59 protein-coding genes (1 of these 59 only partly in view) are annotated in these 53,835 nt (G+C 65.0%); 31 read left to right on the top strand and 28 right to left on the bottom strand.

What is annotated here, in order from left to right; genetic code table 11:
- Positions 1-383, bottom strand: the start of a protein-coding gene (ftrA, locus tag MF4836_RS31855) for a transcriptional regulator FtrA (protein ID WP_078473683.1). It extends 592 nt beyond the left edge of the window; the window shows 383 of its 975 coding nt (coding positions 1-383); its start codon is at positions 381-383; the stop codon falls past the left edge of the window.
- A gap of 103 nt (positions 384-486) precedes the next feature.
- Here ftrA and MF4836_RS31850 point away from each other — a divergent pair, with 103 nt between their 5' ends.
- The 5 genes from MF4836_RS31850 (at position 487) to MF4836_RS31830 (ending at position 4,514) form a co-directional block, all read left to right on the top strand.
- Positions 487-921 (top strand): rhodanese-like domain-containing protein, encoded by a 435-nt coding sequence (locus MF4836_RS31850; RefSeq protein ID WP_078473682.1) that lies wholly within the window; start codon positions 487-489, stop codon positions 919-921.
- A gap of 357 nt (positions 922-1,278) precedes the next feature.
- A complete protein-coding gene (locus tag MF4836_RS31845) occupies positions 1,279-2,058 on the top strand; it encodes an ABC transporter substrate-binding protein (protein WP_078473681.1) in 780 nt (259 codons plus the stop codon).
- 103 nt (positions 2,059-2,161) lie between these two features.
- Positions 2,162-3,274: a succinylglutamate desuccinylase/aspartoacylase family protein gene (locus MF4836_RS31840; RefSeq protein WP_078473680.1), complete on the top strand. Its 1,113-nt coding sequence runs from the start codon at positions 2,162-2,164 to the stop codon at positions 3,272-3,274.
- A 27-nt stretch (positions 3,275-3,301) separates the two neighbouring features.
- Positions 3,302-3,694 (top strand): hypothetical protein, encoded by a 393-nt coding sequence (locus MF4836_RS31835; RefSeq protein ID WP_078473679.1) that lies wholly within the window; start codon positions 3,302-3,304, stop codon positions 3,692-3,694.
- Between the two features lie 94 nt (positions 3,695-3,788).
- On the top strand, positions 3,789-4,514 hold the full coding sequence (locus tag MF4836_RS31830) for an alpha/beta hydrolase (protein WP_078473735.1): 726 nt from the start codon (positions 3,789-3,791) through the stop codon (positions 4,512-4,514).
- A 102-nt stretch (positions 4,515-4,616) separates the two neighbouring features.
- Here MF4836_RS31830 and MF4836_RS31825 read toward each other — a convergent pair whose 3' ends face one another.
- Together MF4836_RS31825 and MF4836_RS35255 are read right to left on the bottom strand one after the other, a co-directional pair.
- Entirely contained in the window at positions 4,617-5,192 is a 576-nt protein-coding gene (locus MF4836_RS31825; RefSeq protein ID WP_078473678.1) for a hypothetical protein, read from the bottom strand.
- A gap of 34 nt (positions 5,193-5,226) precedes the next feature.
- Entirely contained in the window at positions 5,227-5,502 is a 276-nt protein-coding gene (locus MF4836_RS35255) for a hypothetical protein (protein ID WP_161955777.1), read from the bottom strand.
- 6 nt (positions 5,503-5,508) lie between these two features.
- Between MF4836_RS35255 and MF4836_RS35430 the strand changes: the two genes are divergently transcribed.
- The 3 genes from MF4836_RS35430 to MF4836_RS31810 are packed head-to-tail and all read left to right on the top strand — an operon-like array spanning position 5,509 to position 6,777.
- Positions 5,509-5,652 carry a hypothetical protein gene (locus MF4836_RS35430; RefSeq protein ID WP_161955776.1) on the top strand — a complete coding sequence of 48 codons (144 nt, stop codon included), beginning with the start codon at positions 5,509-5,511 and terminating at the stop codon, positions 5,650-5,652.
- Positions 5,649-6,218, top strand: coding sequence for a chalcone isomerase family protein (locus MF4836_RS31815; protein WP_238596242.1), 570 nt, complete (start codon positions 5,649-5,651; stop codon positions 6,216-6,218). The genes MF4836_RS35430 and MF4836_RS31815 overlap by 4 nt, the downstream gene beginning before the upstream one ends.
- 19 nt (positions 6,219-6,237) lie before the next feature.
- Entirely contained in the window at positions 6,238-6,777 is a 540-nt protein-coding gene (locus MF4836_RS31810) for a DUF3833 domain-containing protein (protein WP_078473675.1), read from the top strand.
- On the opposite strand, the gene MF4836_RS31805 is transcribed toward MF4836_RS31810, so the two are convergent.
- Entirely contained in the window at positions 6,774-7,205 is a 432-nt protein-coding gene (locus MF4836_RS31805) for a thiol-disulfide oxidoreductase DCC family protein (protein ID WP_078473674.1), read from the bottom strand. The genes MF4836_RS31810 and MF4836_RS31805 overlap by 4 nt on opposite strands.
- Positions 7,206-7,330: 125 nt before the next feature.
- On the opposite strand from MF4836_RS31805, the gene MF4836_RS31800 reads away from it, so the two are divergent.
- Positions 7,331-8,650, top strand: coding sequence for an Nramp family divalent metal transporter (locus MF4836_RS31800; protein ID WP_078473734.1), 1,320 nt, complete (start codon positions 7,331-7,333; stop codon positions 8,648-8,650).
- Positions 8,651-9,158: 508 nt separating this feature from the next.
- On the opposite strand, the gene MF4836_RS31790 is transcribed toward MF4836_RS31800, so the two are convergent.
- Entirely contained in the window at positions 9,159-10,091 is a 933-nt protein-coding gene (locus MF4836_RS31790) for a LysR family transcriptional regulator (RefSeq protein WP_078473733.1), read from the bottom strand.
- Positions 10,092-10,206: 115 nt separating this feature from the next.
- On the opposite strand from MF4836_RS31790, the gene MF4836_RS31785 reads away from it, so the two are divergent.
- Positions 10,207-10,716 (top strand): DMT family transporter, encoded by a 510-nt coding sequence (locus MF4836_RS31785; RefSeq protein WP_078473673.1) that lies wholly within the window; start codon positions 10,207-10,209, stop codon positions 10,714-10,716.
- Between the two features lie 2 nt (positions 10,717-10,718).
- Complete coding sequence (locus MF4836_RS31780; protein WP_078473672.1) at positions 10,719-11,171, top strand: DMT family transporter; 453 nt, start codon at positions 10,719-10,721, stop codon at positions 11,169-11,171.
- Positions 11,172-11,183: 12 nt separating this feature from the next.
- Here the strand turns inward: MF4836_RS31780 and MF4836_RS31775 are convergent, their stop codons facing one another.
- The 4 genes from MF4836_RS31775 to glcD are packed head-to-tail and all read right to left on the bottom strand — an operon-like array spanning position 11,184 to position 15,396.
- The gene (locus MF4836_RS31775; protein ID WP_078473671.1) at positions 11,184-11,585 is read right to left on the bottom strand and encodes a heme-binding protein; all 402 of its coding nucleotides are present in this window, start codon (positions 11,583-11,585) and stop codon (positions 11,184-11,186) included.
- A complete protein-coding gene (gene glcF, locus MF4836_RS31770; protein WP_078473670.1) occupies positions 11,582-12,829 on the bottom strand; it encodes a glycolate oxidase subunit GlcF in 1,248 nt (415 codons plus the stop codon). Before glcF ends, MF4836_RS31775 begins: the two co-directional genes overlap by 4 nt.
- Positions 12,830-12,832: 3 nt before the next feature.
- On the bottom strand, positions 12,833-13,897 hold the full coding sequence (gene glcE / locus MF4836_RS31765) for a glycolate oxidase subunit GlcE (protein WP_078473669.1): 1,065 nt from the start codon (positions 13,895-13,897) through the stop codon (positions 12,833-12,835).
- The gene (gene glcD, locus MF4836_RS31760) at positions 13,897-15,396 is read right to left on the bottom strand and encodes a glycolate oxidase subunit GlcD (protein ID WP_078473668.1); all 1,500 of its coding nucleotides are present in this window, start codon (positions 15,394-15,396) and stop codon (positions 13,897-13,899) included. Before glcD ends, glcE begins: the two co-directional genes overlap by 1 nt.
- A 233-nt stretch (positions 15,397-15,629) precedes the next feature.
- Between glcD and glcC the strand changes: the two genes are divergently transcribed.
- On the top strand, positions 15,630-16,397 hold the full coding sequence (gene glcC, locus MF4836_RS31755; protein WP_078473667.1) for a transcriptional regulator GlcC: 768 nt from the start codon (positions 15,630-15,632) through the stop codon (positions 16,395-16,397).
- Here glcC and MF4836_RS31750 read toward each other — a convergent pair whose 3' ends face one another.
- On the bottom strand, positions 16,398-17,591 hold the full coding sequence (locus MF4836_RS31750) for an MFS transporter (protein WP_078473666.1): 1,194 nt from the start codon (positions 17,589-17,591) through the stop codon (positions 16,398-16,400).
- A 174-nt stretch (positions 17,592-17,765) separates the two neighbouring features.
- Here MF4836_RS31750 and MF4836_RS31745 point away from each other — a divergent pair, with 174 nt between their 5' ends.
- On the top strand, positions 17,766-17,939 hold the full coding sequence (locus MF4836_RS31745) for a metallothionein (RefSeq protein ID WP_078473665.1): 174 nt from the start codon (positions 17,766-17,768) through the stop codon (positions 17,937-17,939).
- Positions 17,940-18,031: 92 nt separating this feature from the next.
- Here the strand turns inward: MF4836_RS31745 and MF4836_RS31740 are convergent, their stop codons facing one another.
- Entirely contained in the window at positions 18,032-18,259 is a 228-nt protein-coding gene (locus MF4836_RS31740) for a DUF6555 family protein (RefSeq protein WP_020294514.1), read from the bottom strand.
- A gap of 225 nt (positions 18,260-18,484) precedes the next feature.
- Between MF4836_RS31740 and MF4836_RS31735 the strand changes: the two genes are divergently transcribed.
- From MF4836_RS31735 to MF4836_RS31710, 6 genes are all read left to right on the top strand, one after another.
- Positions 18,485-19,270 (top strand): AraC family transcriptional regulator, encoded by a 786-nt coding sequence (locus MF4836_RS31735; RefSeq protein WP_078473664.1) that lies wholly within the window; start codon positions 18,485-18,487, stop codon positions 19,268-19,270.
- A 160-nt stretch (positions 19,271-19,430) separates the two neighbouring features.
- Positions 19,431-19,604 carry a DUF1427 family protein gene (locus tag MF4836_RS31730; protein ID WP_020294512.1) on the top strand — a complete coding sequence of 58 codons (174 nt, stop codon included), beginning with the start codon at positions 19,431-19,433 and terminating at the stop codon, positions 19,602-19,604.
- A 30-nt stretch (positions 19,605-19,634) separates the two neighbouring features.
- On the top strand, positions 19,635-20,591 hold the full coding sequence (locus MF4836_RS31725; protein ID WP_078473663.1) for a quinone oxidoreductase family protein: 957 nt from the start codon (positions 19,635-19,637) through the stop codon (positions 20,589-20,591).
- A gap of 231 nt (positions 20,592-20,822) precedes the next feature.
- Positions 20,823-22,070, top strand: a complete 1,248-nt coding sequence (gene kynU / locus MF4836_RS31720; protein WP_078473662.1) for a kynureninase — start codon at positions 20,823-20,825, stop codon at positions 22,068-22,070.
- A gap of 32 nt (positions 22,071-22,102) precedes the next feature.
- On the top strand, positions 22,103-23,518 hold the full coding sequence (locus tag MF4836_RS31715; RefSeq protein ID WP_078473661.1) for an amino acid permease: 1,416 nt from the start codon (positions 22,103-22,105) through the stop codon (positions 23,516-23,518).
- A gap of 134 nt (positions 23,519-23,652) precedes the next feature.
- On the top strand, positions 23,653-24,981 hold the full coding sequence (locus MF4836_RS31710) for an OprD family porin (protein ID WP_078473660.1): 1,329 nt from the start codon (positions 23,653-23,655) through the stop codon (positions 24,979-24,981).
- A gap of 81 nt (positions 24,982-25,062) precedes the next feature.
- Here MF4836_RS31710 and MF4836_RS31705 read toward each other — a convergent pair whose 3' ends face one another.
- The 10 genes from MF4836_RS31705 to MF4836_RS31660 form a co-directional block, all read right to left on the bottom strand.
- Positions 25,063-26,400 carry an MFS transporter gene (locus tag MF4836_RS31705; protein WP_078473659.1) on the bottom strand — a complete coding sequence of 446 codons (1,338 nt, stop codon included), beginning with the start codon at positions 26,398-26,400 and terminating at the stop codon, positions 25,063-25,065.
- Positions 26,401-26,535: 135 nt separating this feature from the next.
- Positions 26,536-27,525, bottom strand: coding sequence for an amidohydrolase family protein (locus MF4836_RS31700; RefSeq protein ID WP_078473658.1), 990 nt, complete (start codon positions 27,523-27,525; stop codon positions 26,536-26,538).
- Positions 27,522-28,094 carry a 3-hydroxyanthranilate 3,4-dioxygenase gene (locus MF4836_RS31695; RefSeq protein ID WP_078473657.1) on the bottom strand — a complete coding sequence of 191 codons (573 nt, stop codon included), beginning with the start codon at positions 28,092-28,094 and terminating at the stop codon, positions 27,522-27,524. Before MF4836_RS31695 ends, MF4836_RS31700 begins: the two co-directional genes overlap by 4 nt.
- A gap of 17 nt (positions 28,095-28,111) precedes the next feature.
- Entirely contained in the window at positions 28,112-28,558 is a 447-nt protein-coding gene (locus MF4836_RS31690) for a RidA family protein (RefSeq protein ID WP_078473656.1), read from the bottom strand.
- The gene (locus tag MF4836_RS31685) at positions 28,555-29,346 is read right to left on the bottom strand and encodes a 2-keto-4-pentenoate hydratase (RefSeq protein ID WP_078473655.1); all 792 of its coding nucleotides are present in this window, start codon (positions 29,344-29,346) and stop codon (positions 28,555-28,557) included. The genes MF4836_RS31690 and MF4836_RS31685 overlap by 4 nt, the downstream gene beginning before the upstream one ends.
- Positions 29,343-30,380, bottom strand: a complete 1,038-nt coding sequence (mhpE, locus tag MF4836_RS31680) for a 4-hydroxy-2-oxovalerate aldolase (RefSeq protein ID WP_078473654.1) — start codon at positions 30,378-30,380, stop codon at positions 29,343-29,345. Before mhpE ends, MF4836_RS31685 begins: the two co-directional genes overlap by 4 nt.
- An 11-nt stretch (positions 30,381-30,391) precedes the next feature.
- Positions 30,392-31,333 carry an acetaldehyde dehydrogenase (acetylating) gene (locus MF4836_RS31675; protein WP_078473653.1) on the bottom strand — a complete coding sequence of 314 codons (942 nt, stop codon included), beginning with the start codon at positions 31,331-31,333 and terminating at the stop codon, positions 30,392-30,394.
- A 14-nt stretch (positions 31,334-31,347) separates the two neighbouring features.
- On the bottom strand, positions 31,348-32,160 hold the full coding sequence (locus tag MF4836_RS31670; RefSeq protein ID WP_078473652.1) for a 2-keto-4-pentenoate hydratase: 813 nt from the start codon (positions 32,158-32,160) through the stop codon (positions 31,348-31,350).
- Positions 32,161-32,174: 14 nt separating this feature from the next.
- Positions 32,175-33,641, bottom strand: a complete 1,467-nt coding sequence (locus MF4836_RS31665; RefSeq protein WP_078473651.1) for a 2-hydroxymuconic semialdehyde dehydrogenase — start codon at positions 33,639-33,641, stop codon at positions 32,175-32,177.
- 103 nt (positions 33,642-33,744) lie between these two features.
- A complete protein-coding gene (locus MF4836_RS31660; protein WP_078473650.1) occupies positions 33,745-34,719 on the bottom strand; it encodes a LysR substrate-binding domain-containing protein in 975 nt (324 codons plus the stop codon).
- A gap of 272 nt (positions 34,720-34,991) precedes the next feature.
- On the opposite strand from MF4836_RS31660, the gene MF4836_RS31655 reads away from it, so the two are divergent.
- Positions 34,992-35,354, top strand: coding sequence for a nuclear transport factor 2 family protein (locus MF4836_RS31655; RefSeq protein WP_078473649.1), 363 nt, complete (start codon positions 34,992-34,994; stop codon positions 35,352-35,354).
- Positions 35,355-35,357: 3 nt separating this feature from the next.
- On the opposite strand, the gene MF4836_RS31650 is transcribed toward MF4836_RS31655, so the two are convergent.
- Positions 35,358-36,032, bottom strand: coding sequence for a histidine phosphatase family protein (locus MF4836_RS31650; RefSeq protein WP_078473648.1), 675 nt, complete (start codon positions 36,030-36,032; stop codon positions 35,358-35,360).
- Between the two features lie 313 nt (positions 36,033-36,345).
- On the opposite strand from MF4836_RS31650, the gene MF4836_RS31645 reads away from it, so the two are divergent.
- A complete protein-coding gene (locus MF4836_RS31645) occupies positions 36,346-37,050 on the top strand; it encodes a glutathione binding-like protein (protein ID WP_078473647.1) in 705 nt (234 codons plus the stop codon).
- 114 nt (positions 37,051-37,164) lie between these two features.
- Positions 37,165-38,007, top strand: a complete 843-nt coding sequence (locus MF4836_RS31640; RefSeq protein ID WP_078473646.1) for a PhzF family phenazine biosynthesis protein — start codon at positions 37,165-37,167, stop codon at positions 38,005-38,007.
- Positions 38,008-38,046: 39 nt separating this feature from the next.
- On the opposite strand, the gene MF4836_RS31635 is transcribed toward MF4836_RS31640, so the two are convergent.
- Positions 38,047-38,667: a LysE family translocator gene (locus tag MF4836_RS31635; protein ID WP_078473645.1), complete on the bottom strand. Its 621-nt coding sequence runs from the start codon at positions 38,665-38,667 to the stop codon at positions 38,047-38,049.
- 175 nt (positions 38,668-38,842) lie between these two features.
- On the opposite strand from MF4836_RS31635, the gene hemB reads away from it, so the two are divergent.
- Complete coding sequence (gene hemB / locus MF4836_RS31630) at positions 38,843-39,817, top strand: porphobilinogen synthase (RefSeq protein WP_020297054.1); 975 nt, start codon at positions 38,843-38,845, stop codon at positions 39,815-39,817.
- Between the two features lie 6 nt (positions 39,818-39,823).
- Here the strand turns inward: hemB and MF4836_RS31625 are convergent, their stop codons facing one another.
- On the bottom strand, positions 39,824-40,738 hold the full coding sequence (locus tag MF4836_RS31625; RefSeq protein ID WP_078473644.1) for a LysR family transcriptional regulator: 915 nt from the start codon (positions 40,736-40,738) through the stop codon (positions 39,824-39,826).
- A gap of 75 nt (positions 40,739-40,813) precedes the next feature.
- The gene (locus MF4836_RS31620) at positions 40,814-42,211 is read right to left on the bottom strand and encodes an FAD-binding oxidoreductase (RefSeq protein WP_078473643.1); all 1,398 of its coding nucleotides are present in this window, start codon (positions 42,209-42,211) and stop codon (positions 40,814-40,816) included.
- A gap of 209 nt (positions 42,212-42,420) precedes the next feature.
- Between MF4836_RS31620 and MF4836_RS31615 the strand changes: the two genes are divergently transcribed.
- From MF4836_RS31615 to MF4836_RS31590, 6 genes are all read left to right on the top strand, one after another.
- Positions 42,421-43,275 (top strand): SDR family NAD(P)-dependent oxidoreductase, encoded by an 855-nt coding sequence (locus MF4836_RS31615; protein ID WP_078473642.1) that lies wholly within the window; start codon positions 42,421-42,423, stop codon positions 43,273-43,275.
- Positions 43,268-44,152: an SMP-30/gluconolactonase/LRE family protein gene (locus tag MF4836_RS31610; protein ID WP_078473641.1), complete on the top strand. Its 885-nt coding sequence runs from the start codon at positions 43,268-43,270 to the stop codon at positions 44,150-44,152. The genes MF4836_RS31615 and MF4836_RS31610 overlap by 8 nt, the downstream gene beginning before the upstream one ends.
- Positions 44,153-44,432: 280 nt before the next feature.
- Positions 44,433-44,816: a c-type cytochrome gene (locus MF4836_RS31605; protein ID WP_078473640.1), complete on the top strand. Its 384-nt coding sequence runs from the start codon at positions 44,433-44,435 to the stop codon at positions 44,814-44,816.
- A gap of 150 nt (positions 44,817-44,966) precedes the next feature.
- A complete protein-coding gene (locus tag MF4836_RS31600; protein ID WP_078473639.1) occupies positions 44,967-45,488 on the top strand; it encodes a sigma-70 family RNA polymerase sigma factor in 522 nt (173 codons plus the stop codon).
- Positions 45,485-46,447, top strand: coding sequence for a FecR domain-containing protein (locus MF4836_RS31595; RefSeq protein ID WP_078473638.1), 963 nt, complete (start codon positions 45,485-45,487; stop codon positions 46,445-46,447). Before MF4836_RS31600 ends, MF4836_RS31595 begins: the two co-directional genes overlap by 4 nt.
- Before the next feature lie 101 nt (positions 46,448-46,548).
- The gene (locus MF4836_RS31590) at positions 46,549-49,035 is read left to right on the top strand and encodes a TonB-dependent siderophore receptor (RefSeq protein ID WP_078473637.1); all 2,487 of its coding nucleotides are present in this window, start codon (positions 46,549-46,551) and stop codon (positions 49,033-49,035) included.
- On the opposite strand, the gene MF4836_RS31585 is transcribed toward MF4836_RS31590, so the two are convergent.
- The 3 genes from MF4836_RS31585 to MF4836_RS31575 all read right to left on the bottom strand — a co-directional run bounded on the left by MF4836_RS31585 (position 49,032) and on the right by MF4836_RS31575 (position 51,805).
- Positions 49,032-50,576: an FAD-dependent oxidoreductase gene (locus tag MF4836_RS31585; protein WP_078473636.1), complete on the bottom strand. Its 1,545-nt coding sequence runs from the start codon at positions 50,574-50,576 to the stop codon at positions 49,032-49,034. The genes MF4836_RS31590 and MF4836_RS31585 overlap by 4 nt on opposite strands.
- 58 nt (positions 50,577-50,634) lie before the next feature.
- Positions 50,635-51,249 (bottom strand): LysE family translocator, encoded by a 615-nt coding sequence (locus MF4836_RS31580; protein WP_020296883.1) that lies wholly within the window; start codon positions 51,247-51,249, stop codon positions 50,635-50,637.
- 88 nt (positions 51,250-51,337) lie between these two features.
- Positions 51,338-51,805 carry a hypothetical protein gene (locus tag MF4836_RS31575; RefSeq protein WP_078473635.1) on the bottom strand — a complete coding sequence of 156 codons (468 nt, stop codon included), beginning with the start codon at positions 51,803-51,805 and terminating at the stop codon, positions 51,338-51,340.
- A gap of 193 nt (positions 51,806-51,998) precedes the next feature.
- Here MF4836_RS31575 and MF4836_RS31570 point away from each other — a divergent pair, with 193 nt between their 5' ends.
- Both MF4836_RS31570 and MF4836_RS31565 read left to right on the top strand, forming a co-directional pair.
- Positions 51,999-53,090, top strand: coding sequence for a DUF1615 domain-containing protein (locus MF4836_RS31570; protein ID WP_078473634.1), 1,092 nt, complete (start codon positions 51,999-52,001; stop codon positions 53,088-53,090).
- A gap of 315 nt (positions 53,091-53,405) precedes the next feature.
- Positions 53,406-53,835, top strand: a 430-nt coding sequence (locus MF4836_RS31565; protein ID WP_078473732.1) for an ATP phosphoribosyltransferase regulatory subunit, incomplete at its 3' end; no start/stop codon positions are given.

The following is a 53,835-nucleotide window of genomic DNA, read 5'->3' as shown; positions in this document are numbered from 1 at the left end:
GTGGTGGCGCCACGGCCGTCCAGCAGCCCGGTGGCGGCGAGGGCAAACACCCCGGAGCAGATCGACAGCAACCGTGCGCCACGCTGGTGGGCGCGGCGCAGGGCGTCGATCAGGGGGCCAGGCAAGGGATCGCTGCGGCTGCGCCAGCCGGGAATGATGATGGTGCGGGCCTGCTCCAGCAGCTCCATGCCGCCGTCGGCCGTCACCTGGATCCCGCCGGTGGCGCGCATGGGGCCTGGGTCCACGGCGACGATGCGGTGCTCATACCAGGGGAAATCGAACTCCGGGCGCGCCAGGCCGAAGATCTCCACGGCAATGCCGAACTCGAAGGTGCACAGGCCGTCGTAGGCCAGGATCGCGACTAAACCGGGGTGGGCGTGCATTTGGCGGAAAGTTACCAGTCAGTGTCTTGTGTGCCACTGTAGCGGCGCGGGCGTGGCGGATAAAGTCTTTCTCTCACCCCCATTCGCTTTCGGAGATGCCCCCATGACCAGCCTGGTCCGTGATGTTCCCGCCGCCCCCTCGGCTATTGCCCTGATGCATTTTTCCAACCGCCTGACCTTTGAAACCGACTGCTCCGATGTGCACGCCAGCCAGCAGGCGGGCGCGCTGGATTTTGTGTTGCTGGACGTGCGCGGCCCGCAGGCGTTCGAGCGCGGGCATGTGCCGGGGGCGATCAATATCCCCGGGCGGCAGATCAGCGCCGAGCGCCTGGCGGGTTACGCCCGGGACACGCTGTTCGTGGTCTATTGCGCCGGGCCCCACTGTAACGGCGCAAACAAGGCCGCGGTGAAACTGGCGGCGCTGGAGTACCCGGTCAAGGAAATGATCGGCGGCGTCACCGGCTGGCTGGATGAGGGGTTCCACCTGAGCGCACCTACCGAGCGCCCAGCACCCACCGTGATCGAGTGCGCCTGCTAAACCTGGCCTCCCCAACGACGCCAATCGACCCACCCCGATTCCTGTAGCCGCTGCCGCAGGCTGCGGCTACAGGTGCAACGCGTATTTCAAGGCCAGCACAGCGGGTTACAGGATTTGTGGAGGGGGTGTTTTCAATTCGACCACCGGGTCGGATTCCGGACGGCGGGTGGGCGCTTTACCGGCTTTTGCACCGCTCTGGGGCGGGGCTTTCAGGGGGGAATGGCACGCGTGACTTTTTCATAAATATTTGTCGCATAAACGCAATTTGCTTCCCGGGGGCGCCTCTAGACTGCTGGCCACTTCGATTTTCCGTAATCGAAACCCAGCCAATAAAAGTCTCCACCCTTGGAGTTATAAATGAACAAGTTTGCGTTCTTCGGTGCCCTGGCACTGTCGATGTTTTCCCTCTGCGCCGTGGCCGATGAAGCCAAGCCGATTCGCATTGGTATCGAAGCCGGCTACCCACCGTTCTCGATGAAAACCCCCGACGGCAAGCTCACCGGTTTTGACGTGGATATCGGCGATGCGCTGTGTGAGCAGATGCAGGTCAAGTGTGTGTGGGTCGAGCAGGAATTCGACGGCCTGATCCCGGCGCTGAAGGTCAAGAAAATCGACGCCATCCTGTCGTCGATGACCATTACCGACGACCGCAAGAAAAACGTCGACTTCACCATCAAGTACTACCACACCCCGGCACGCTTCGTGATGAAGCAGGGCATCGAGATCAAGGACCCGCTGACCGAGCTCAAGGGCAAGAAAGTCGGTGTGCTGCGCGCCAGTACCCACGACCGTTTCGCCACCGAAGTGCTGGTCCCGGCCGGGATCAGCCTGGTGCGCTACGGCTCGCAGCAGGAAGCCAACCTGGACATGGTCTCCGGCCGCATCGACGCGCTGCTGGCCGACTCGGTCAACCTCGACGACGGTTTCCTGAAAACCGACGCCGGCAAGGGCTTCGCTTTCGTCGGTCCCGAGTACAACGATCCGAAATACTTCGGTGGCGGCGCCGGCATTGCCGTGCGCAAGGGGGATACCGCCCTGGCCGAAAAATTCAACACGGCGATTACCGAAGTGCGCGCCAACGGCAAGTACAAGGCCGTGCAGGACAAGTACTTCAAGTTCGACGTTTACGGTGAGTAATCGCCAGCAGTGAAAAAAAGGTGGCGCCCGTTGATACGGCAGCCACCTTTTTTATGCGCTGCTGTTTTATCCTGCGCCACCCCATTTTCCTCAGGGAGCTGCCATGCAACGTATTGACCACCCATTGCCCTGGAGCCACCTGGGCAGCGAGCGCCAGCTCAGCGTGTTCCGCTTTGGCGCAGGTTCGCGCAAGGTGTATATCCAGGCCAGCCTGCACGCCGATGAGCTGCCGGGCATGCGCACCGCCTGGGAACTGAAAAAACGCCTGGGCGAACTCGAAGCCAACGGCCAGTTGCATGGCGTGATCGAGCTGGTGCCGGTGGCCAATCCCATTGGCCTGGACCAGTACGTGCAAAGCAGTCATCTGGGGCGCTTCGAGCTGGGCAGCGGGAAGAATTTCAACCGTGCGTTCTTTGAACTCAGCGGCCCGGTGGGCGACCTGATCGGTGGCCAGCTGGGCACTGACGCTGCGGCCAACGTGGCGCTGATCCGGCGCACCATGGGTCAGGTGCTGGACCGCTTGCCTGCGCCGGGCTCCCAGCTCGAAGCCTTGCACCGCCTGCTGTTGCGCCATGCCTGCGAGGCCGAGATCACCCTCGACCTGCACTGTGATTTCGAAGCGGCGATCCATCTCTACGCACTGCCCCAGCACTGGCCGCAGTGGCAACCCCTGGCCGCGCGGTTGAAGGCGGGCGTGGCCTTGCTCTGCGAGGATTCCGGCGGCAGCTCGTTCGATGAGTCCTGCTCCGCGCCCTGGTTGCGCCTGGCCCGGGACTTTCCCCGGGCGGCGATTCCCCCGGCCAACCTCGCCACCACCCTGGAGCTGGGCAGCATGGGTGATACCCGCGTCGAGCAGGCCCAGGCCAACTGCGAGGCGATCCTGGGGTTTCTGGCCGAGCAGGGTTTGATCAGCGGCGACTGGCCGCCAGCCCCCGATGCGTGTTGCGAAGGCATGCCGTTCGAAGGCACCCAGTACCTGTTCGCCCCTCACCACGGTGTGGTCAGTTTCCTGCGTGAAGCCGGCGAGTGGGTCGAGGAGGGCGATGCGCTGTTCGAGGTGGTCGACCCGCTGCAGGATAAAGTCAGCGTGGTACGGGCCGGCACCAGCGGCGTGCTGTTTGCCCTGGACCGTGGGCGCTACACCCAGCCGGGTATCTGGCAGGCCAAGGTGGCCGGGCGCGACGCGATTCGCGCGGGCAAGCTGATCAACGACTGACCCGATCTCTTGAAGGCGAATGGCTCCATGCACCGATGTTCTCTGCTGATTCGCCTGCTGTTCGCCTTGTGCTTGTTGGCGGCGACCGTCAATCACCTGCGGGCCGTGCTCGATCACGGCTGGCTCTGGGATTACGGCTATGGCCCCCAGACCTTGCTGGCCAGCCGGGTGTTCTGGGGCGCGTTGACCGTGCTCGATCCGCTGGCGGCGCTGCTGCTGTGGTTCAGGCCGCGCTGGGGCCTGCTCCTGACCCTGGCGATCATTGCCTGTGACGTGCTGCACAACAGTTTCTACGTCGCCGCCCATGGGCAATGGACACAGACCTTTTACCTGTCCCAGCTGGGCTTTTTACTGGCGGTGCTGGTGCTGTCACCCCTGGCCAGGCGCGGAGTGCGCAACCCGCTGAGGCCGGTCGGCTGAATCTCATCGCTGTTTGTCGGTCCGATCTTCAGTCACCCGCCTTGTGGCTACCCGCCGCGCCGTGAAAGGAAAACGCCTCATGTCCAAGACCTCGATGCTCAAGTGCTGGCTGGTGCCGTTGCTGCTGGCCTGCGCCTCAGCCCAGGCTCAGTCCGGCTCGCCCACGCTGCACAGTGACCTGCCGTTGCAGTACCTGGAGCAGGCCGGCGCCGATACCCGCAACCAGCCGCTGGTGATTTTCCTGCATGGCTACGGCAGCAACGAGGAGGACCTGTTCGGGCTCAAAGAGCAGCTGCCGGCCGGCTACACCTACCTCTCGGTACGGGCACCCCAGGTGCTGGAGGAGGGCAGTTATCAGTGGTTTCACAAGAAGGGCGACGGGGCCTATGACGGCGTGACCGAGGAACTGGCCAGCAGCGCCCAGGTGCTCGAGGCCTTTGTGGCCAAGGCTGCGGCCAAGTATCAGACCCCGCCTGACAAGGTGTTTTTACTGGGCTTCAGCCAGGGCGCGATCATGTCCTATGAAGTCGGCTTGCGGCACCCGCAGGCGGTGCGTGGGATTGCGGCACTGAGCGGCAGTGTGCTGCCGGTGCTGAGGTCGCAGCTCAAGCCCGACCCGGGGTTGCAGCACCTGACAATTTTCATCGGCCATGGCACTGCCGATCAGCGCCTGCCCTACAGCGATGGCTCAGAGGCCAACAGCCTGCTGCAGGGCCTGGGCCTGGCGCCGGAATTTCATGCCTACCCGGGCCTGGGGCACAGCATCAGCGAGAGTGAAGTCCACGACCTCAAGGACTGGTTGCAGCGGCTCAACCCCTGAGAACCTGTTCACGACCTGCTGCGCCTAGCTCAGGGGCGTTAACAATGCCTGAGCGTCGCTGGCTGGCTCGTGAACAGGTTCCGGGACCGCTGCCAGGCCTGCTCAGCGGCCGAGGATCTGTTTCATCAGGGCCTCGTGACCGGCCTTGTCGCTGATCCGCGACACCACCTGGATTACCGCGATACGCCCGCCGGAAGCGGCCAGCAGGGTCGAGTTCAGGGTCTTGCCGCCGCCCATGGTGGCGCTGCTGTCGATCTGGCGTACGCCCAGGCCCTTGATGGTCAGGCTCTTTTCACTTTGCTTGGTGAAATCCGGCAGGGCCGCTGCCTGTTGCTTGAGAAACCCCGCCACGGCTGCGTCGAGGAACGGGGCGTCGTTGTCCTTGGCCTGTTGCCCATTGGGGATGGTGTTTTCCGCAGCGATCACCGCAGTCTTGGTGTCGTTGTTGGAGTACAGGGTGCCGGTCGCCCCGGCGGTGCCGTTGGCCGCGCTGCCGGCGGGCAGCACCGTGGCCGTGAAGCCTTTGGGCAGGCTGAAGGCAAGTTTGCCGCCCAGCATCGAGACCTTTTGCGCTGTGGCGCCAGCGGCACTTGGCTGGGCCGCATAGACGCTCGCCGCGCCCAGGCCGAGCAAGGCTACCAGGGCCAGGCCCAGGGCTTTTTTACCGAACAATGACATGCAGATTCTCCAGAGTGATCGCGTCAGGCGCGCATCATCCCACGGGCCCCGAGCGACACTCCAGCGGGTTATGGCGGTTCGGATAAAAGGCGCCGGCGAGCAGGGCAGCCCCTGGCCAATCATTGCACCGCGTGTGCATCCATTCTTCGACCTGATCCGTATGCACAACCATGGGCAGGTCGGCCTGTTCGTTTTGTATAGGTTTTTTCGGGTTTTGATTGGTTTTTGCGTCAATATCCGCTAAATAGTTATACATTTTTAATTTTGTTGTATAGGTATTGAGAGTGGCGGCCCTGCGAATGGGATCCACCGCTCCATGGTTAGTGGACCCGAGGTCAAGTCCGGGCAGCGCCAGGGCTGGGCCAGTCAAGCAATCGGCTACCTCGGGTCCACCTTTGTTCAGCCGGGCCAGGCACTCAAGCAGATTGAGGCGGGCTCCTATCAGGACGTGCTGCCATGAATTCGCTTGTGCCCGAGCCTGGAGGAAGCTGCAAGCGTCGCGGTGGATCCGCCTGGCGGCCCTGGTTGTGGCTGCTGCTGGTGCTCAGTGCCACGGCGGCGGCCGGCTGGCAGCAGACGCTGCCCGGTGCCCGGGTGGTGGGCAGCGGCGAGTTCAGCTGGTTTGGTTTCAAACTCTACAACGCCCGGCTCTGGAGCCCGGTCACGCCGCTGGCAGCGGACACCCCGTTTGCCCTGGAGCTGACCTATCGCCGTAGCATCAGCCGCGACGATCTGGTGCAGGCCAGCCTCGACGAGATCAAGCGCCTGTCCGGTTCGGCGGTCAGTGCCGAGCAATTGAGCCGTTGGCAGGCGCAGATGCAGCAGTCGTTTGTCGATGTGCAGGCCGGCACCGTCATCACCGGGGTGTTTCTGCCGGGGCAGGGCGCGCAGTTTTTTGTCGACCAGCAACTGCGGCATGAGGTCAGGGACCCGGCGTTTGCCCGGGCCTTTTTTGATATCTGGCTGGACCCGCGTACGCGCAACCCCGAATTGCGCCGGCAGTTGCTGGGCCAGGCAAAACCCTGAACGGCCGAGGGCCATGAGCATGTGGAAAACCTGGATTCTGTTGTTGGGCCTGGGCGCCGGCCTCGCCGGTTGCAGCGGTATCGATGTCACTCACTACCGCGAACAGACGCCGCCCCTGGAGCTGCGCCAGTTCTTCAGCGGACGGGTCGAGGCCTGGGGGCTGTTTCAGAAGCGTTCGGGGGAGGTGATCAAGCGCTTCCATGTCGTGATCGACAGCCACAGCGAGGGCGACACCTTTGTCATGCACGAAGACTTCACCTACAGCGACGGCACCCGCCAGACCAGGATCTGGACCCTGCACCCGGATGGGCCGGGTATCTGGCGCGGCACTGCGGGCGATGTGGTCGGCGAAGCCCTGGGCGAGGTGTCCGGCAATACCTTGCGCTGGCGCTATGTGCTGAACCTGCCGGTGGACGGCAAGACCTATCAGGTGCACTTCGACGACTGGATGTACCTGCTGGATGAAAACACCCTGGCCAACCGCTCCTACATGACCAAGTTCGGGGTCGAACTGGGGCAGGTCACGTTGTTCTTCCGCCGCCAGCCGGGTCAGTCCTAATGGTTGAGAAAGCGTCCGCGGTGCTCGGCGCTGGGCAGCAGGCACTGGTCGTAACGGCCGAACAGCCGATAGCGGTTGCGGGCGATCCGGTCGTAACCCCAGTCGCGCAGCGGTCGCGGCACCAGGCGCAATACCCTGAGCCAGGACCAGGGCCGCGGCAGGTGGCGCATCAGCTGGATAAAGGCCCCGGAGCGGGTATACAACTGCTGGTCGTCGATCAAGGCCACGGTGTCGAAACGCTCGGTGGGCAGGCCGAACCAGGCGAGCAGGGCCTGGCCCTCCACCGATTGCACCGAGGCCAGTTTGATCCGGCGCCGGGTGTCGTGGCGGATGACGAAGCCGACCGAGGCATTGCACAACTTGCACACACCGTCGAACAGCAGCACCCGGTCACCGGGTTGTAAAAAAGGGGGGGAGCTGGAGTTCATGCCAATCCTTGGGTGCCAGGGTTGAGGTGCCAGCAGCATACGCGCCTGGGCCTCGGTTTTCAGGCTTGGGCGTGGCGGCGCAAACGTCTAAGCTGGGCCATTGTTTCATGTTGCTGGATGTGTCCGTGAAATTGACCTTGCCGAAAATCGCTACCGCTCCCTTCTGTCCACCGGAAGTGGCGGGCAGCATCAGCGTTGACCCCACTGCCTCGTTGTTCAAGCGTGTCCTGCGTTTCGCCGGCCCCGGACTGCTGATTTCCATTGGCTACATGGACCCCGGCAACTGGGCCACGGCCATCGAGGCCGGCTCGCGCTATGGCTACAGCCTGTTGTTCGTGGTGCTGCTGGCGAGCCTGGCGGGGATGGTCGTGCAATGCCTGTGTTCGCGGCTGGGCATCGCCACCGGGCGCGACCTGGCGCAACTTTGTCGCCAGCGCTACAGCCCCCGCGCGGCGCGCACCCAGTGGCTGCTGGCGGAGATCTCGATCATTGCCACCGACCTGGCCGAAGTGCTGGGCTGCGCCCTGGCGTTCCACCTGTTGCTCGGGGTGTCGCTGAGCACCGGGATCATCATTACCGCCTTCGACACCTTGCTGATCCTGGCCCTGCAGAACCGGGGCTTTCGTCGCCTGGAAGCGATCATGCTGGTGCTGGTGGCAACCATCGGCGTGTGTTTTTTCATTGAGTTGCTGCTGATCAAACCCTACTGGCCGGACGTGGCTCGTGGCTTTGTCCCGTCGCTGGCGGCGGTCAGCGACGCCGCGCCGCTGTACCTGGCGATCGGTATCCTCGGCGCCACGGTGATGCCCCATAACCTGTACCTGCACACTTCGATCGTGCAGACCCGGCTGGTGGGGCACGACCAGGCCAGTCGCGAGGATGCGATCAAGCTGTCGCGCATCGACACCATCGGCTCCCTGGCCCTGGCGCTGCTGGTCAACGCGGCGATCCTGATCCTCGCTGCCGCGGCGTTTCACCAGACCGGGCACACCGAGGTGGTGGAAATTCAGGATGCCTATCACCTGCTTGATCCCCTGGTGGGCGGGGCCCTGGCCAGTGTGCTGTTTGGCGTGGCGTTGCTGGCGTCGGGGCAGAGTTCGACCTTTACCGGGACCATTGCCGGCCAGGTGATTATGGAGGGTTACCTCAATCTGCGTTTGCCGTGCTGGCAGCGGCGTTTGATTACCCGTGGTCTGGCGCTGATCCCGGCGTTTGTTGGGGTTTGGTTGTTGGGGGATGGGGCGGTGGGGCAACTGTTGGTGTTGAGTCAGGTGGTGTTGAGTCTGCAATTGCCGTTTGCGTTGTATCCGTTGATTCGTATGACTAACGATCGGCAGTTGATGGGGGTGTTTGTTAATCGGTGGCTGACTCGGGTTCTCGCTTGGGGGTTGTTTGTTGTGATTAGTGGGGCTAATGCGTGGTTGATTGGGCAGTGGTTGGTTTGAGTGTTCTGTAGTGGGGTTGAGGGTTTTTTTGGGGGGCTTTGGATGTGGTTTCGGGGGGGCGCACATTCTGTGGTGAGGGAGCTTGCTCCTGCTGGATCGCGTAGCGGCCGTAAAACCTGAGGTTGCGGTCTTTTTGGTGTACATATCCATTACTGCGGGCGTCGCGAGTATGGGTTCCGCTCTTACAGCGGCTCACTTTTGAAAAGCGCAAAAGTAAGCAAAACGCTCTTGCCCCACCACTCGGTGCCTCGCCTAGGCTCGGCATGCCCTCACTCCGGCAGTGATCCGTGGGCCGCCGCGATGGGCCATCCCTGGCCCAGCGCGGCTAACCCGGCGTCCTGCCGGGTTACCCACGGCTCACTGCCTGCGCTCGGCCATCGTGGTTTAACGGGGCGCTGCAGATCAAAATCAAGAGCAAGACAGCGGCCTTCCGGCCGGCCTGGGTTGGCAACTGCGCGTTCCCGACACACGGCCAGCAAGCGGCTACACCCGACCTCGGCGGCTACGGTTATTGGTCCCAGTAGGGCACGGGCCCGAATTTTTCGACGAAGAAGTCGATCACGGTGCGCACTTTGACTGACAGGCGTCGGCTGCCAGGCCACAGGGCGGCGATTTGTTGGGGTTCGAGGCTGGTGGCTACCTGGTAGTCGCCGAACAGCGCCACCAGCCGTCCTTCGCGCAGGGCTTCGCCGATCAGCCACGACGGAAACAGTACCAACCCCAGCCCTTGCTCGGCGGCCTGGGTCAGGGTGTCGGCGTGGTTGCCGGTGATCGCGCCTTTGACGCTGTAGGGTGTCCAGTCCATGTCGTCCTGGCGGAAGAACCAGCGCTGCTGGCCGGTCTCGCCCTTGTAGGCCAGGCACTGGTGCGCCGCCAGTTGCTCGGGGTGGTGCGGCGTGCCGTGTTCGGCGAGGTACGCCGGGCTGGCGGCGATGCGGTAGCGGTGCGGGGCGAAGATCCGTGCCTGCATCCCCGAATCGTTGAGGCTGCCGATGCGAAACAGCAGGTCGGCGCCTTCCTGCAAGGGGTCGACGTAGCTGTCGGTCTGCTGGATATCCAGCTGCAATTTCGGATAACGCCGACACAGTTCCCCCAGCCATGGCGACAGGTGGCGCTGGCCAAACACCACCGGTGCGTTGATCCGCACCAGCCCGCTGGGCTCGCTTTCCTGTTCCTGCAGCGCCTGTTCGGCTTCTTCCCACTGTGCCAGGACCCGCCGCGCGTGGTAGCCCAGCAGGCGCCCGGCCTCGGTGGGGCTGACTGCCCGGGTATGGCGGTAGAGCAACTGCTGGCTCAGGGCCTGTTCCATCAGCTGGATCTGCCGCGAGATCGACGACGGCGCCAGGCCTTCGCGCCGGGCAACCGCGGAAAAGCTGCCAAGGTCGAGCACCGCCACAAACAGGCGCAGTGCCTTGAAACCCAGTTCATTGAAGCCGTGCATGATCGGTCCTTGCTGTGCGTAATACGCAAAGGTGTTGTCGGCATGCTCCCATTTATCGCAAAGGATCGGCAATCGATAATGGGCGCATTCCCTTACTCCTTGACGCAGGTTTCCCATGCAGGCTTCTTCCCTTGATCACGTCGCGGCAGCCCCGACCCCGGCCGTGGCGGCCCCCGTTCCCAACCCCTGGCTGCGCCTGTTGCTGCTGCCGCTGGTGATCCTCGCCGGCATGGGGCTGTCGGTGGAGGCCGGGCTGCTCGGGCCGCTGGGGGTGCAAGTCGGGCACCTGTGGGCGACCTTGAGCATCTTCGGCGTCGGTGCGGCGCTGCTGTTTCTGCTGTTGCTGCTCAGCGGCCGCCAGCAGGGCCCGGCCTTCAGCGAGCTGCCGCGCTGGCAGTTGATCGGCGGCTTTCTGGGGCCGATCTATGTGGTGGTGCTGACCCTGGCCACGCCCCATATCGGCATTGCCATGACCATGATCGCGATCCTCTCCGGCCAGGTCGGCAAGAGCGTGTTGATCGACCATTTCGGCTGGTTCGGCAGTGCCCGCAAGCGGGTCAACGGCGAGCGCTGGCTGGCCCTGGCGCTGATTGTCGCCGCCCTTGTCCTGATTGCCCGAGGTTAAGCATGAGCCTGATTCTATTGTTGGTTGTGGTAGTGGCCGCCGGTGCGGTGTTGAGTGTGCAGGCGGCGATCAATGGGCGCCTGGGAGAGACGGTTGGGGTCCTGCGCAGCAGCCTGCTGACTTTTGCCGTGGGCGCGGTGGTGACGGCGCTGCTGATTGTTTTTTTCGAGCCGGCGCACGCCGTGAGTCTGCTTGATGTGCCCAAGTGGCAACTGGCCGGCGCGCTGTTCGGTGTGGTGTACATGATGGTCATGGTCGGCGCGGTGCCCCGGGTCGGCACAGCGGTGGCCACGGTGGCGGTGATCGTCGGGCAACTGGGCATGGGCATGCTGATCGACAACTTCGGCTGGCTCGGCAACCCGGCCATCGAGTTGTCGGGCAGCCGGGTGCTGGCGATGGTCTGCCTGGCCTTGGCGCTGCTGTTCATGTACCGCAGCAGTGCCCGCCAGGCCTGAGCCACGGGGGATTCAGCCGAGGCTTTGGGCGCCGCGGCGGGCGACCTGGGCGTCCTGCTCGGACTTGACCCCCGACACCCCGACGGCGCCGACCACCTGGCCGTCGACGATGATCGGCACCGCGCCTTCGAGGCAGATCAACAGCGGTGCCGAGAGAAACGCCGTGCGCCCGCCGTTGACCATCTCTTCGTAGAGCCGCGATTCGCGGCGACCCAGGGCCGAAGTCCGGGCCTTTTCGGTGGCGATATAGGCACTGGCCGGCGAGGCGCCGTCCAGGCGTTCGAAGGCCAGCGGATGGCCGCCGTCATCGACGATGGCGATGCTCACCGCCCACTGGTTGGCCTGGGCCTCGTCGCGCGCGGCGGCAAGGATCTGGCTGACTTCGGTCTGGCTCAATACGACTTTGCTGTTCATGGGGTTCTCCGGGGAGCAGGGGGCTGATGGGGCAATGCACCGTCCACCAGTTCGATCCAGTGCCGGACCGGCGTGCGGCCGGCGCCGTCGAGGTGGGTCTGGCAGCCGATATTGGCGGTGACGATGACATCGGGGTGGCCACTTTCCAGGGCGCTGAGTTTATTGTCACGCAGTTGTCGCGCCAACTCGGGCTGGGTCAGTGAATAGGTGCCCGCCGAGCCGCAGCACAGGTGGCTGTCGGGCACCGCCGTGAGGTTGAAGCCCAGGCGCACGAGCACCGCCTCCACCGCGCCGCCGAGTTTCTGCGCGTGCTGCAAGGTGCAGGGGCAGTGGAAGGCCAGGCGCTGCTCGCCGTGGACGCCGAGCTGTTCCAGGGGCTCGTCGCCCAGGACCTGCACCAGGTCGCGGGCCATGGCACTGACCCGTTCGGCCTTGGCCGCATAGCGCGGGTCGTGGGCCAGGAGGTGCGCGTAATCCTTGACGAAGGCGCCGCAGCCGCTGGCGGTCTGGACGATGGCTTCGGCGCCGTCTTCCAGCAGTGGCCACCAGGCGTCGATATTGCGTCGCGCCCGATCCAGGCCTGCTTCCTGGGCATCCAGGTGATAGTCCACAGCGCCGCAGCAGCCGGCCTGGGGCACGGGCCGGATGCCGATGCCCAGGCGGTCAAGGACCCGTGCCGTGGCGGCATTGGTATTGGGCGACAGCCCCGGCTGCACACAGCCTTCGAGCAGCAGCACCTGGCGCGCATGGGCGTTGCCGGGGCGCGCCTCGGCCACCTGGACCCGGCGCGGCAGCTTGCCTTGCAGGGCCTGGGGCAGCAGCGGGCGCAAGCGTTCGCCGCTGTTGACCAGGGCCTTGAACAACTGCGGGTTGGGCACCAGCGCCCTCAGCCCCTGGCGCAGCAGGCGCTGGCCCAGCGGGCGCGGCACCGTGGCGTCCACCAGCGCGCGGCCGATGTCCAGCAGGTTGTGGTAGTCGACCCCGGAAGGGCAGGTGGTTTCGCAGTTGCGGCACGACAGGCAGCGGTCCAGGTGCTGCTGGGTCTTGACCGTCGCCGGCTGGCCTTCGAGCACCTGCTTGATCAGGTAGATCCGCCCGCGCGGGCCATCCAGTTCATCCCCCAGCAGCTGATAGGTCGGGCAGGTGGCGTTGCAGAAACCGCAATGCACGCAACTGCGCAGGATGCGTTCGGCCTCTGCGGCGCGGGGCAGTTGCCGCGCCTGGTCGCTCAACGTGGTCTGCATGGTTCAAAGCTCCGCGTACAGTCGGCCCGGGTTGAAGATCCCTTGCGGGTCCAGTTGTGCCTTGAGTTGCCGGTGATAGCGCAGCAGGGTCGGCGCCAGCGGCTGGAACGGGCTGTCGATCAGGCCCGGACGGTAGCAGGTGGCGTGCCCGCCGACGGCCTGGACCCGGGCGCGGATCTGTTCGGCACTGGCGTCGGACTTGAGCCAGCGCTGGGCCCCGGCCCAATCGATCAACTGCTCGCCGGGCAGGTCCAGGGGGCCGGTGTTGGTCGGCAGCGACAGGCGCCACAGCGGCAGTGCCTGGGCAAAAAATGCCAGGCGCTGTTCGTTCAGGTCGCTCCAGTAGGCGGAGGCCAATGGCTCGCCCCCCAGACGCTCGTGGGCCGCCGCCACCGATCCGGCGCCGCCCTCCAGCCTCAGGTGCAGGCGCTGGCCATCGTGGCTGGCGGCACTGATCGGCAGTGGCTGCTGGCCCCATTCGGCGAGCTTGGCCAAGGCCCGGGCGCTGTCCATTTCCAGGGCCAGGCTCAGGCACTGCCGGGGCTTGGGCAGGACCTTCAGCGAAACTTCGGTGAGCAGGCCGAGGCAGCCGAAACTGCCGGCGAGCAAGCGCGAAAGGTCGTAGCCGGCGACGTTTTTCATCACTTCGCCGCCAAAGCGCAGGTGCTTGCCGGTGCCGGTGATGACCCGGGTCCCAAGCACATAGTCGCGCACCGAGCCCGACCACGGCCGCCGTGGCCCGGACAACCCGGCGGCGACCATGCCGCCGACAGTGGCCTCGGCCCCCAGGCTCGGCGGCTCGCAGGGCAGCATCTGCCCGGCGCGCTCCAGTGCGGCGTGCAGCTGGTGCAGCGGGGTGCCGGCGCGGACGGTGATCACCAGTTCGGTCGGGTCGTAGCTGACGATGCCGCGATGGGCGCGGGTGTCGAGCACCTGGCCCTCGGTGGGGCGCCCGAGGCCGGCCTTGCTGTTGCCGCCCTGGATCCGCAGCGGTGTGCGGCGCAGCAGGGCCTGGTTGACCTGTTCCAACAGGCTGGCGCTGGCGTCGACGTTCTGTGGCTCGGTCATCAGAAACGCTCCAGCTCAGGGAAGGGCAGTTGCCCCAGGTGCACATGCATTGCGCCGAATTCGGCGCAGCGATGCAGGGTCGGGATGTTCTTGCCCGGATTGAGCAGGCCGCCGGGGTCGAAGGCGGCCTTGACCGCGTGGAACAGGGTCAACTCGTCGCTGTTGAACTGGGCGCACATCTGGTTGATCTTTTCCCGGCCGACGCCGTGTTCGCCGGTGATGCTGCCGCCGACCTTGACGCACAGTTCGAGGATCTTGCCCCCCAGGGCTTCGGCGCGGTCCAGTTCGCCGGGCTGGTTGGCATCGAACAGAATCAGCGGGTGCATATTGCCGTCGCCGGCATGAAAGACGTTGGCCACCCGCAACTGGTACTCGGCGGCCAGCGCGGCAATGCCCTTGAGCACCCCGGGCAGTTCGCGGCGGGGGATGGTGCCGTCCATGCAGTAGTAATCCGGTGACAGCCGGCCCACCGCCGGAAACGCGTTCTTGCGCCCGGCCCAGAAGCGCACGCGTTCGGCTTCGTCCCGGGCCTGGCGCACCTCGGTGGCGCCGGCGCGTTCCAGCACGGCGCGCACCCGCTCGCAGTCGTCGTGCACATCGGCTTCCACACCGTCCAGTTCACACAGCAGAATGGCCTCGGCCTCCACCGGGTAGCCGGCGTGAATAAAGTCTTCGGCGGCGCGCAGCGCCAGGTTGTCCATCATCTCCAGGCCACCGGGGATGATGCCGGCGGCGATGATGTCGGCCACCGCGGCGCCGGCCTTTTCCACCGAGTCGAACGCCGCCAGCAGCACCTTGGCGATCTGCGGCTTGGGCAGCAGCTTGACCGTGACCTCGGTGATCACCCCGAGCATGCCTTCGGAACCGGTGAACAGCGCCAGCAGGTCGAACCCCGGGGAATCCAGGGCTTCGCTGCCCAGGGTCAGGCGCTCGCCCTCGACGGTTAGCACGTCCACCTGCAACAGGTTGTGCACCGTCAGCCCGTATTTCAGGCAGTGCACGCCACCGGCGTTTTCCGCAACGTTACCGCCGATGGAGCAGGCGATCTGCGACGACGGGTCGGGCGCGTAATACAGGCCAAAGGGCGCCGCCGCCTGGGAGATTGCCAGGTTGCGCACCCCCGGCTGGACCCGGGCGGTGCGGGCTGCCGGGTCGATGTGCAAGATGGCGTTGAAGCGCGCCATCACCAGCAGCAGGCCTTTTTCCAGGGGCAGGGCGCCGCCGGACAACCCGGTGCCAGCGCCGCGTGCCACCACCGGAACCCGCCATTCATGGCAGATCTGCAACAGGGTCTGCACTTGGTCGAGGTGGCGCGGCAGGGCCACCAGCATCGGCGTGGTGCGGTACGCCGAGAGCCCGTCGCACTCATAGGGGCGCAATTCTTCCAGCTGATGCAGCAGCTCCAGGTCCGGCAAGCGCGCTTGCAGGGTCTTGAGCAATGCGGCTTTGTCCACCGTCGGCAGGGCACCGTCGACGCGTTCGTCGTAGAGAATATTCATGGGCGGCTAATGACCCTGAGTTGTTTTTATTAGGGCGCGTTGTCAGCAACGGCTGCCTTGCATCATTGGCCCGGCGGGCTTTACTGTCCATCGGGCGCCAGGGTGGTCGAACCAGTTTGTGCAGCGGTGACTGCTTGCGGGTCGACTTAAAACCACGCATTTCAATGGCTTGAATCGCCCAGTCGGTGGCCGGGGTTTAGCGGTCGCTTCTGGTCATACCAGTTGGAGAGCCCATGAGCGCCAGCCATACCCCGCCACAACCCCATGTCGCAGACGTGGTGTGCCAGCGCATAGAGCGCTTGATCGTCGACGGCGTGCTCAAGACCGGGCAGCGCTTACCCTCGGAGCGACGGCTCACGGAAAAACTCGGCGTCTCGCGCACCGCCTTGCGCGAAGGCCTGCAACTGCTGCGGGCGCGGGGCATTATCGACACGGCCCAGGGCAAGGGCTCGTTCGTCGCGGACTTGTCGGGGCAGGGCCCGGCCTCGCCGTTGATGCACCTGTTCAGCTCCCAGCCGCGGACCCTGTATGACCTGTTCGAGGTGCGCAGCCTGCTTGAAGGCGAGTCGGCGCGCCTGGCGGCATTGCGCGGCACCGAGGCCGATTTTGTGTTGATCGGCCGCGCCTATCAGGCCCTGGTCGACGCCCGCGAGCAGACGCTTGAGGCCTCGGCCCACGCCCGGCTCGATCATGCCTTCCATCTGGCGATCTGCGAGGCCTCCCATAACCCGGTGCTGGTGCAGACCCTGGCTTCATTGACCGATCTGCTGTTGAGCTCGGTGTTCGCCTCGGTCAACAACCTCTACCACCGCGACGTGCAGAAACGCCAGATCGATCGTCAGCATGCGCGGCTCTACAACGCCGTGACCGGCCGCCTGCCCGAACAGGCGCGCAAGGCGGCGGTGGCCCATATCCAGAGAATCTGCGACAACCTGCGGGAAATCGAAAACGAAGAGCAGCGCCTGGTGCGCGCCACCTTGCGCCTGGAGGGCTGGGACTGATCAGCCCCGCTCAGGTCTGGCGCCGCTGCCGAAGCGCCACAGCGCGCCGATGCCGATCAGCGCACTGAGCCCGGCCAGGGCCAGGATCACCCGTTGTGTGCCCCAGGGCGTGGCCAGCAGCGCCACCAGCAAACCGGCCAGGGGTTGCGACAGGTTGTTGAGCAGGGTCAGCACGCCCACGGTCTTGCCGAAATCCCGGGTCGGAATCACTTGCTGGCGCAGGCTGCGGATATAGACATTGAACATTTTGTCGAAGCCGACAATCAGCAAAAAACCCAGCACATAGCCCGACAGCCCCGGGCTCAGGGCGCAGATAAAGGCGCCGCCGCCAATCATCAGGTAGGCCACCAGCCCCAGCACCCGCAATGGCAGGGTGACGCGGGCGAGAAACAGCAGGATGCCGATGGTCACCAGGGCACCGACCGCTTGCAGGCTGGCGTAGTCATCTTTGCTGGCGCTGTACTGGCCGATGACCATGGCCGCCGAGGTGGCCAGGGTCACGCCGATGATCAGGTTGACCCCGACCGCCAGGGTGATGATTTTCTGCAGTTGTGGCTGCTCAGCGATATGCCGGAAAGCGATGCGCAGCGGTTGCAGCCAGATATCCCGGTGTTGATCGAAGCTTTCCAGGGGGGTGCGGTTGTGGCGCTGCCACACTCCCATCCCCAGGTCGGCCAGCAGGAACAGCCCGGCCACCCACAGCACCACCCAGTGCCAGGCGCAGAATTCCAGCAGCAGCGCGGCCACCAGGGGTCCGAGCACCAGGCCGGCCTGATCGGCAATCTGCGAGTAGGACAGGGTCTTGGTGTAGCTGTAATCACTGAAGATGTGCGGCAACAGCACTTCCCGGGCCATCAGGCCCTGGGTGGTCAGCACCCCGCACAGCGCCGAGAGCGCGATCACCCAGCCGATCCCGCCGAAGACCCCGTGCAGCGCCATCGCCAGCACACAGGCCAGGGCCCGGTAGACCTGGCTGATGTGCAGCACCTTGATCGGTGAGTACTTGTCGCAGAGGGCGCCGCACACCGGAAAGGCCAGGTAGCGCGGCAGTGATTCAATGAAAAACGCCAGGCCGGCCCAGGCAGCGCTGCCGGTGGTCTGGAACACGATCAGCGGCACCAGGAACAGCAGAATCTGATCTGCCAGCCGCGAGACAAACAGCGAGCTGAAAAAGGCCAGGTATTCCTTGCGCATGGTGACGTCCTGTCGGGGCGGGCGGTGGGGCGGCTATCTTAGCCGGCGCCGAGCCGCGTTGCTTGAGCTTGAGCGAGCGTCAAGTTCCCGGAACTTGATTTCACCCCAGGCAGTCACTGTTTCAGGGGCGGAAAAACCCTGCGCCCTGACGACCACTGCCAAAGGAGTCACACCATGAATGATCAGACCTGTGCCTGCCCGAGCTGCAAATGCAAAGTCGGCGCCAATGCCATCGTCCATCAGGGCAAGCACTACTGCTGCGAAGGCTGTGCCGAGCACCATGCCCAGGGCCAGCCCTGTGCATCGACCGAGGGCTGCAAATGTGCCGAGGGTTCCGGGGAGGGCTGACGGCCAATGACAGGCGGAGCCGGGTAGGGCTCCGCTTTCAACGCCTGGCGTGATGAAAGTGAATCTGCTTTAGCGGGATCAAGCCTGAGGTTTCAGACTGACGGGCGCCACGTCACGTTTTCGATGCCGAATTTCTCCGCCAGCGGCTTGCTGGTTTTTTTCACCTGCTCCCGACCGAAACGCCCGATCCGGCCGACCCCTGCATCGCAGCTTGCCCAATGCCAGGCTTCGGCGTTGTCCATCTTGTCCAGGCGGATGATGAAAGACTTCGGCGTGCCGTGCAGGGTGTATTCGATGACGAAAAGTTTTGCGTTGTTCATAAAGCCATTAATTCTCCCTGTGATGCTTAAGTGATCCTGCGTGGCGCAAATAATTCACTCCGATTGCCCGGCGGCGGCACCAGCGGTAGAGCCCTTGGCGCCGATTCATTCGAACGGGTTCGTCGCGCAGTGCACAGGGCTCCGTTCGGGGGGATCTGCGGGCGCTGGCGGCGCCCGGAGCGGCTGGTTACCATGGCCACCCCTCGATCAATCACGTGCCTTGTCATGGCCCTTGCCACGCCTCCCGACCTCAGCGATACCGATGTGCCGGTGCAACCCCTGGCGCGCACCTACCCGCGCGGGCTGTTTATCGAGCCGCATCAGCATGTCTGGGGCCAGTTGCTGTACGCCATGAGCGGGGTGATGTGGGTCGAGACGCCCAGCGAGGCGCTGGTGGTGCCGCCCCAGCGCGCGGTGTGGTTGCCACCGGGGGTGCCCCACGGCATTCGCGTGGTCAGCGACCTGCAGATGCGCAATATCTACCTGCGCCCGTCCCTGGCGGCGACGCTGGACAGCCAGGTCCAGGTGTTGCAGGTGGATAACCTGCTGCGCGAGTTGATCGTGCGTCTGGTCGAACAGGATCAGCCGCAGCCGGAGTACTACGAGGCGCTGGTGGGGCTGGCCTTGCTGGAGCTGCGCCGGGCCCGGCGTTCGCTGCTGAAAATCCCCCTGCCGGACGGTGGCGAGCGACGGCTGATGAACCTGTGCCAGGCGGTGATGGCTGCACCGTCCCTGGCCATTTCCTTCGAGCAGCACGCCGATGCGGCCGGGGCCAGCGTGCGCACCCTGGCTCGGCTGTTCAAGGATGGTCTGGGCATGGGCTTTGCGCAGTGGCGCCGCCAGGTGCAACTGGCCACGGCCGCCGCCGAGCTGATCCAGGGCGTGCCGATCGGCAGCATCGCCCGGGAGTTGGGCTATTCCCCCAGCAGCTTCAGCGACATGTTCCGCCGCGAGCTGGGAGTGGCGCCGTCGCAGTACGGCGCGGAGCAGGGCCTGCGCGCAGCGGGCTGACAGCGCCGGGGCAGGGCAAGGGCGCTGGCGATGGCCGTGCGTCGACCCGGTGTCGCGCCTCATCTTGGCCGAAATTCAGAAGCCCTTGACCGATCGCCCGGGCGGCACCTGCCTACACTCGCGGCATGCCCAATCACTCCCGCCCCCCATGGAGTCTGTCATGAGTTACCTCATTTCCCTGGCCATCGGCCTGGGTGTCGGCTTGCTCTATGGCGCCCTGAACGTTCGTTCTCCGGCACCTCCGGCCATCGCCCTGGTGGGCCTGCTCGGCATGTTGGCCGGGGAGCAGCTGTGGCCCATCGGGCGGCAGTGGCTCAGTGGCTGGTGGTCCTGAAACCCCTTACTCAGTTGGATGAAGACACTTATGAAAGCACTGCAATTTTCCCGTACCGGTGACCTCGCGGCGCTGCAATCGGTCGAGGTGCCGACTCCGGTGCCGGGCGCCGAGCAGGTGTTGGTGCAGATCAAGGCGGCGGGCCTCAACCCCAGTGATGTGAAGAACGTGCTGGGGCGCTTTCCCTACACCACCTTGCCGCGCATCCCCGGGCGCGATTTTGCCGGGGTGGTGGTGGACGGGCCGCAGGCGCTGCTGGGGCAGGAAGTCTGGGGCACCGGCAAGGAACTGGGTTTTTTCGCCGATGGCTGCCATGCCGAGTACGTGGTGTTGTCGGCCAAGGGCGTGGCGCCTAAACCCCGGCACCTGAGTTTTGCCCAGGCCGCCAGCCTGGGGGTGCCGTACACCACAGCCTGGGATGCCTTGCAACGCAGCCAGGTGGGCTCGGGTACGCGTCTGCTGGTGATCGGCGGTGGTGCCGTGGCCACTGCGGCCCTGGCCCTGGCCAAGGTCAGCGGTGCCCAGGTACTGGCGGCGGTGCGTCGACCCGAGCAGGCCGAGGCGCTGCGGGCCCAGGGGTATGCCACCTTGCAATTGACCGAGTCCGAAGCCTTGGCGGCGCAGGTCAATGACCTCTACAGCGGCGGTGCCGAGGTGATTTTCGACACCACCGGCTTCTGGTTGCCGGCCGCGGTGCCGGCCCTGGCCCCGTTTGGCCGCATCGCGATCATCGCCGCACCGGTCGACGGCCACGTGCAACTGCCGGCCCTGGCCCTGTACCGGCGGGGCGGCTCGCTGGTGGGGATCAACTCTCTGCTGTACGGCGTCGACGCCTGCGCCCTGATGCTGGAGCAGTTTGGTCGGTTCTTCGATCAAGGCTTGCTGCCATTGCCCGAAGGCCTGGTAGAAGCGCCCCTGGAACAGGGGCTGGAGCGCTACGCCCAGGTCAACCAAGGCACCAGCGAGAAAATAATCCTCGTGCCTTGATGCGCCACGGCGTCCTCACGGGCCAGCGTCCAAACGCGGCCCGAGCGGCTACAGGGGGTTTCCCCGCGGGGTGTTCGCGAGGGCTGCAGCGCTTGCGATATCTATGTCGATTTGGAATACCCAGGGTCACCTTTTCTATTATCGGGTAATGGATGCCGGAGTTAGGATCCGCGGGCGTCTGTGGGCTGTCTGCCGCACCGACTAATAAGAACAATGCCCCGAGGGATCCGTATGTCCAGCTCGACCCCGCTCCGTACGCGCGATTATTGCGTTCATCTTGACCAGGTGGATGAACTCAGGCGTTTTCGCGCACGTTTTGATTTGCCCAGGGACCAGATCTACTTCGATGGCAACTCCATTGGCGCGATGCCGGCCCATGTGCCCGAGCGCATGGACAAGGTCTTGCGCCAGGAGTGGGCCCAGGGCCTGATCCGGTCCTGGAACGATGCCGACTGGTACCCGGCGCCGCAGCGCACCGGCGCCAAAATCGCCCGGCTGATCGGAGCCCAGGGGCATGAGGTGATCGTCGCCGATTCGACCTCGATCAACCTGTTCAAGGTGCTGGTGGCGGCCCTGCGCATGCAGCCGGGGCGCAAGGTGATTCTGGCCGAGCGCGGCAACTTCCCCTCCGACGTGTACATCGCCCAGGGCGTGGCCGAGCTGACCGCCTGCGAGTTGCGCTGCGTGGAGCCGGAACAGGTGCTGGACGCCCTTGGCGAAGACGTGGCGATCCTCTCGCTGACCCACGTCAACTTCAAGTCCGGGCGCCGCTACGACATGGCGGCCATTACCGCCCGTGCCCACGAGCTTGGGGTGCTGGTGGTCTGGGACCTGTGCCACTCGGCCGGGGCCATGCCCATCGAGCTGAACCAGGCCGGCGCCGACTTCGCCGTGGGCTGTGGTTACAAATACCTCAACGGTGGCCCGGGAGCGCCGGCATTCGTGTTTGTCGCCGAACGCCATATTCCCCAGGTGCGCCAGCCGCTCACCGGTTGGCACGGCCACGCCAAGCCTTTTGATTTCACCCACGACTACGTCCCGCACCCGACCATCGACCGCATGCTGGTGGGCACCGCGCCGCAACTCGGGGTATTGGCCCTGGAGGCCGCGCTGGAGGTGTTCGACGACGTCGACATGAGCGCCCTGCGGGCCAAGAGCGAAGCCCTGGGCGACCTGTTCATCGAACTCTGCGATCAGCACCTGGGCGGGCTCGGTGTGGAGCTGCGCAGCCCGCGCGAGGCCGGGCAGCGCGGCAGCCAGGTGTCCCTGGCCCATGCCCAGGCCTACGCGGTGATGCAGGCACTGATCGCGCGCGGCATCATCGGCGACTTCCGCGCGCCGGACCTTTTGCGCTTCGGTTTCGCGCCGCTCTACAACGGTTACCAGGATGTCTGGGATGCCGTGGCCGCCCTCAAACACATCCTTGAACAACAAGAATGGGATCGCCCGGAATTCCTTGCCCGTAAATCGGTGACCTGAGTTCCCACGCCAAGCCCTGGAGCATGAATGTCATGACAAAAACAACACGCACATTCGAACAGGTTTCAGACCGCGAAAAAGGCCTCAAGCAGAGCCTGACCAGTGGCCAGCTGTCGATGATCGCCATCGGTGGCGCCATTGGTACCGGGCTGTTCCTGGGCAGTGGTTTCGCCATCGGCTTTGCCGGCCCCAGCGTGCTGATCAGCTACGGCATCGGCGCGGTGATCGCGCTGCTGCTGATGGGCTGCCTGGCGGAAATGACCGTGCGCCACCCGACCTCGGGTTCGTTCGGCTCGTTCGCCGAGTTCTACGTCGCGCCCTGGTTCGGCTTCGCCATCCGCTATGCCTACTGGGCCTCCATCGTGTTTGCCGTGGGCACCGAAATCACCGCGGCGGCGATGTACATGAAGTACTGGTACCCCGAGGTGCCGGGTGGCTACTGGATGGTCACCTTCTCGATGGCGCTGATTCTGGCCAACGCCTTCAGCGTCAAAGTGTTCGGCAGCATCGAGTATGTTTTTTCCTTGCTCAAGCTGTGCGCCATCGTCGGTTTTATCCTGCTCGGCGCCTGGGTGGTGTTCGACGCCCCGGCCCAATCGAGCATCGGCTTTGCCAACTACAGCAATGACCGCGGGTTCTTCCCCAATGGCCTGTGGGGCACCTGGGTGGCGGTGATCGTGGCGTTCTTCAGTTACCTGAGCATCGAGATGATCGCGGTCGCCGCCGGCGAGGCCAAGGACCCGCAACAGGCCGTGACCCGTGCCTTTCGCATTACCGTGGTGCGGCTGGTGGTGTTCTACCTGCTGACCATCGCGCTGGTCCTGGCCATTGTGCCCTGGGGCAAAAACAGCGGTGGCGAAAGCCCGTTCGTCACGGTGATGGCGGCCACCGGCATTCCCTATGCGGGCGCGGTGTTCAACGCGGTGATCCTGATTGCCGCGCTGTCGGCGATGAACAGCCAGCTGTACATCACCACCCGGCTGATGTTCAGCCTGTCGCGCGCCGGCCAGGCCCCGGCGGTGTTCGGCAAGCTCAGCGACAAGGGCGTGCCGTTGCCGGCGCTGCTGCTGTCGTCCCTGGGGATTGCCCTGGCGACCTTGCTCTACCTGGCATACGCCGACAAGGCCTTCACCCTGATGATGTCGATTGCCATGTTCGGCGCGATGTTCACCTGGGCCGGGATCTTCCTTACCCACCTGTTCTTTCGTCGGCAACAGGGCGTCCAGCCGCTGGCGTTCAAACTCTGGGGCTACCCCTGGACCAGCCTCGGCGGTTTGCTGCTGATGCTGGCGGTGATGGTCACCACGCTGTTCACCGCCGAGTTCGAATTGACCCTGTGGATCGGCCTGCCGTTCCTGGGGGTGATCCTGCTGATTTACTTCCTGCGTTTCCGGCACAAGGCGCCCCTCATTGCAGACGCCCCCAAGCCGTTGCCGATCCGTCACTGAGTACCCGGGGCCGGACACGGCCCCACCTTCACCCTGACCCCCCTGGACCGTTCCGGGCCGCTTATCGGCTTGGGCTCACGGCTGTGCGCGATGGCGCGTGCAGGCTTATTACAACAACAAGAAAAGAGGCACCCATGCGTCAACCAACCCATCCCCATACCCTGTTGCTGCTGCCCCTGCTGTGCTCGCTGCCGTTGGCGGCCGCGGCTGGCGAGGGCGAAAGCGGCTTTATCGAAGACAGCCACCTGACCCTGCTCAGCCGCAACTACTACCTCAACCGCAGCATCCAGGACGGGCGCCGCGACCGCAAAGACTGGACCCAGGGCTTTATCGCGCGTTTCAGTTCCGGCTTTACCCAAGGCACGGTCGGGGTCGGGGTCGATGCCTTCGGCACCCTGGGCCTGAAGCTGGATGCCTCGGGCGGCAAGATCGGCACCTACAACCTGCCGGTGCACGATAACGGCAAGCCGGCGGACGAATACTCCAAGGGTGGCGCGGCGCTCAAGCTGCGGATTTCCGAGACCGTGCTGCGTTACGGCGAGCAGTCGGTGGACACCCCGGTGTTCGCCGTCGGCCACAACCGCCTGATTCCCCAGGCCGCCACCGGCTTTGCCCTCGACAGCCGGGAAGTGCAAGGCCTGAAGCTGCGGGCCGGGCACTTCACCTCGGCCAGCGGCCACGTCACCACCAACAGTGACGGTGATCTCTGGGCGTTCTACGCCGGGGTCACCACGCCGTCGGTGGACTACCTGGGCGCCGACTACCAGTTCAGCGACAAGCTCGGTGCCAGCCTGTACACCGCACGCTTTGCAGACATCTGGAACCAGTACTACGCCAACTTCAACGGCAGTACCGACCTGGACGATCGCCAGCAAGTGGGCTTCGACCTGAACTTGTACCGCACCGTCGACACCGGGCAGGCCAAGGCCGGGGCCATCGACAACACCACCCTTGGCGCATCGGTGTTCTACGGCCTGGGCGCCCATCGCCTGACCCTGGCCCTGCAGAATGTGGATGGCAACACGCCGTTCGACTACCTCGGGGTGGGCGATATCGACCGCAACGGGCGCAATGGCCGCGACCAGGGGGCGTCGATCTATCTGCCGAACTCGGCGCAGTATTCGGACTTCAACGGCCCCAACGAACGCTCCTGGCAATTGCGCTACGACCTGGCGATGGACAGCTACGGCGTACCGGGCCTGAAGCTGATGGCGCGCTACCTGCGCGGCTCCGGCATCGACGGTACGCACATGCCGGTGGTCAGCCCCTACGCTGGTTTCTACGGCAAGGACGGCACCCACCGCGAGACCAACCTCGAAGCCCGTTACGTGGTGCAGAGCGGCCCGCTCAAGGACCTGAGCCTGCGCCTGCGGCAAACCTGGCACCGCGCCAATGCGGCCCAGGGCGAGGGCAATATCGATGAGTTCCGCCTGATCACCGACTACCCGCTGGATATTTTCTAAGCCGGTTGCCGCATAAAAAATGCCGCTGGGCCTGTTGGGCGCAGCGGCATTTTTTCGTTCAGGTTCAGCAATACCTGGCCATCAGCTCTCGACCGGCGCCTCCTGGTGCCGGCCCTGGCTGTTCATCAGCATCAGCGCCAGGCTGGCGATCAGCACCGGCACCGCGATCCAGATAAAGAACTGCGGCAGGTCGCCCGCGCTGCTGAAGATCCAGCCGCCGAGCATCGAGCCGATGATCGAGCCGGCGCGCCCGGCGGCCAGTGCCCAGCTGACGCCCGTGGCGCGCGAGCGGGTGGGGTACAGGGTCGCGGCCAGGACACTGAGGTTGTTCAGGGTCCCGGTCAGGCTGAAACCGGCCAGGAATACGATCGCCAGCAAGCGTGCGCCGTGCTCCAACTGGCTGCCGGTGCAGGCCAGGGCCACGGCGCCGGTCAGGCACAGCAGCGGCAGCACGCGCAGGGCGCCCAGGCGGTCCATCAGCAAGGCCATGGCGATCCCGCCGAGCACTCCGCCCAGGGGAATCATCGCGCTGATCTGCGCCGCATTTGCCGTGCTGTAGCCGCTGCCGCGGAGCACGGTGGGCAGCCAGTTGGTCAGCAGGTAGAACACAAACAGGCAGCAGAAGAAGGTCAGCCACAGCAGCAGGGTGCGGGCCATCTGGCCCTGGCTGAACAGCGCCGCCACCGACGAGTGCCCGGCGCGTTGCGCGGCGTCGCCGATAAAGCGCACACCGTGCCAATCCTCGCGCCCGCTGATGCACTCCACCGTGCGCCGCAACGCGGCCTGATGGCGCGGGCTGTCGGCCATGAAACACACCGACTCGGGCAAGGCGAACCACAACACCGGCCACAGCAGCAGCGGCGCCAGGCCACCGATCAACAGCAAGCCCTGCCAGCCCACCAGGGGCAGCAGCACCCCGGCCACCGCGCCGCCCAGGGCCAGGCCCAGGGTAAACCCGGAATAACTCAGGGTGACCAGCAGCATGCGCCGCCGCGCCGGTGAGTATTCGGAGCTCAGGGTGATGCAGTTGGGCAGCACCCCGCCCAGGCCGATGCCGGTGATAAAACGCAACACCGCCAGCACCTCCACCGACGGCGAGAGCGCCGAGGCCAGGGTGCCGAGGGCGAAAATCAGCACGCACACCAGCAGCACGCTCTTGCGCCCATGGCGGTCGGCCAGGGGGCCAAAGCAGAAGCTGCCCAGCAGCATGCCGAACAGCCCGGCGCCAAACACCGGCGCCAGTTGGGCACGCTCGATGTGCCAGCTTTGCAGGAGTTCCGGGGCGATGTAGCCGATGGCGGCGGTGTCGAAACCGTCCAACAATACCACCAGGAAACACAGGACCAGCACCCGTATCTGCAAACGCGAGAGCGGGCTCTGGTCGATCAGTTCAGTGAGGTTTTGCGTGCTGTGGGACATGGCTTGCTCCTTGTGATTGTTGTTGGAGTTGAGCGCAGCGAAGCTGTCTGGCGGCCACAGTCGCCCGTTACCGGGCACGCCCGGCGCGTTGTACCAGCGCCGTCAGACAGGGGGTGGGCCGCCGGGGCCCAGGGATCAGTGCAGGTCGAAGAAGGCCTGGGCGTTGCCGGCGAGGATCTGCGCCTGCTGGGTGCGGTCCAGTTGCGGGTGTTCCAGGACCCCGGCACCGATGCGTTGCTCGCCGAGGGGGAAGGGCGAGTCGGAACCGAGCATCACCCGGTCGCTGCCCATCACGTCCACCAGCAGTTTGAGCGCGCCCGGGTCGAACACCGCCGAGTCGACGAAGAAGCGTTTGACGTAGCTCGACGGCAACTGCGGACAGTCCTCGCGCACGATGTCGCGGTGCAGCCAGGCGTTGTCCACCCGCCCCAGCAAAAAGGCAAAGCCGCCGCCACCATGGGCGAAGCAGATGCGCAGCGACTCGGGCAGGCGCTCGAAGGCCCCGGACAGGATCAGCGATAGAATCCCCAACTGGGTCTCCGCCGGCATCGCCACCAGCCACGGCAGCATCCATTTTTTCATGCGTTCGCCGCCCATCATGTCCCAGGGGTGCACCAGCACCGGGATGTTGTCGTGGGCGCAGTGAGTGAGGAAGCTCACCAGGTTGTCGTGGTCCAGATCATGGTTGCCCACATGGTTGCCGATCTGCACCCCGACGTGCCCACAGGCCTTGGCCCGGCTGGCTTCGCGGCAGGCGGCGTCGAGGTCCTGCAGTGGCACCTGGGCCAGGACCTTGAGTCGCTCGGGAGCGCTGGCGGTCATTTCCAGGGCGCGGTCGTTCATCAACTGGGCCCAGGGCAGGGCCTTGGCGATGGGCGCGTCGTAGGCAAACATCACCGGCGTGGCGCACATGACCTGCTGGTCCAGGCCTTGCTCGTCGAGGTGCTCGATGCGCCGCTGCGGGTCCCAGAGCACGTCGTGCACCGGGCGAAAGGCCTTGTCGCCGACCATGATCTGGCCCTTGCGCCCCTCACGCTGCAACCAGGGCGCGCGCTCGGGGTTGAGCCGAGCCGCCTCGGCCTGGCTGATGGGGGGGAAGAAGTGCGAGTGGATATCGATTTTCATGGGTGCTTCGCTGCGTTGAGGGTTCGGTGCCAGGTCTGCCAGTCGCGGCCAGGGTGGGTTTCGCCGCATTCATTGCAGCGCCGCTCGCTGTCGCTGGTGGCGTAGAACTGTTCGTACACCGGCGGCAGGTCGTGGACGATGCTCTGCAACTGCATCTCGTAGCGCTTGATCAGGGTGCCGCAATGGGCACACGACCATTGCAGCGCGTCATGCAGGCCCTGGGGCCGCTGGCGCTCGATGACCAGGCACAGGCTGCCGGGCTCCGGGCGCTGGGGCGAGTGGATGACGTGGGGCGCCATCAGGTAGATATCGCCCTCGCGCAGATCGATGCGCTCATAGCGCCCACGGTCCCAGATATTGAGGTAGGCGTTGCCCCGGAACTGGTAGAAAAACTCCTCCACCGGGTCATCGTGAAAGTCGGTGCGCTGGTTCGGGCCGCCGACCACCGTGACCATGAAATCGGCGTCCTGCCACACCTGGCGGTTGCCCACGGGGGGCTTGAGCAGGTGTGCGTGTTCGTCGATCCAGCGGTTGAAGTTGAAGGGTGGGCTGTAGTGATGCTTGTCCATGTTCGAGGTGCTCTTTTTTATTGTTGTTCTGGGGCGCCACCGCGATCGAGCGGGGCGTAGGCCACGGCCTTGATTTCGATCCGCAGGTGCGGGTGCGGCAATTGATGCACGGCCACGGTGGTGCGGGTCGGGCCGCTTTCATCGAAGTACTCGGCGTAGACCTGGTTGTAGCCGCCGAAGTCGTTCATATCGACCAGGTAGCTGCACAGTTCCACCAGGTCCTGCAGGCCGGCATTTTCGCTGGCCAGGATATCGCGAATGTTCTCGATGACGGCGCGGGTCTGGGCGCGAATGTCCAGGCAGGTGGTGCCCATGGCGTCGACTTCGACCCCGTCGAAACTGTTGTCCGGGCGCCGCGAGCTGGTGCCCGAGACATAGAGAAAATCCCCTGCGCGCCGGATATGGGGAAAGCGCCCCCGGGGCGTGGCCTTGCCGGCCACCACGGTCGAGCGGCTGGCGGTCATGGCGCGACTCCCGGGCGGGTGCCGCTGCAGGTGAAGCCACATTCGCCGTAGCCGGCGATCTCCACCGCGACGTGGCTCCCGGGCACCAGGGCAACCGCAGCGGTGGCGGCACCGGCCATGATCAGGCTGCCGGCCGGCAGGGCGATTTCGGCCTTGGCCAACAGCTGCGAGGCCTGCACCAGGCTGCGCAGCGGATGGCCGAGAATCGCCGCGCTGGAGCCGCATTCCACCAGGCGTCCGTCGACACGCAACAGCACCCCGGCATTGGCCAGGCCGCTGAAATCCCGGGACCAGGCGCCCACCACCAGCCCGGCCGATGAACAGTTATCCGCCACCACGTCCTCCAGGCTGAACTTGAAGGCCTGGTAGCGCGAGTCGATGATCTCGATCGCCGGGGCCACCGCTTCCAGGTAGTCGGCGGCCTCGAGCTGGGTCAGCGGGCCGTCGATGGCGCGTTTGGTGAGAAAGCACAGCTCGGGTTCGGCCCGGGGGTGGATATAGCGCGACAGGTCCACCAGGCCGCCGTCCTCTTCGAGCATGGCGTCGGTCAGCCAGCCCCAGATCAGGCTGTCGACCCCCATCTGGATCATCTTCGCGCGGCTGGTAAACCCCAGCTTCACGCCGATCATGCGTTCGCCATCGGCGTAGCGGTGCTGCATCGAGGCGCGCTGGATCCGGTAGGCCTGTTCCAGGCTGAACGGGGTGACGCTGCTGAATTGCACCAGGGCTTCGGCGCGGCGCGCGGCCTGGTCGAGGGCGTGGGCGATACGAGCGGTATCGGGGGTCATGGGCGCTGCTCCTGAGGGTGGGCGAGAAGGTCGAGGGCGACGTCGACGATCATGTCTTCCTGGCCGCCGACCATGCGCCGGCGGCCCAGCTCGACCAGGATGTCGACGGTTTTCAGGCCGTACCGGGCGGCGGCCACTTCGGCGTGGCGCAGGAAGCTCGAATAGACCCCGGCATAGCCCAGGGCCAGGGTTTCGCGGTCGACCCGCACCGGGCGATCCTGCAGGGGCCGCACCAGGTCGTCGGCGGCATCCATCAAGGCATAGAGGTCGGTGCCGTGGTCCCAGCCGAGCTTGTCGGCGGCGGCGATAAACACTTCCAGCGGTGCGTTGCCGGCGCCGGCGCCCATGCCGGCAAGGCTGGCGTCGATGCGGTTGCAGCCTTCTTCCACGGCGACCATGGAGTTGGCCACCCCCAGGCCGAGGTTGTGGTGGGCGTGCATGCCGGTCGCGGTCTCGGGCTTGAGCACGGCCTTGAAGGCACGGAAGCGCTCGCGAATGTCCTGCATGTTCATCGCGCCGCCGGAGTCGACCACGTAGATGCAGGTGGCGCCGTAGCTTTCCATCAGCAGCGCCTGCCGGGCCAGTTCGGCTGGCGCCAGCATGTGGCTCATCATCAGGAAACCCACGGTGTCCATGCCCAGTTCCCGGGCGGCCTCGATGTGCTGGCGCGACACGTCGGCTTCGGTGCAATGGGTGGCGACCCGCACGATGCGGGCACCGGCGTTGTAGGCGGCCTTGAGGTCATGCACGGTGCCGATCCCGGGCAGCAGCAGGGTGGCGATCCGGGCATGGCGCACCACGTCGGCGGCGGCTTCGATCCACTCCAGGTCGCTGTGGGCGCCGAACCCGTAGTTGAAGCTGGAGCCTTGCAGGCCGTCGCCGTGGGCCACTTCGATGCTGTCGACCCGGGCGGCATCCAGGGCCCGGGCGATGCGCTGCACCTGGTCCAGGGAGTATTGATGGCGCACGGCGTGCATGCCGTCGCGCAGGGTCACGTCGCTGATGTACAGCGGGGTGTTGGGGATTGCAGTCATGGCGCGGTTCCTCAGCGGCAGTGGCTCATGGACTGGGCCATGCGTTCGGCGGTGGCCAACGCGGCGCAGGTCATGATGTCGAGGTTGCCGGCGTAGGCAGGCAGGTAGTGGGCGGCGCCTTCGACTTCTAGAAAGATCGAGGTCTTGAGGCCGCTGAAGCGTCCGATCCCGGGCAGGTACAACGGCGCGTCGGCGCTGATCGGGTCGAACTGCACCTGCTGCTTGAGGCGATAGCCGGGCACATAGGCCTGGACCGCCGCGGCCATCTCTTCGATCGAGGCGGCGACCCGCTGCGGATCGGCGGCGGCCGACAGCACGTACACCGTGTCGCGCATCATCAGCGGCGGCTCGGCCGGGTTCATGACGATGATCGCCTTGCCCCTGGCTGCGCCGCCGATGACTTCGATGGCCTTGGCCGTGGTTTCGGTGAACTCGTCGATATTGGCCCGGGTCCCGGGACCGGCGGATTTGCTGGCGATCGAGGCGATGATTTCCGCGTAATGCACGGTCGCTACCCGTGACACCGCAGCGACCATGGGAATGGTCGCCTGGCCGCCGCAGGTGATCAGGTTGACGTTGAGCTGGTCGAGGTTGTGTTCCAGGTTGACCACCGGCACGCAATACGGGCCGATGGCCGCCGGGGTCAGGTCGATCAGGCGGATGCCCGGCCGGGCCTGGCGCAGCAGGGCGTCGTTGCGCACGTGGGCGGTGGCCGAGGTGGCATCGAACACGATCTGGATCTCGGCGAACTGCGGCATCCGCTGCAGGCCCTCGACCCCTTCATGGGTGGTGGCCACGCCCAGCCGGCGCGCGCGTTCAAGGCCGTCGGAAGCGGGGTCGATGCCGACCATCACGCTGATCTCCAGGTGCCGGGCCTGGCGCAGAATCTTCAGCATCAGGTCGCTGCCGATATTGCCCGAGCCGATGATGGCGGCTTTTATTTTCGGTTGCATGTGCCAGTCCTTGTTCAGTGCGCGGCGGCGAAGGCGGCGGTGACGCTGCCCAGGCCCTGGATATGCGCGGTAAAGCTGTCGCCGGGCCGGGCCACGACCATCGGCCCCAGGGCCCCGGTAAGCAGCACGTCGCCGGCACGCAGGGGCTGACCGAGGCGCACCTGGGTGTCGGCCAGCCACAGGGCGGCGTTCAGCGGGTTGTCCATGCAGGCCGCGCCGGCGCCGACCGAGACCGGCTCGCCGCGCAGGGTCATGTGCATGCCGCAGCGCACCAGGTCCAGGGTCGCCAGTGGCACCGGGCGGCTGCCGAGCACGAACAGGCCGGAGGAGGCGTTGTCGGCGATGGTGTCGAGCAGGCGGATGTCCCAGTTGGCGATGCGGCTGCCGACGATTTCGATAGCCGGCAGGGCAAAGGCGGTGGCGCGGATCAGGTCGGCCACGGTGTGCCGCTCATGGGTCAGGTCGTGCTCCAGGATCAGGGCGATTTCCGCCTCGACCTTGGGTTGCAGGGTGTCGGTCCAGGCGATGGGCTGGCCATCGCCCCGGGCCATGTCGGCGAACAGCTGGCCGAAGTCCGGTTGCTCCACCCCCAGTTGTTGCTGCACGACGCGCGAGGTGAGGCCGATCTTGTGCCCCACCGGGCGCCGTCCGTCCGCGATCGCTCGTTGGTTGTTATGGCGTTGCACGGCATAGGCCAGGTCGATGGCGGCCTGTTGCGGCAGGTCGGCCTGGGCGCTGGCGATCAGCTCGCGCAGCGGGGCGCAGGGCTGGCCGGTGAGTTGGGCCTGGTGCAGGCGCTCGGCGGCTTGAAGAAGTGCTGCATGCATGGGGAAGCTCCCGCTCAAGGGTTGACGCAAATGGTGGTGATCGCGGAGTAGAAATCCAGGGAATGGTGGCCGCCTTCGCGACCCAGGCCCGACAGCCGCGCACCGCCGAACGGGGTGCGCAGGTCGCGCAGGAACCAGGTATTGACCCACACCATGCCCACGTGAAAACGCCGCGACACCTGGTGCGCGCGCTTCAGGTCGCGGGTCCACAGGGCAGTGGCCAGGCCGTAGGCGCAATCGTTGACCCGGCGCACCACTTCGTCCTCGCTGTCGAACGGGGCGATATGGCACACAGGGCCGAACACCTCTTCGCGCATGCAGCGCGCGTCGTCGCCGAGCCCGGTCCAGATGGTCGGCTGCACGTAGGCGCCGTTGTCCCGGGCATCGCCAAAGTGCGGCACGCCGCCCCCGGTGACCTGGGTCGCGCCTTCATCCCGGGCCAGTTGGAAATAGCCGAGGACCTTGTCCCTGTGCTTGTGGGAGATCAGCGAGCCCATGTTGACCCCGTCTTCATCCGGGTAGCCGATCTTCAGTGCCTCGGCCCCGGCCGCCATGGCCGCGACAAACCGCTCGTAGATCGGCCGTTCGACGTACACCCGTTCCGAGCACAGGCAGACCTGGCCCGAGTTGCTGAAGCTTGAGCGCAAGACCCCGGCCACGGCGGCGTCGAAATCGCAGTCGGCAAACACCACCGCTGCGTTCTTGCCCCCCAGTTCGAAGGACACTTCACGGACCCCTTCGGCGGCGGCTTTCATGATGGTCGAACCGGTGCGGGTCTCGCCGGTGAAGGTAATGGCGTCGACGTCCGGGTTGCGGGTCAGGAACTCGCCCGTGGACTGCGGGCCGAAGCCGTGCACCAGGTTGAATACGCCGCTGGGCAGGCCGGCATCGCGCATGACCTCGGCCAGCAGGGTGGCGCTGGAGGGCGAGTCTTCCGACGGCTTGACCACCACCGAGTTGCCGCAGGCCAGGGCCGGGGCGACTTTCCAGGTCAGCAGCAACAGCGGCAGGTTCCACGGCGAGATGATCGCCACCACGCCATGGGGTTTGCGCACGGTGTAGCTGAACACCTCGTTGCCATCGGCGGCGCGCATCTCGAAGTACTCGCCGCCGGACTGGCGCAGCAGCTCGGCGAAGGTGCGGAAGTTGTGCACGGCGCGGGCGATGTCCAGGGTTCGCGCCTGATGCACCGGGCGCCCGGTGTCGGCGACTTCGGCGGCCACGAACTCTTCGAAACGCTGCTCGATGCCCTGGGCGATGCGCAGCAGCATGTCGGCGCGCTGGCTGCTGCTGTAAGCGGCCCAGGGGCCTGCCTGGGCAGCGCGGGCGGCGGCCACGGCCTGGTCGACCTGATGGGCGTCGGCCTCGCAGACCTGACTCAGCTGGCGGCCGTCGATGGGCGAGATGTTGGCAAAGGTCTTGGCGCTGGCGACAAATTCGCCGGCGATAAAATGGCGCAACAGGGGCAGGGCAGTGGACACGCGAACCTCCGGAACTTGGGTTTCGGAGCGAGTGTAGGCAGGCCAAGTATTAGTTAATAATCAAATACTCCGGGTTGTCTATTAGTGATTGGAATACATAGGTTCAGGTCTCGAGGGAGGCCTGTTGTGGGTCCGATTCTTCGCGGGCGGCCAGGTACAGGCATTCGCGGAACAGGCGCGCGGCCGGGCCCAGGTTGCGGGCATTGGAGAAGAAACAGCCGATATCGCCGAACTGCATCGGAGCCCCCAGATCAAAGGCCTTGAGCATGCCGGCCGCGACAAACTGCAGGGTCGCCTCATAGGGCATCAGGGCCACGGTGCGCTGGTCCTGCATCAGGCTGAGGTTGGTCAGGATCGACAGCGACTCTGCAACATTGTCCGGCGTCGACAGCCCGGCGGCGGCGAACATCTGGTCGGACGTGCGGCGCAGCAGCGAGTCCCGGGTCGGCAGCACCCAGGGGTAGGCGTGCAGGTCGTGCAGGCTGATGGCGCCCTTGCCATGCAGCGGGTGCGCGGCCCCAGCGACCACACTCAACTCCTCGCCGTACAGCACCTCGACGTCCAGGCTCGGCGACTGGTTGCGCCAGCTCCAGTCGTCCGGAACCCGGCCCACCACCAGGTCCACTTCGCCCACCGCGAGCGCCGGGAACAACTGGTCCATCTGCCCTACGCGCAACGACACCAGGACCCCGGGCGCCCGTTGCTTGAGCAGGCGAATGGCCTTGGGCAGCAGCGAGGTCGAGGCGGAAATCAGCGTGCCGACCATGACCTGGCCCGCGGTGCCTTCCTGAAAGGCGTTGACCTCGTCGGTTAGCGAGCGCAGTTCGGCCAGCAGCGACTTGGCCCGCAGTACCACCAGTTCGCCGAGCTCGGTGGCCGTGACCCCGCGGTTGCTGCGTACCAGCAGCGGTGCGTCGAAATAGGATTCCAGCTCGTGGATGATCTTGGTCACCGCCGGCTGGGTCAGGTTCAGCGCCTGGGCCGCGCGTACCAGCGAGCCGCTTTGCAGCACCTGGTCGAACACCAGCAGTTGGTAGAATTTGAGCTTGCGGGCAATGGAGATGGTGGTGAATTTCATGCAGGGCCTCGGTTCGTTCGCTGGGGTCGCCGCGTGGCGCCGGGCAAGACTAACCAAAGCTGCGGGCTTTTGCTCCTTTGGCACGGCGTACCGTGCTGGCCGGGTTGTCAGCGGCGCGGCAAGAGGCTGGACAGGGGGGGCGCCACCGGTTAATGATCGGGCGCCGTTTATTTCAGCCTACGGGCTGCAACACGCCTGAGTGCGTGATGCCGCGGCATCGATGACGTGGCCAGGAGGCCTGGCCTGTCGATTATCCAAGGAGGAGAACCCCCATGAGTCTGCATCAACAATTGCTCGATCTGGAAAACCGCCTGCTGCAGGCCGAGGTCCGCGCCGACCGCGAAAAGTTGCGGGCACTGTTGGCCGAGGACTTTTTTGAGTTCGGCGCCAGCGGTGGCACCTGGCACCGTTCCGAAGTGCTGCAACGCCTGCCCGGGGATGAGTTCGTCGAGCGCAGCATCAGTGATTTTTCGGTCAAGCGTCTGTCGGACGTGCTGGTGCTGGCGACCTATCGCTGTCGTCGCGCCGAGACCGCCGGGCAGCCGGCACTCGATTCCCGCCGCAGTTCGATCTGGCGCTTTGACCAGGGGCGCTGGCAGATGATCTTCCATCAGGGCACCCAGGTTCCGGCCTAGGGGTCAGCTCGGGCAACTTTCCTGGCCGTTGTCCAGGCCTTGCTTGTAGTTGCGGCTGAGCAGGGTGGCCTTGCCGTTGTGCCAGGTCAGGGTCAGCACATACAGGGTGTCGAAATCGTTGGAAGCCCAATCGTCGGTGATGGTGCGCTTATCGCCGACGGCTTCCTGGGCCACCTTGTTGATCAGTTCCGGCAGGTACCCGTGGGACCAGGCGGTGTAGATAATCGAGTTGTGGTAGCGGTCTTCGAGCAGCTCATCGGCCAGGGCACTGGTGTCGTTGGCCGAAAACTCGATGTTCACCGGCAGGCCGAGCTTGATTGCGCTGGGGCTGATGGTCATAAGCGGACGGATGTAGCTGTAGGAATTATCGAACTCGCCTTCTTCGACATTGCGCGTCGGGTTGGCGGCGAACACGTAGTCGGCCTTGCCGAATTTTTCGGGCAGCAGCGAGGCCAGGTCAATGGCGCGGTTCAGGCCCTGGCAATTGAGCTGGCCGAGACCGCCGGCGGGTTTTTCCGCGTGGCGCAGGAACACCAGGGTCTGGGTACCGTCGGCCGGCTGGGCGCGGCTCTCGCCGGACTCCAGCGACAGCAGCAGGCCGCTGACGAGCAACAGGGCCGGGAGCACGATGTAACCGCGATGTTTAAGGCGTTTGGCGAGGTTCAGCAGCTTGGTCATTGAATAGGTGTTCTTCAGCGCATTCGATTGAGGCTGACAAACCTTTGCACGGCACCCTGGCGGTGGCCTGTGGTTTTCCCTGTCATAAGCGATGCATCCACCCGAAGGTAGTTGTCTGAGTCCCTGCACGGCTTTTGGTTCGATCCTGGCAGGCTGATGGCACTGTATGCGCCTTGGCCCCAGGGTGTGAGCGAGCTTAACCACAGGATGTTGCCGATTTAAGAATGCGTCTCGCCGCGTGACGCTTATAATCGATCCGCCGCCGCTCTAGCGCCTGCGGCACAGCCCCCCTGACCGTCACTGGAAACCTGTCATGACTGATCTCTCAGCCTTTCCCATCACCCAGAAGTGGCCCGCGCAGTTTGCTGACTGGATACAGCTGTACTCCTTGCCCACGCCCAACGGGGTCAAGGTCTCGATCATGCTCGAGGAAATCGGCTTGCCCTACGAGCCGCACCGCGTCGGTTTCGACACCAACGATCAGTTGTCCGCCGAGTTCCTGTCGTTGAACCCCAACAATAAGATCCCGGCGATTCTCGACCCCCACGGCCCGGGCGACCAGCCGCTGGCCTTGTTCGAATCGGGGGCGATCCTGATTTACCTGGCCGATAAGAGCGGGCAATTGCTGGCCCAGGAATCGGCCGCGCGCTACGAGACGATCCAGTGGCTGATGTGGCAGATGGGCGGCATCGGCCCGATGTTCGGCCAGCTTGGCTTCTTCAATAAATTTGCCGGCAAGGACTACGAGGACAAGCGTCCGCGCGACCGTTACGTGGCTGAATCCAAGCGCCTGCTGGGCGTGCTCGAAGGGCGCCTGACCGGCCGTGACTGGATCATGGGCGAGCGCTACACCATCGCCGATATCGCGGTCTTCCCGTGGGTGCGCAACCTGATCGGCTTCTATGAGGCTGGCGATCTGGTGGGTTTCAAGGACTTCCCCAACGTGCAACGGGTGCTGGACCGCTTCCTGGCCCGGCCCGCCGTGATCCGCGGGCTGGAAATCCCCAAGCCGGTGTAAACCTGTAGCCGCTGCCGAAGGCTCGGGCCAGCGCCCGAACGCGGTCCGAGCCTGGCGGCTACAGCGCTATCCGATAACCCTTCTTCAGCGTGCTAATTCAACCCGGGGCCGGCAATGCGCCAATTCGATTTCAGGCAAGTGGATGTGTTCAGTACCCAACCGCTCAAGGGCAATCCGCTGGCGGTGGTGCTGGGGGCCGATGAGTTGAGTGATGAACGCATGGCGGCCTTCGCCCGCTGGACCAACCTCAGCGAAACCACCTTTGTGCTCAAGCCCCGGCACCCGCGGGCCGACTATCGGCTGCGGATTTTCACCACCCTGGAAGAGTTGCCCTTCGCCGGTCATCCGACCCTGGGCAGTTGCCATGCCTGGTTGCAAGCCGGTGGCGTGCCCCAGGGCGAGGAGGTGATTCAGGAGTGCGAGGTCGGCCTGGTGCGCATTCGGCGCCAGGGCGCGGACCTGGCTTTTCTCGCGCCGCCACTGTTGCGCTCGGGTGCGGTCGAGCCCGAGTTGCTGGAGCAGGCGCGGCGTGGCCTGGGGTTGGCGCCGGGGGCGATTGTCGAGGCGCAATGGGTCGATAACGGCGCCGGCTGGATGGCGCTGATGCTCGCCGAACGCCAGCAAGTGCTGGAGTTGCAGCCCGATTACCCGCAGCTGCAAGGCCTGGCCGTAGGCGTTATCGCCCCATGCGACCCGCAGCGCGACGATACCGATGCGCAGTTTGAAGTGCGGGCCTTTATCGCCGGGGACGGCATGCCCGAAGACCCGGCCACCGGCAGCCTCAATGCCGGAATCGCCCAATGGCTGCTGGGTGCTGGCCTGGCGCCGTCGAGCTACGTGGTGAGCCAGGGCCTGAGCATGGGCCGGGCGGGCAGGATTCACGTGCAGCAGCGGGGCGAGGAAATCTGGATCGGTGGCGCGGTCGTGACCTGCATCCAGGGCCGCCTCGACCTGTGAGCCAACACCCGGCCCCCGGCGCACCGGGGGCCAGGGTCATCAGCGGTTGTTGGTCGCCAGCTTGATGCCAAAACCGATCAGCGCCAGGCCGGCAACCCGGGTCGCGATGCGCCGCGCCATGGGCAGGGCCTTGAGGCGGATCGCCGCGGCGTTGCCCAGGAGCACCAGGCCGACCTGATACACCAGGCTGATGGCGGTGATGTGCAGCATCATCACCAGCAGGGTCATGCTGGAGCCGTCCGGACGAATGAACAGCGGGAAAAACGCCACGAAAAACAGAATCACTTTCGGGTTGGTCATGGCCACGGCCAGCCCGGTGCGGAAATAGACCCAGCCCGAGGTTTTGGGCTCGAGCCCCGAGTCTTCCGCCTTAATCGGGGTGCGCAGCAACTGCACGCCCATCCAGCACAGGTAGGCCGCGCCGAACCATTGCAGGCCCTGGAACAACATCGGGTTGGCCTGCATCAGCGCGGCCAGCCCGGCGACGGCGGCGACCATATAGATGATGTCCCCGAGCAGGGTGCCCATCGCCGCGCCGATCCCCGCGTTGACGCCATTGCGCGCCGTGGCATTGAGAATGGTCAGGGTGCCGGCGCCAGGAATCATCTGGAAAATCACGATGGCGGCAATAAAACTGCCGTAGTTCTGGATATCGAACATCGGAGTGACTCCTGTCACGGGGGGGAGGCCAATACTAGTCAACAATTCCATTGTTACGAAAGCGGAAAAATACTCTTGGCAAAGCGGTGTTTGTGCCCTTGGCATTCAAGGCATAAGCTTTGCCCCTTTTTAGACTTTGGTCCTGTTTACACTTGGCCTGCCGTTAGGAAATCCCATGTCCAGCCAGTTCCCCGAAGCCCGTCCACGTCGCCTGCGTCGCACCGAGCAAATGCGCAGCCTGTTCCAGGAAACCGAGTTCACCCTCAACGACCTGGTGCTGCCGATTTTCGTCGAGGAAGAAATCGACGACTTCGTGCCGATCAAGAGCATGCCGGGGGTGATGCGCATCCCCGAGTCCAAGCTGGCGGGCGAAATCGAGCGCTACGCCCGGGCCGGGATCAAGTCGGTGATGACCTTTGGCGTGTCCCACCACCTGGACAGCACCGGCAGCGACACCTGGAATGACAACGGCCTGGTGTCGCGCATGTCGCGTATCGCCAAGGACGCCGTGCCGGAAATGATCGTGATGTCCGACACCTGCTTCTGCGAATACACCGACCACGGCCATTGCGGCGTGGTGCACGGCCATGAAGTGGACAATGACCAGACCCTGATCAACCTGGGCAAGCAGGCCGTGGCCGCGGCCCGAGCCGGCGCCGACGTGATCGCGCCGTCGGCGGCCATGGACGGTCAGGTCCAGGCCATTCGCCGGGCCCTGGATCAGGCCGGCTTCAGCCACGTGGCGATCATGGCCTACTCGACCAAGTTCGCCTCGGCGCTCTACGGCCCGTTCCGTGAAGCCGGCGGCAGCGCGCTCAAGGGTGACCGCAAGAGCTACCAGATGAACCCGATGAATCGCCGCGAAGCGGTGCGCGAGTCGTTGCTCGACGAGCAGGAAGGTGCTGATTCGCTGATGGTCAAGCCGGCGGGGGCCTACCTCGACATCATTCGCGATATCCGCGAAGTGTCGCGCCTGCCGCTGACCGCGTATCAGGTCAGTGGCGAGTACGCGATGATCAAATTCGGCGCCCTGGCCGGTGCCATCGACGAGCAGCGGGTGGTGCGTGAAAGCCTGGGTTCGATCAAGCGTGCCGGCGCCGACCTGATTTTCACCTACTTCGCCATGGACCTGGCCCGCGACGGGATCTGACCCGGATCAGGCCGCAACCGGCGGCAGGTGCTGCTCCAGCAGCGCCTGCAGGTTCTCCAGCGGGATCGATGCCGGCAGCCGGTTCCAGTTCATGTACAGGCCGATGCCCGGGTTCGGCGAATGGCTGACCGGGGCCAGCGGGCGCAACACCAGCTCATCCCTGAGGCCGCTGGCGGCGAACGATTGCGGCACCAGGGCCACACCGAAACCGCAGGCCACCAGGCCCAGCAGGGTCTGGATCTGCGCCGCCTCCTGCACGATGCGCGGGTAGAAACCGGCGCTTTCGCACAAGGCAATCAACTGTGCGTGGTACCCGCTGCCCAGCACTTGCGGGGTAAACACAAAATCCTCGGTGGCACAGTCCTGCAACTGCACCTCGCTGTGCGTGGCCAGCGCGTGATCGCGGGGCAGGGCCAGCAGCACGGGTTCATCGAGAATCAGCCGTGACGCCAGATGACCGCCCGGCAGCGGCAACTGGCGCATAAAGGCGATGTCGCTGTCGCCGGTCAGCAGCGCCTTGGCCTGCTCGGCGGACGGCATCTCGCGGATGATCAACTGCACCTGCGGGTAGGCCTGGCGAAAGGCCTTGAGGCTGTGCAGCAAAAACGGGTAGCCGGCGATGGAAATGGCGGTGACCGTCAAGCTGCCGGCCATGCCCTTGGCCACTTTGCGTGCCTGTTCGACGCCGTGCTCCAGGGTCTGGAGGGTGGCGTGGGCGGTGGCGAGAAAGTCCGCGCCGGCCACGGTCAGCCGCACTTCGCGCTTGTCCCGGGTGAACAGGCTGAAGCCGAGTTTGTCTTCCAGGCGGTTGATTGCCTGGCTCAGGGGCGGCTGGGCCATGTGCAGGCGGATCGCCGCGCGGTGAAAATTCAGCTCCTGGGCCACGGCGATAAACTGCCTGAGCAGGCGGGTTTCGATCATTCGAGGGGGTCTCCGGGCAAGCGGCGAATGGGCGGCAATCCATAGCATGAACGGGCAGTGTGCGTGGGCCCGGGTTTAACCTCCGACCCCATACGCATCCCACAATTTATTGCGAAATTTATTCCCTGGATCGACCCGTGCCTTGAGCGCAAAAAACTCGGGCGCCCGTGGATAGGCCGCGCGAAACTGCGCCGGCGTGGCGTGGATCTGGTAGGGCAGGTAATAGCTGCCGCCACGCTCGATCGCGCTGTCCACCAGGGCCCGGGTCCATTCCCGCACGTCATCCCGCGCTGCCGGCGCGGTGCTCTGCTGGTAATACAGCACGAGCGCGAAGACGTCGGTCTTGGCCCAGGCCAGCAGGGTGCCGGGATCTGCCTTGGCGTGGCGGATCGACAGGTTGATCACGTTGACCTGGTGCGCGCGCAGGGTGGCGCCCATCTCCTGGATAAAGCTCTCCAGCTGCGCCGGGGGCACGAAATATTCCTGCAGCACATACGTGCGCTTGGCCCGGGAGTCGGGTTCCAGTTCGCGCACGTCGAGGCTGGCTTCGTGGTTGCGCCAGCTCACTTGCGGCTTCTTCAACACCAGCGGGTCGATCACATCCTGGCGCAGGGTCTTGCCCATGGGCCACTGGCTCACGACCTTCAAGGCTTTCTGTTCTTTCCAGTAGTTGCGGTCCAGGGGTGTCAGGCGTTCGGCGACGGTGAGCGGCAGCTCGGTCTGGCGGTAGGACACGGCGCGCAGGGTCTGATACTGGTCGGGGTAGAGCACGGCGTTGTGCAGGATGACCTTGGGATCGTGCTCGATCTGTTTGACGAAAAAGGGCCGGTAGTCGCTCAGGGGCATTTCTTCGACGCTGCGCAACAGGCGCACGTTATCGCTCAGGCGCAGGGTGGCTTCGACTATCACCCCCAGGCCGCCGTAGCCGCCGATGGCGCCGTAGAACAGATCGGCGTTGTGCTGCGGGCTGGCCTCGACCACCTGACCGTCGGCCAGCACCAGCTTGATGGCCTTGACCGAGGTCACCAGCGGGCCATAACCGACGTAACGCCCGTGGGCGTTGACGCTCAGGGCGCCGCCAACGGTGAAGTTGGCGTAGCTCTGCATGATGCTGATGGACAGGTCATGGGGGTCGATAACGTCTTGCAGGGCCCGCCAGGTGATCCCCGGCTGGACCGTGATCTCCTTGCGCTCTTTGGAAAAATCCAGCACCCGGTTGAAACCGCGCATATCGATCTGCAACGCATGCTCGGTGGCGGTCTGGCCGCCCATGCTGTAGCGCCCGCCACCGATGGCGATGGGCCCGGGGTGGGTGGCCACCAGTTGCGCGATCTGCTCCAGGGTCGTGGGCCGGGCCACCTGGTCGACCACGATGGGGTTGAGCTGAGTGATGTCGTTGACGGTTTCTGCCGCGTGGGCATTCAGGGCGGTGCCGAGCGCACAGCAGAAAAACAGGCCGATCGCGAATCTCATTCGCCGTGTCCATCCTTGGTGGAGCGCCACCGGTTCGGGCGCGAGTGGCGGCAGAATAACTTTCTCGCCCGGTCCTGACCATGGGCCCCTGCCATCGGGTCGCCGCGCGGCGTTGTGGCTGATACCTGGAACGTCTCAAAAGCGCCTGTATTAAGTATTAAACCCTTGATTTCATTGTTGTTAGGCTGGAAAAAAAGGAGGACTCCAGCATGAATTTCAAAGGTAGGACCGCCATCGTTACTGGCGCTGGCCGCGGCTTGGGCCTGGTGTATGCACGGGCGCTGGCCGAACGGGGCGCCCAGGTGCTGATCAATGATCCTGGCACTGATCGCAGCGGAGTCGGCAGCGATGCCGACGTGGTCCAGGAGGCCGCACGCAGCCTGCAAGCCGACGGTTTGTCGGTACTGGGCGACAGCAGCAGTCTGGCCGAGGAGGCGGGTTGCCAGCAGTTGATCGCGCGTGCCCTGGACGCCTTTGGCGGCCTGGACATTCTGATTCACAACGCCGGCTGGGTCGGTTACCAGCCCATCGAAAGCGTGGACACCGGGTTTATCGAGCGGGCCGTGGCGGTGAATATCCAGGCGCCGATCTGGCTCTGCAAGCATGCCTGGCCGCACCTGCGGCAATCGCCGGCGCCACGGGTGGTGCTGACCACTTCGGACCGGGCCATGTACCAGCGTTACGCCCAGGCCGGACTGGTGGCCTATGCCGCCGGCAAGATGGCGCAACTGGGGATCATGAACGCGTTGAGCATGGAGGGCGCCGCGCACGGGATTTTGGTCAACGCCGTGTCGCCGGTGGCCAAGACCCGCATGTGGGGTATCTCCGGCCAGCCGCCGGACCTCACGCCCGAAGCGGTGGCGCCGGGTGTCATCTACCTGGCCAGCGCCGATTGCCACGACAGCGGCTATATCCTGCGGGCCAGCAACGGCCAGTTCAGCGCCACCCGCTTCGAGGAAAATCCCGGCGTCGACTACCCGCTGGACCTGGCCCGGGTGCACGCCGCCAGCGCCGCCGACGTCGCCCGGTTGTGGGCCAGCATCAAGGAGACACGGCATGCCTGAGCCTTTGAGGGTGCGCCGGGTGGCCAAGGCCCAGGCCGACCTTGGCGAAAGCCCGGTCTGGGATGAGCAGCGGCAGATTCTGTACTTTGTCGATATCTCCGGCGGTCGCATCCATCGCCTGGATGCCGGGGGCACACTCGCCACCCTGTACCGCAGTGCGGCACGGATTGGCGCCCTGGCCCTGACAGACAGTGGAAACCTGATCTTCACCGAAGACACTGCCGTGGCGATTCTCGATAGCCGGAGCCTGGCACCTGTTCAGCGCTCGGCGGCGTTGGCCGGGCCGGCCTCCTGGCGCTTCAACGACGGCGCCTGCGACCCGCAGGGGCGATTTGTCACAGGGCTGATGGACGAGGGCCACAGCCCGGACAGCGGCAAACTGCTGCGCTACGACCGTCAGCTCGGCGCCAGCCTGCTGCACCAGCCCCTGGGCCTGCCCAACGGGCTGGTCTGGTCCGAAGACGGCCGGCAGCTGTTTTTTGTCGATTCGGTGGCGCGGCGAATCTACCAGGCGCCTTACGCGGCGGGCGAGGGCGGGCTGGGGCCGGTCTCGGTCTTTGCCGAAACCCCGGCGCACCTGGGCCGCCCCGACGGCCTGGCCATCGACCGTGAAGGCGGGATCTGGGTCTGCCAGTTCAACGGCGGCTGTCTGTTGCACTACGACCGTCACGGCGAATTGACCCGGGAGCTGGCGATGCCAGTGCCACGTCCCACCAGTTGCTGTTTCGGCGGGCCGGGCCTGAGCACCCTGTTTATCACCAGTGCCCGCTTCGCCATGAGCGCCGAGGAACTGGCGCGCTACCCCGAGTCCGGGGACCTGTTCGCCATCGACCACTTGGTGCCCGGGTGCCCACGGCACCGTTTCCGGCAGGGCTGAGGCATTGGCGGCAAACCCGGGCTGATCCCTGAGGGCTCACAAGTCCCTCAGGGCGCTCCTTGCAAGCCAGTACGCGCCAAAGGAGAATGGCGCGCTTCTAATCACCGTGATTAGTGTTTGTTCAACTAAATCAACGTATTGAAGTCAGGTTTGTGGGGCGCGGCCCATTGCCAATCAGCCCTCTCGGTTTGAGCATCATCGAGAACATCGAGGGTTGCAGTGGCGCTGTCGGGGTAGCCCTGGAGTCAGAGCTGATTGACACCATAAGGACATGTGGCACATGAAAATAAGAAGATTGTTCATCGCTTCGCTAGGGGTGTTATCGCTGCTTCAAACATCACTTTCCGTCGCGGATATTGCCAATGGGAAGACGCTCTATCTGCAGAGATGCGCCATGTGCCACGGAGCCGATATCAAGGCCACAGGGCCACTGGCCAATAAAAGCAATCCTCCTACACCCGACCTCACGACGTCCGCGTTCAAGAAGCGTCTGAATGATTATCCGGGGGTTATCGTGTCGTCGGTAATCCTTCGCCCCAACGGCAACCTGATTCCAAAGACCTTGCAAGAGAACGGTGTAAAGCTGGCGCCGTTCTCGTGGAAAGTTCAGGATTTTCGCGATTTGAATCAATACATGACGGGTGTGATTGCAAAAAGTCGATAGAGGGCCCGCGTCACGGTCCACCTCCCTTACCGAGATCGGTCGATCGGTCATGAGCCCATCGCGATTGAACAAACCCGGTTGATGGCTATTGCCAAGCCCTGAGTGCTACATGACAATGCGATTCATTATCAAACGTGAATTTTCTGTGTCATGCCCGCCGACGACTTGTCCCTTCGCAGCGCCGTCAACACCCTCTACTCCGAGCACCAGAGCTGGTTGCACGGCTGGTTGCGCCAGCGCCTGGGCAATGCCTGCGATGCCGCGGACCTGGTCCAGGACACGTTCGTACGGGTGATCACGGCGCGCAATGCCATGGAAATCCGCGAGCCGCGGCCCTATCTGTCGCGGGTCGCCAAGGGCCTGCTGATCGACCTGTTTCGCCGCCGCTCCCTGGAGCAGTCCTACCTGGAGGCCCTGGCCAATGTGCCCGAGGCCGAGTACCCATCGCCGGAAGAGCAGGCGATCCTGTTGCAGGCGCTGCTGGACATCGACCGCATGCTCGAAGGCCTGGGCAGCAAGGTGCGCCAGGCGTTCATCCTGTCGCAGTTCGACGGCTTGACCTACCCGCAGATTGCCGAGCGCCTGGGGATCTCCGAGCGTTCGGTGAACAACTACATGGCCAAGGCCATGGAGCATTGCTGCCTGATGCAGATCCGGATGCAGTGCCCATGAGCCTGTCCGGCCCGCAACTATCAGCTGCCGAACTGCAAGCCATCAGCGCCGCTGCGCGCTGGTACGCGCGGCTCAGGTCCGGCAGCCAGACCGAACAGGAACAACAGGCCTGGCACCAGTGGCTGGCTGCCGACCTGCTGCACCGCGAGGCGTGGACGCGCATGCAGCAGGTCGGCGAGCAGATGGCCGCTGTGCCGGGGCGCCTGGCCGCGCCGACCCTGCGCGGTGCCAGCCATTCGCGGCGCGAGGTCCTGCGCGGGCTGGTGCTGGTGGCTGCGGCCGGTTCCCTGGGCGCCCTCGGCTGGCGCAGCGAAACCGCGCAGAACCTGCTGGCCGACTACCGCACCGAGGTCGGCGAACGCCGCGAAGTGCGCCTGGCGGACGGCAGTTCGCTGCTGCTCAACACCGACACGTCGGTCAATGTGCGTTTCGATGGCCAGCAGCGGGTGCTGGAATTGCTCTGGGGCGAGATCCTGGTCAACAGCGTGGTCGATCCCTTGCAGCGACCGTTGCGGGTCGACACCCGCTACGGCCAGGTTCTGGCCTCGGGCGCGCGGTTCCTGGTGCGCTCGTCGGCCGAGGGGGACCAGGTGGCAGCCATGGACCAGGCACTGCAGGTCAGCCCGAGCGGTGCCGGTGCGCCCCTGCGCCTGGACGCCGGCCGGCACCTGCAGTTGAACGCTCAGGGCCTGGGCACGGTGGCGCTCAATGACGTCACCCTGGGCGCCTGGCGCCAGGGCAGCATCATTGCCATCAATCGGCCGTTGGGCGAGTTGCTGGCCGACCTGTCGCGTTACCGGCGCGGTGTCGTGCGCTGCGATTCGCGCATCGCCGACCTGAAAATCTCCGGGGCCTTTCCCATCGATAACACCGACCTGGCGCTGGCGGCGTTGCAGAGCGGTTTCTCCCTCACGATCAATCGCTACACGCCTTACTGGGTCACGGTTTCCGGGGCCTGAGCAGTTTTTTTGAAAAATTCTCATTAGCCTTTGCAGTTTTTTTGCCCCTGGTTCGGCTTATCCCCCAGTGGATTCATTTTTGTCATTGGGGAAGGGAAAGCATGTCTGAAGTTCACAAGCCGAAGCCGGCGGGGCTGTCGATTGCGGTGAAGGCAGGGTTGTGGGGAATGGTTGCGTTGTACTCGGCGCTCACGCTGCCGCTGGCCATGGCCGAAAGCCCCGTCCAGCAGGGCGCGGTGCGCAGTTTCGATATCGCCGCGGGCAACCTGACCGAGGTCCTGAGCCGTTTTGCCAGTGCCGCCGGGGCGGCGATTTCCTTCGATGCGCAGCAGACCGAAGGGCGGCGTTCGGCGGGGCTCAAGGGTGATTACGGGGTCGACGAAGGCTTTGCCCGGATCCTCTCCGGCAGCGGCCTGCAGGCCGAACCGCAGAGCAACGGCAGCTACGTGCTGCGCGCCGCGCCCAATGCCGGCTCGGCCCTCGAGTTGGGGGTGACCAGCGTCCAGGCCCAGGCCCTGAACGCCACCACCGAAGGCTCGGGCTCCTACACCACCGGTGCGGTGACCATCAGCAAGGGTGCCCATTCGCTGAAGGAAACCCCGCAGTCGGTGACGGTCATCACGCGCAAGATGATGGATGACCAGCACCTCGACACCATCGATCAGGTGATGGAAAAGACCCCCGGCATCACTCTCTACGACTCACCCATGGGCGGCAGATACTTCTACTCCCGGGGCTTTCGCATGACCGGCCAGTACCAGTTCGACGGCGTGCCGCTGGACATGGGCAGCAGCTACGTGCAGGCCGACAGCTTCAACAGCGACATGGCTTTTTATGACCGGGTCGAAGTGTTGCGCGGCGCCGCCGGGATGCTCAAGGGCGCGGGCGGCACCGCAGGTTCGGTGAACTTTGTGCGCAAGCGCGGCCAGGCCACCCCCCACACCGAGCTGACGATGTCGGCCGGCTCCTGGGACAACTACCGGGGCCAGGTCGATACGGGTGGCCCGTTGAATGAATCCGGCACCATTCGTGGCCGGGCCGTGGTGGCCCAGCAGAGCCGGCAGTATTTCTACGACAATGCCGAGCGCCGCGATCAGGTGTACTACGGCGCCCTGGACTTCGACCTCAGCCCCGACACCACCCTGGGCCTGGGCCTGGCGTATGAAGATGTGGATTCCACCCCATGCTGGGGCGGCCTGCCACGCTACAGCGACGGCAGCGACCTGAAGCTCAGCCGTTCCACCTGCCTCAACACCGCCTGGAACAACTCGCGCAGCAAGAAAATCACCTACTTCGGCGATCTCAAGCACCAGTTCGATGACAACTGGGCGCTCAAGGTGGCCGGGGTCTACAGCAAGAACACCCAGGACATCGCGTACGCCTTCCCGAGTGGCGCGGTGCCGGTGGGCAGCACCAGCAGCAACACCCTGATGCTGGGCAGCATCTATGACTACGATCAGGTCGACTACGGCTTCGATGCCTACGTCGATGGCAAATTCCAGGCCTTTGGCCAGGAGCACGAACTGATTGTCGGGACCAATGCCAGTCGTTCGCGCAAGGACGATTTCTACGCGGTGGCGGCATTGCCCCAGCGCCAGAATGTGTTCAACCCGGATAAACACATCCCCGAGCCCGACGACAGCTACTACGACACCCACTCCACGCGGGGCGGCCCGGTGGATATCCATATCCAGCAATACGGCGCTTATTCGACCTTGCGCCTGAAGCTGGCCGACCCCCTGACCCTGGTGGTCGGCAGTCGCGTCAGCTGGTACAGCTCGGAGAATGACTCCCTCAGTTACTGGATGGACACGCGCACGCCGATCAACGCCAAGTCCAAGGAAACCGGCCAGGTCACGCCCTTTGCTGCGGTGCTGTATGACCTCAACGACAACCTGACCGCCTACGCCAGCTACTCGGATATCTTCACGCCTCAGGGCAGCTACCGCAGCTTCGACGGTTCATCGCTCAAGCCGCTGATCGGCAAGAACTACGAACTGGGGATTAAGGGCGAGTGGTTCGACGGGCGCCTGAACAGCGCGTTCAACCTGTTCCGCACCCTGCAGGAAGATGCGGTGCAGGACGACCCGGCGTGCCCGGACAGCAGCTGCTCGATGAACTCGGGCAAGGTCCGGGCCCAGGGCTTTGAGGCTGAAGTCAGCGGTGAAGTGATCGAGCGCCTGCAACTGCTGGCCGGCTACACCTACACCCAGACCAAGACCCTGGAAGACGCCGATACCAGCAAGAACGGTTCGGCGGGCAACTCCTATGTGCCGCGCCACCTGCTGCGGGTGTGGGGCGACTATGCCCTGGACGGGGCGCTGGACAAGTTCTCCATTGGCGCCGGGGTCAATGCGCAAAGCGACAACTACCGCACCTCGCCGACCAGCAGCAGGCATATCACCCAGGCCGGTTATGCGATCTGGAACGGGCGCATCGGTTACCGCATCGATGACACCTGGTCCCTGGCCCTGAACGGCAACAACCTGTTCGACAAGCGCTACTACCGGACCGTCGGCACCGAAGGCTTCGGCAACTTCTACGGCGATCCGCGCAACTTCATGTTGTCGGTCAAGGCCAGCTTCTAGGGCTTGGGTACGCCGTTGTTCCAGGGCGTGAGGTCGCGTTCGGCAAAGTAACGCTCCAGCACCTTGGGGTCCGCCGAACGTTCGGCCAGCGCCACGTAGGTGTCCGGGCGCAACAGGTAAAAGCCGTTGCGCGCCAGGCCCGCCGTGGCGTGGGCCGGGTGCCAGGGAAACTGCTGCAAGGGCAGTTGATGGGCCCTGCACCAGGCCTGCAACTCATCGCTGGTGTCGCCATACACATGCACTTGCCAGCCAATCAGCGCCAGGCTGGCGAAGTTGTCGCTGTCGGCGTCATGGGCCCAGGGCAGGCGATCACCGCCATGCACATGGCCGCTGCTGCCGACGCTCAGGGGCATGCCCCGGTAGTTGAGGGTGATCTGCGACACGGTGCGAAACAGCAGCGCGCGGGCCGACTCCAGCGCCGCGACCCGGGGGATCAGCAGCGGCGCCAGGCGCGTGCGCAGCAGGTTGGCAATCGGCCCGTCGGCGGTGGCGAAGCTGAACACCCGGTCGGTGGTCGCCACCAGGCGCCGGGCAAACTCGATGCGTTCGATTTCATAGGTGTCCAGCAGGCTTTGCGTGGCCTTGCCGGTCAACACCGCGGCGAGTTTCCAGGCCAGGTTGATGGCGTCTCCGATCCCGGTGTTCATGCCCTGGCCCCCGGCCGGGCTGTGCACATGGGCCGCGTCGCCGAGCAGAAACACCCGGCCGCGACGAAATTGTTCGGCCACCCGGTGGTGCACCCGATAAGCGGAAAACCAGTTGACCTGCGCCACCTCGACCTTGAGGTGGTGCAGGGCGCGCTGGCTGACGTCTTCGAACTTCAGGGCCTGCGGGTGCTGCGCACGGGCGTCGCGTACGGTGCCGATCAGCCGGGCGTGGCCCGGGTCGGCCAGGGGGAACACAGCGAGAAAGTCCGCTTCGTCGAGGTCGATATGCAGCTGGCCATCCAGCGCCGGGCCGCTGGCTTCGACGTCGGCCACGTAGAACACTTGTTCATAGGTGCCGCCGGGGAAGCCCGTGCCCAGGGTCTTGCGCACCGTGGAGTGGGCGCCGTCGCAGCCGGCCAGGTAATAGGCCTGGCAGGTTTCCTCGACGCCATCGGCACCGCGCAGGCGGGCGCTGAGCAGGTGGCCGTGGTCGTCAAAGGCCAGCAATTGGGTGTTGCGTTCCACGCTGACGCCCAGGTTTGCCAGGCGCTCGATCAGCAGCTGTTCGTGCAGGTCCTGGGGGAAAATTTCCAGGAAGGGGTAGGGTGTCAGGTCGGCGCCGATGGCCCCCAGCGGCAGCTGGGCAGTGGGTTCGCCACGGACCCAGAGATTGACCGCCGGCACTTGATGGCCTTGGTCGAGGATGGTCTGGGTCAGGTCGAGCTGGCGGTACAGCTCCAGGGTCCGGGCCTGTACCGCCAGCGCCCGGGACGTGGTGCCGGGGCCGCTGCTCTGGTCGAGGATCCGCACCTTGATTCCCTGCCGGGCGAGCCACAGCGCCAGTACCAGGCCGGTGGGGCCGGCGCCAATGATCAGTACGTCGCTGCGGTTCATGGCCTTGTCCTCGGTCAGGGATCAATGCATGCCGGTGGTGCGGCCCCGGCCGCGGGTTTCAGCGCTGGCTGAACGCCAGGTTCAGCCCCAGCCCGGCAAAGCTGGCGGCAAAGCTGCGGCGCAGCCAGTTCTGCACCTTGGGCGACTCGATCACCGCCGTGCGGAACAGGTTGGCCAGCACGCCGTAGAGCACGAACACGGCAAAGGTCATGGCCATGAACACACCGCTCAAGGTCAGCATCTGCATGGCCGGTGCGGCGCCATCGTGGCTGATGAACTGCGGCAGGAAGGCCAGGAAGAAAATCGTCAGCTTGGGGTTGAGAATATTCAGCAGGCAGGCCTTGAGGATCAGGCCACCGGCGCTGCTGGCGGGCAGCGAGCTGTCGACGGCAAAGGCCGAGCGATCACGCCAGGTGGCATAAGCCAGGTACAGCAGGTAGGCGACGCCGGCGAACTTCAGGCCCTGAAAGGCCAGGGCGCTGGTGTGCAGGATGGCCGAGAGGCCGAGCACCGAGGCCAGCAGATGCGGGACGATCCCGGCGGTACAGCCCAGGGCGGTGTACAGGCTGGCGCGCTTGCCGGCCACCAGGGCGGTGGAGATGGTCAGGATCACGCCACTGCCGGGGATCAGCACCACAATCAGCGAGGTGATGAAAAAATCCAGGGTCAACATTGCACACTACTCCATGTCGGAAAGGTCGAGCGGGGTGGGCAAAACCTACACAGTGCGCGACCTACACACAATAGTCCGCCACGGGGTTTTACGCGGTGCTGGTCCAATAAAAATGCAGGTACTCCTGGCTGTATTCGGCAAACAGCGACACCAGCAGGTCGGTGTCCAGCGAATACATCAGCAACGCGCCCTGGAAGGTTTGGTCGCTGATCAGGGGCAGCGGCGGCGGTTGGATCAGTTCGGCGCAACAGTCGGCAATCTGCTTGAGCAGGGCCGGTTCGGACAACGGTTCAAAGGCGGCATCGGCCAGGTAGGGCGCAAAATAGCGCTCGCGCTGGGGCGTGAAATCCACGCTCTCGGCGGCCAGCCAGAAGCCCAGGCCATTGTCGGCGGCGGCCTTGGGCGCGCGGGTGATGCGCAGGGTCTGCTCGCTGTCCGGCACCTGGAATGCGTATTGCGGGTAGGTGCTGTAATGCAGGCCACGATAGCCCGCCACGAACCTGGGGTTGGCCAGGGAGGACCGGGCCAGTTGCTGGAAATCTTCGCGGGTGAACATGGGGCTGGGGTCCGCCGGGAGTGAGGAATCTGCGAGGCGAGTGTCGCAGGGGCGGGGGCCACTATAATCGCAAATGGGCCAGGGCGACCGAGGTTGCACGCCGCCTTCGGGCGCTGCTGGCGAACCACTGGGCGCGCGGGCAGTCGATATCCTTGCCTGCCTGTTTCTCGGGCACTGCCTGGTTAGGAGCCTTATGCACGTTTATCGTCCCCTTGCGCTGCTCGGCGCGCTGCTGGTCCTGGCCGGTTGCGCCGGCTCGGGCACCGCGCCCCAGGTGGTGCCCTTGTCTCCCGCCCAGGTCCAGGCCCGGGTCGAGCGCCTGCTGCCGGCACAGACCGCCGACCGTGCCGGCTGGGCCCGGGATATCCAGGTGGCGTTCACCGCCCAGGGCATTGAGCCCAGCACACAGAACCTGTGTGCGGTGCTGGCGGTCACCGAGCAGGAGTCCACCTTCCAGGTCGACCCTGCGGTGCCGGGGCTGGGCAAGATCGCCCGCCAGGAGATCGACCGCCGGGCGGCCACCGTGCATGTGCCGGCGCTGTTGGTGAGTGCCGCGCTGCAAGTGCGCTCACCCACTGGCAAGAGCTACAGCGAGCGCCTGGCCAGTGCCCGCACCGAGAAGCAGTTGAGCGCGATCTTCGACGACTTCATCGGCATGGTGCCCATGGGCAAGACCCTGTTTGGCACCTTCAACCCGGTGCACACCGGCGGGCCGATGCAGGTCAGCATCGCCTTTGCCGAGAAGCAGGCGCGGGACTACCCCTATACGGTCGACGGTTCGATTCGCCAGGAGGTCTTCAGCCGGCGTGGCGGGATGTACTTCGGCATTGCCCACCTGCTGGGGTACCCGGCCAACTACCCGCAGCCGCTGTACCGCTTTGCCGACTTCAACGCCGGCTGGTACGCCAGCCGCAACGCCGCCTTCCAGAATGCCGTGAGCCGGGCGTCGGGCATTGCTCTGGCCCTGGACGGCGACCTGATCCGCTATGACTCGATCATGCCCGGTACCACCGAACTGGCGGTGCGCGCCCTGGGTAAACAGCTGGACATGCGCAACCCGAGCATTCGCGATCAGCTGGAGCAGGGCGACAGCCTGGACTTTGAAAAGACCCGGCTCTACCAGCGCGTATTTGCCCTGGCCGACCAGGCCGCCGGCAAGCCAGTGCCGCGCCAACTGCTGCCGGGGATCGAGCTCAAGAGCCCGAAAATCACCCGCAAACTGACCACCGCCTGGTTCGCCAAGCGGGTCGATGAACGCTATCAGCGCTGCCTGAAACGGGGTTGAGAAGCGCTTGTCAGTACCCCGTGCGCCGTGCAAGGATGCGCGATGATTTTTTCTGACCCGAATTCCCGCATCCATCATCACGGACCTCATTCCCGGGGGCCGTGGTCGCTTATGCGCATCGAACCGTCAGTGGCTGCAACGACTCACTGACCAACGATGAAAAAACCAAGGCGCCCACAAGGCGCCTTTTTTATTGCCTGGCAAACAGCCAGAACGAGGAAAAACCAATGACGATGCTCCGTGGAACCCGAATGATCACCGGCCAACAAGCCGCCGCCCTGCGCACCCTGGAAGGACGCTTCCGGAGCTGGCTTCATCGAAGCGGGTGCTGAAGAAGTCATAGTTCCGGCGCTCTGGGGCCAGGACACCTTTATCGAGAAAGCCGGTGGCAGCGAAGTGATCGGCCAGATGTGGGCCTTCAACGACAAGGCCGGGCGGCCGTGCTGCCTGATTCCGGAAGCCACGGCGCTGTTCCAGGAAACCGCTGGTACCTTGCTGGCGGGGCGTGAAGAGGCGGCGTTTTTCTATGTGGCGCGTTGTTATCGCTATGAGCGGCCGCAGGCGGGTCGTTATCGCGAGTTCACCCAGTTGGGGCTGGAGATTCTGGGGCCGGATCCGCAGCGTGCGTTGCAGCGCAGCCGGGAGTTGTGTGTGGGGTTTCTTGATGGGTTGGGTCTGGAGTATCAGCTTGAGTTGGGGGTCAAGCGGGGGTTGACCTATTACCTGGGTGGGGAGGGGTTTGAGG

This window comes from Pseudomonas sp. MF4836 (genome assembly GCF_002018875.1).
Classification (GTDB): Bacteria; Pseudomonadota; Gammaproteobacteria; order Pseudomonadales; family Pseudomonadaceae; genus Aquipseudomonas.
Note: the sequence above shows the minus strand (reverse complement) of the source record. Positions and strands in the feature narration are given on the sequence as shown.

Excerpts from the sequence above, each read along its gene's own strand:
- MF4836_RS31850 (WP_078473682.1), top strand. The coding sequence starts at position 487 with ATGACCAGCCTGGTCCGTGATGTTCCCGCCGCCCCCTCGGCTATTGCC.
- MF4836_RS31845 (WP_078473681.1), top strand. The coding sequence starts at position 1,279 with ATGAACAAGTTTGCGTTCTTCGGTGCCCTGGCACTGTCGATGTTTTCC.
- MF4836_RS31840 (WP_078473680.1), top strand. The coding sequence starts at position 2,162 with ATGCAACGTATTGACCACCCATTGCCCTGGAGCCACCTGGGCAGCGAG.
- MF4836_RS31835 (WP_078473679.1), top strand. The coding sequence starts at position 3,302 with ATGCACCGATGTTCTCTGCTGATTCGCCTGCTGTTCGCCTTGTGCTTG.
- MF4836_RS31830 (WP_078473735.1), top strand. The coding sequence starts at position 3,789 with ATGCTCAAGTGCTGGCTGGTGCCGTTGCTGCTGGCCTGCGCCTCAGCC.
- MF4836_RS31825 (WP_078473678.1), bottom strand. The coding sequence starts at position 5,192 with ATGTCATTGTTCGGTAAAAAAGCCCTGGGCCTGGCCCTGGTAGCCTTG.
- MF4836_RS35430 (WP_161955776.1), top strand. The coding sequence starts at position 5,509 with ATGGTTAGTGGACCCGAGGTCAAGTCCGGGCAGCGCCAGGGCTGGGCC.
- MF4836_RS31815 (WP_238596242.1), top strand. The coding sequence starts at position 5,649 with ATGAATTCGCTTGTGCCCGAGCCTGGAGGAAGCTGCAAGCGTCGCGGT.
- MF4836_RS31810 (WP_078473675.1), top strand. The coding sequence starts at position 6,238 with ATGTGGAAAACCTGGATTCTGTTGTTGGGCCTGGGCGCCGGCCTCGCC.
- MF4836_RS31805 (WP_078473674.1), bottom strand. The coding sequence starts at position 7,205 with ATGAACTCCAGCTCCCCCCCTTTTTTACAACCCGGTGACCGGGTGCTG.
- MF4836_RS31790 (WP_078473733.1), bottom strand. The coding sequence starts at position 10,091 with ATGCACGGCTTCAATGAACTGGGTTTCAAGGCACTGCGCCTGTTTGTG.
- MF4836_RS31785 (WP_078473673.1), top strand. The coding sequence starts at position 10,207 with ATGCAGGCTTCTTCCCTTGATCACGTCGCGGCAGCCCCGACCCCGGCC.
- MF4836_RS31780 (WP_078473672.1), top strand. The coding sequence starts at position 10,719 with ATGAGCCTGATTCTATTGTTGGTTGTGGTAGTGGCCGCCGGTGCGGTG.
- MF4836_RS31775 (WP_078473671.1), bottom strand. The coding sequence starts at position 11,585 with ATGAACAGCAAAGTCGTATTGAGCCAGACCGAAGTCAGCCAGATCCTT.
- glcF (WP_078473670.1), bottom strand. The coding sequence starts at position 12,829 with ATGCAGACCACGTTGAGCGACCAGGCGCGGCAACTGCCCCGCGCCGCA.
- glcE (WP_078473669.1), bottom strand. The coding sequence starts at position 13,897 with ATGACCGAGCCACAGAACGTCGACGCCAGCGCCAGCCTGTTGGAACAG.
- glcD (WP_078473668.1), bottom strand. The coding sequence starts at position 15,396 with ATGAATATTCTCTACGACGAACGCGTCGACGGTGCCCTGCCGACGGTG.
- glcC (WP_078473667.1), top strand. The coding sequence starts at position 15,630 with ATGAGCGCCAGCCATACCCCGCCACAACCCCATGTCGCAGACGTGGTG.
- MF4836_RS31750 (WP_078473666.1), bottom strand. The coding sequence starts at position 17,591 with ATGCGCAAGGAATACCTGGCCTTTTTCAGCTCGCTGTTTGTCTCGCGG.
- MF4836_RS31745 (WP_078473665.1), top strand. The coding sequence starts at position 17,766 with ATGAATGATCAGACCTGTGCCTGCCCGAGCTGCAAATGCAAAGTCGGC.
- MF4836_RS31740 (WP_020294514.1), bottom strand. The coding sequence starts at position 18,259 with ATGAACAACGCAAAACTTTTCGTCATCGAATACACCCTGCACGGCACG.
- MF4836_RS31735 (WP_078473664.1), top strand. The coding sequence starts at position 18,485 with ATGGCCCTTGCCACGCCTCCCGACCTCAGCGATACCGATGTGCCGGTG.
- MF4836_RS31730 (WP_020294512.1), top strand. The coding sequence starts at position 19,431 with ATGAGTTACCTCATTTCCCTGGCCATCGGCCTGGGTGTCGGCTTGCTC.
- MF4836_RS31725 (WP_078473663.1), top strand. The coding sequence starts at position 19,635 with ATGAAAGCACTGCAATTTTCCCGTACCGGTGACCTCGCGGCGCTGCAA.
- kynU (WP_078473662.1), top strand. The coding sequence starts at position 20,823 with ATGTCCAGCTCGACCCCGCTCCGTACGCGCGATTATTGCGTTCATCTT.
- MF4836_RS31715 (WP_078473661.1), top strand. The coding sequence starts at position 22,103 with ATGACAAAAACAACACGCACATTCGAACAGGTTTCAGACCGCGAAAAA.
- MF4836_RS31710 (WP_078473660.1), top strand. The coding sequence starts at position 23,653 with ATGCGTCAACCAACCCATCCCCATACCCTGTTGCTGCTGCCCCTGCTG.
- MF4836_RS31705 (WP_078473659.1), bottom strand. The coding sequence starts at position 26,400 with ATGTCCCACAGCACGCAAAACCTCACTGAACTGATCGACCAGAGCCCG.
- MF4836_RS31700 (WP_078473658.1), bottom strand. The coding sequence starts at position 27,525 with ATGAAAATCGATATCCACTCGCACTTCTTCCCCCCCATCAGCCAGGCC.
- MF4836_RS31695 (WP_078473657.1), bottom strand. The coding sequence starts at position 28,094 with ATGGACAAGCATCACTACAGCCCACCCTTCAACTTCAACCGCTGGATC.
- MF4836_RS31690 (WP_078473656.1), bottom strand. The coding sequence starts at position 28,558 with ATGACCGCCAGCCGCTCGACCGTGGTGGCCGGCAAGGCCACGCCCCGG.
- MF4836_RS31685 (WP_078473655.1), bottom strand. The coding sequence starts at position 29,346 with ATGACCCCCGATACCGCTCGTATCGCCCACGCCCTCGACCAGGCCGCG.
- mhpE (WP_078473654.1), bottom strand. The coding sequence starts at position 30,380 with ATGACTGCAATCCCCAACACCCCGCTGTACATCAGCGACGTGACCCTG.
- MF4836_RS31675 (WP_078473653.1), bottom strand. The coding sequence starts at position 31,333 with ATGCAACCGAAAATAAAAGCCGCCATCATCGGCTCGGGCAATATCGGC.
- MF4836_RS31670 (WP_078473652.1), bottom strand. The coding sequence starts at position 32,160 with ATGCATGCAGCACTTCTTCAAGCCGCCGAGCGCCTGCACCAGGCCCAA.
- MF4836_RS31660 (WP_078473650.1), bottom strand. The coding sequence starts at position 34,719 with ATGAAATTCACCACCATCTCCATTGCCCGCAAGCTCAAATTCTACCAA.
- MF4836_RS31655 (WP_078473649.1), top strand. The coding sequence starts at position 34,992 with ATGAGTCTGCATCAACAATTGCTCGATCTGGAAAACCGCCTGCTGCAG.
- MF4836_RS31650 (WP_078473648.1), bottom strand. The coding sequence starts at position 36,032 with ATGACCAAGCTGCTGAACCTCGCCAAACGCCTTAAACATCGCGGTTAC.
- MF4836_RS31645 (WP_078473647.1), top strand. The coding sequence starts at position 36,346 with ATGACTGATCTCTCAGCCTTTCCCATCACCCAGAAGTGGCCCGCGCAG.
- MF4836_RS31640 (WP_078473646.1), top strand. The coding sequence starts at position 37,165 with ATGCGCCAATTCGATTTCAGGCAAGTGGATGTGTTCAGTACCCAACCG.
- MF4836_RS31635 (WP_078473645.1), bottom strand. The coding sequence starts at position 38,667 with ATGTTCGATATCCAGAACTACGGCAGTTTTATTGCCGCCATCGTGATT.
- hemB (WP_020297054.1), top strand. The coding sequence starts at position 38,843 with ATGTCCAGCCAGTTCCCCGAAGCCCGTCCACGTCGCCTGCGTCGCACC.
- MF4836_RS31625 (WP_078473644.1), bottom strand. The coding sequence starts at position 40,738 with ATGATCGAAACCCGCCTGCTCAGGCAGTTTATCGCCGTGGCCCAGGAG.
- MF4836_RS31620 (WP_078473643.1), bottom strand. The coding sequence starts at position 42,211 with ATGAGATTCGCGATCGGCCTGTTTTTCTGCTGTGCGCTCGGCACCGCC.
- MF4836_RS31615 (WP_078473642.1), top strand. The coding sequence starts at position 42,421 with ATGAATTTCAAAGGTAGGACCGCCATCGTTACTGGCGCTGGCCGCGGC.
- MF4836_RS31610 (WP_078473641.1), top strand. The coding sequence starts at position 43,268 with ATGCCTGAGCCTTTGAGGGTGCGCCGGGTGGCCAAGGCCCAGGCCGAC.
- MF4836_RS31605 (WP_078473640.1), top strand. The coding sequence starts at position 44,433 with ATGAAAATAAGAAGATTGTTCATCGCTTCGCTAGGGGTGTTATCGCTG.
- MF4836_RS31600 (WP_078473639.1), top strand. The coding sequence starts at position 44,967 with ATGCCCGCCGACGACTTGTCCCTTCGCAGCGCCGTCAACACCCTCTAC.
- MF4836_RS31595 (WP_078473638.1), top strand. The coding sequence starts at position 45,485 with ATGAGCCTGTCCGGCCCGCAACTATCAGCTGCCGAACTGCAAGCCATC.
- MF4836_RS31590 (WP_078473637.1), top strand. The coding sequence starts at position 46,549 with ATGTCTGAAGTTCACAAGCCGAAGCCGGCGGGGCTGTCGATTGCGGTG.
- MF4836_RS31585 (WP_078473636.1), bottom strand. The coding sequence starts at position 50,576 with ATGAACCGCAGCGACGTACTGATCATTGGCGCCGGCCCCACCGGCCTG.
- MF4836_RS31580 (WP_020296883.1), bottom strand. The coding sequence starts at position 51,249 with ATGTTGACCCTGGATTTTTTCATCACCTCGCTGATTGTGGTGCTGATC.
- MF4836_RS31575 (WP_078473635.1), bottom strand. The coding sequence starts at position 51,805 with ATGTTCACCCGCGAAGATTTCCAGCAACTGGCCCGGTCCTCCCTGGCC.
- MF4836_RS31570 (WP_078473634.1), top strand. The coding sequence starts at position 51,999 with ATGCACGTTTATCGTCCCCTTGCGCTGCTCGGCGCGCTGCTGGTCCTG.